Origin of the sequence: Paraburkholderia caribensis, from assembly GCF_002902945.1 — a bacterium.
Taxonomy (GTDB): Bacteria; Pseudomonadota; Gammaproteobacteria; order Burkholderiales; family Burkholderiaceae; genus Paraburkholderia; species Paraburkholderia caribensis.
Genome location: NZ_CP026103.1, coordinates 1,841,195 through 1,898,411, shown reverse-complemented (window position 1 = coordinate 1,898,411; position 57,217 = coordinate 1,841,195). Strand labels below are relative to the sequence as shown.

Annotated in this window: 50 protein-coding genes, 1 tRNA gene and 1 pseudogene (2 of these 52 cut by a window edge); 24 read left to right on the top strand and 28 right to left on the bottom strand. The window is 63.1% G+C overall.

The annotated features are described in order from the left end of the window. On the bottom strand, positions 1-1,606 hold the 5' portion of the coding sequence (locus C2L66_RS38180; protein ID WP_060609371.1) for an L-lactate permease. The gene continues 209 nt to the left of window position 1, outside the view; only the first 1,606 of its 1,815 coding nucleotides appear in the window; the start codon lies at positions 1,604-1,606; its stop codon lies beyond the left edge, outside the window. A gap of 287 nt (positions 1,607-1,893) precedes the next feature. Then, positions 1,894-4,158 (bottom strand): catalase/peroxidase HPI, encoded by a 2,265-nt coding sequence (katG, locus tag C2L66_RS38175; RefSeq protein WP_060609369.1) that lies wholly within the window; start codon positions 4,156-4,158, stop codon positions 1,894-1,896. A gap of 234 nt (positions 4,159-4,392) precedes the next feature. Here katG and C2L66_RS38170 point away from each other — a divergent pair, with 234 nt between their 5' ends. Continuing rightward, the gene (locus tag C2L66_RS38170; RefSeq protein ID WP_233445071.1) at positions 4,393-4,533 is read left to right on the top strand and encodes a hypothetical protein; all 141 of its coding nucleotides are present in this window, start codon (positions 4,393-4,395) and stop codon (positions 4,531-4,533) included. 482 nt (positions 4,534-5,015) lie between these two features. Here C2L66_RS38170 and C2L66_RS38165 read toward each other — a convergent pair whose 3' ends face one another. Beyond that, positions 5,016-8,615 carry an indolepyruvate ferredoxin oxidoreductase family protein gene (locus C2L66_RS38165; protein ID WP_054931285.1) on the bottom strand — a complete coding sequence of 1,200 codons (3,600 nt, stop codon included), beginning with the start codon at positions 8,613-8,615 and terminating at the stop codon, positions 5,016-5,018. Between the two features lie 100 nt (positions 8,616-8,715). On the opposite strand from C2L66_RS38165, the gene C2L66_RS38160 reads away from it, so the two are divergent. Further along, positions 8,716-9,621, top strand: a complete 906-nt coding sequence (locus tag C2L66_RS38160; RefSeq protein WP_060609367.1) for a LysR family transcriptional regulator — start codon at positions 8,716-8,718, stop codon at positions 9,619-9,621. A 25-nt stretch (positions 9,622-9,646) separates the two neighbouring features. Here the strand turns inward: C2L66_RS38160 and C2L66_RS38155 are convergent, their stop codons facing one another. The 4 genes from C2L66_RS38155 to C2L66_RS38140 form a co-directional block, all read right to left on the bottom strand. Further along, entirely contained in the window at positions 9,647-10,381 is a 735-nt protein-coding gene (locus tag C2L66_RS38155; protein WP_054931371.1) for an ABC transporter substrate-binding protein, read from the bottom strand. A gap of 63 nt (positions 10,382-10,444) precedes the next feature. Next, positions 10,445-11,788 (bottom strand): chromate efflux transporter, encoded by a 1,344-nt coding sequence (gene chrA, locus C2L66_RS38150; RefSeq protein ID WP_060610618.1) that lies wholly within the window; start codon positions 11,786-11,788, stop codon positions 10,445-10,447. A gap of 203 nt (positions 11,789-11,991) precedes the next feature. Next, positions 11,992-12,969: a chromate resistance protein ChrB domain-containing protein gene (locus C2L66_RS38145; protein WP_060609364.1), complete on the bottom strand. Its 978-nt coding sequence runs from the start codon at positions 12,967-12,969 to the stop codon at positions 11,992-11,994. A 232-nt stretch (positions 12,970-13,201) separates the two neighbouring features. Continuing rightward, positions 13,202-13,286, bottom strand: a tRNA-Leu gene (locus C2L66_RS38140). Positions 13,287-13,569: 283 nt separating this feature from the next. On the opposite strand from C2L66_RS38140, the gene C2L66_RS38135 reads away from it, so the two are divergent. The 5 genes from C2L66_RS38135 to arsH are packed head-to-tail and all read left to right on the top strand — an operon-like array spanning position 13,570 to position 16,726. Next, the gene (locus C2L66_RS38135; RefSeq protein ID WP_009771446.1) at positions 13,570-13,902 is read left to right on the top strand and encodes an ArsR/SmtB family transcription factor; all 333 of its coding nucleotides are present in this window, start codon (positions 13,570-13,572) and stop codon (positions 13,900-13,902) included. Beyond that, entirely contained in the window at positions 13,899-14,366 is a 468-nt protein-coding gene (locus tag C2L66_RS38130) for an ArsI/CadI family heavy metal resistance metalloenzyme (protein ID WP_060609361.1), read from the top strand. The genes C2L66_RS38135 and C2L66_RS38130 overlap by 4 nt, the downstream gene beginning before the upstream one ends. Next, a complete protein-coding gene (locus C2L66_RS38125) occupies positions 14,363-14,884 on the top strand; it encodes an arsenate reductase ArsC (RefSeq protein ID WP_060609358.1) in 522 nt (173 codons plus the stop codon). The genes C2L66_RS38130 and C2L66_RS38125 overlap by 4 nt, the downstream gene beginning before the upstream one ends. Then, positions 14,871-15,962, top strand: coding sequence for an ACR3 family arsenite efflux transporter (gene arsB / locus C2L66_RS38120; RefSeq protein ID WP_060609355.1), 1,092 nt, complete (start codon positions 14,871-14,873; stop codon positions 15,960-15,962). Before C2L66_RS38125 ends, arsB begins: the two co-directional genes overlap by 14 nt. Positions 15,963-15,964: 2 nt before the next feature. After that, positions 15,965-16,726 (top strand): arsenical resistance protein ArsH, encoded by a 762-nt coding sequence (gene arsH / locus C2L66_RS38115; protein ID WP_060609352.1) that lies wholly within the window; start codon positions 15,965-15,967, stop codon positions 16,724-16,726. An 87-nt stretch (positions 16,727-16,813) separates the two neighbouring features. Here arsH and C2L66_RS38110 read toward each other — a convergent pair whose 3' ends face one another. The 3 genes from C2L66_RS38110 to C2L66_RS38100 form a co-directional block, all read right to left on the bottom strand. After that, positions 16,814-17,086 carry a DUF2934 domain-containing protein gene (locus tag C2L66_RS38110; protein ID WP_060609347.1) on the bottom strand — a complete coding sequence of 91 codons (273 nt, stop codon included), beginning with the start codon at positions 17,084-17,086 and terminating at the stop codon, positions 16,814-16,816. 75 nt (positions 17,087-17,161) lie between these two features. Further along, complete coding sequence (locus tag C2L66_RS38105; protein ID WP_060609344.1) at positions 17,162-18,151, bottom strand: 2-hydroxyacid dehydrogenase; 990 nt, start codon at positions 18,149-18,151, stop codon at positions 17,162-17,164. A 13-nt stretch (positions 18,152-18,164) separates the two neighbouring features. Further along, the gene (locus C2L66_RS38100; protein ID WP_060609341.1) at positions 18,165-19,532 is read right to left on the bottom strand and encodes an MFS transporter; all 1,368 of its coding nucleotides are present in this window, start codon (positions 19,530-19,532) and stop codon (positions 18,165-18,167) included. Positions 19,533-19,653: 121 nt separating this feature from the next. Between C2L66_RS38100 and C2L66_RS38095 the strand changes: the two genes are divergently transcribed. After that, complete coding sequence (locus tag C2L66_RS38095; protein ID WP_054931369.1) at positions 19,654-20,805, top strand: citrate synthase; 1,152 nt, start codon at positions 19,654-19,656, stop codon at positions 20,803-20,805. A gap of 7 nt (positions 20,806-20,812) precedes the next feature. On the opposite strand, the gene C2L66_RS38090 is transcribed toward C2L66_RS38095, so the two are convergent. After that, positions 20,813-21,454 (bottom strand): DUF1109 domain-containing protein, encoded by a 642-nt coding sequence (locus C2L66_RS38090; protein WP_060609338.1) that lies wholly within the window; start codon positions 21,452-21,454, stop codon positions 20,813-20,815. Then, on the bottom strand, positions 21,451-21,999 hold the full coding sequence (locus C2L66_RS38085; RefSeq protein ID WP_054931368.1) for a sigma-70 family RNA polymerase sigma factor: 549 nt from the start codon (positions 21,997-21,999) through the stop codon (positions 21,451-21,453). Before C2L66_RS38085 ends, C2L66_RS38090 begins: the two co-directional genes overlap by 4 nt. A 310-nt stretch (positions 22,000-22,309) precedes the next feature. Here C2L66_RS38085 and C2L66_RS38080 point away from each other — a divergent pair, with 310 nt between their 5' ends. The 3 genes from C2L66_RS38080 to C2L66_RS38070 all read left to right on the top strand — a co-directional run bounded on the left by C2L66_RS38080 (position 22,310) and on the right by C2L66_RS38070 (position 24,046). After that, positions 22,310-22,948 (top strand): cytochrome b/b6 domain-containing protein, encoded by a 639-nt coding sequence (locus C2L66_RS38080; protein WP_060610615.1) that lies wholly within the window; start codon positions 22,310-22,312, stop codon positions 22,946-22,948. A gap of 21 nt (positions 22,949-22,969) precedes the next feature. Beyond that, positions 22,970-23,746: a molybdopterin-dependent oxidoreductase gene (locus tag C2L66_RS38075; RefSeq protein WP_060609335.1), complete on the top strand. Its 777-nt coding sequence runs from the start codon at positions 22,970-22,972 to the stop codon at positions 23,744-23,746. Between the two features lie 66 nt (positions 23,747-23,812). Continuing rightward, complete coding sequence (locus tag C2L66_RS38070; RefSeq protein WP_054931273.1) at positions 23,813-24,046, top strand: pentapeptide MXKDX repeat protein; 234 nt, start codon at positions 23,813-23,815, stop codon at positions 24,044-24,046. A 60-nt stretch (positions 24,047-24,106) separates the two neighbouring features. Here the strand turns inward: C2L66_RS38070 and C2L66_RS38065 are convergent, their stop codons facing one another. Continuing rightward, positions 24,107-25,168 (bottom strand): class I SAM-dependent methyltransferase, encoded by a 1,062-nt coding sequence (locus tag C2L66_RS38065; RefSeq protein ID WP_060610613.1) that lies wholly within the window; start codon positions 25,166-25,168, stop codon positions 24,107-24,109. Positions 25,169-25,368: 200 nt separating this feature from the next. Here C2L66_RS38065 and C2L66_RS38060 point away from each other — a divergent pair, with 200 nt between their 5' ends. Beyond that, on the top strand, positions 25,369-25,788 hold the full coding sequence (locus tag C2L66_RS38060; RefSeq protein ID WP_054931365.1) for a MarR family winged helix-turn-helix transcriptional regulator: 420 nt from the start codon (positions 25,369-25,371) through the stop codon (positions 25,786-25,788). Positions 25,789-25,881: 93 nt separating this feature from the next. Then, positions 25,882-27,192, top strand: coding sequence for a chloride channel protein (locus tag C2L66_RS38055; RefSeq protein WP_054931272.1), 1,311 nt, complete (start codon positions 25,882-25,884; stop codon positions 27,190-27,192). 7 nt (positions 27,193-27,199) lie between these two features. Here the strand turns inward: C2L66_RS38055 and C2L66_RS38050 are convergent, their stop codons facing one another. The 3 genes from C2L66_RS38050 to C2L66_RS38040 all read right to left on the bottom strand — a co-directional run bounded on the left by C2L66_RS38050 (position 27,200) and on the right by C2L66_RS38040 (position 31,380). Further along, the gene (locus tag C2L66_RS38050; protein WP_054931271.1) at positions 27,200-29,626 is read right to left on the bottom strand and encodes a glucose/quinate/shikimate family membrane-bound PQQ-dependent dehydrogenase; all 2,427 of its coding nucleotides are present in this window, start codon (positions 29,624-29,626) and stop codon (positions 27,200-27,202) included. 235 nt (positions 29,627-29,861) lie between these two features. After that, a complete protein-coding gene (locus C2L66_RS38045) occupies positions 29,862-30,404 on the bottom strand; it encodes an ureidoglycolate lyase (protein ID WP_054931270.1) in 543 nt (180 codons plus the stop codon). Positions 30,405-30,435: 31 nt separating this feature from the next. Then, positions 30,436-31,380, bottom strand: coding sequence for a LysR family transcriptional regulator (locus C2L66_RS38040; protein ID WP_054931269.1), 945 nt, complete (start codon positions 31,378-31,380; stop codon positions 30,436-30,438). Positions 31,381-31,567: 187 nt separating this feature from the next. Here C2L66_RS38040 and C2L66_RS38035 point away from each other — a divergent pair, with 187 nt between their 5' ends. The 6 genes from C2L66_RS38035 (at position 31,568) to C2L66_RS38010 (ending at position 37,871) form a co-directional block, all read left to right on the top strand. Continuing rightward, on the top strand, positions 31,568-32,251 hold the full coding sequence (locus C2L66_RS38035; RefSeq protein ID WP_060609332.1) for a DUF2848 domain-containing protein: 684 nt from the start codon (positions 31,568-31,570) through the stop codon (positions 32,249-32,251). A gap of 5 nt (positions 32,252-32,256) precedes the next feature. Further along, positions 32,257-33,612 (top strand): amidase, encoded by a 1,356-nt coding sequence (locus C2L66_RS38030; RefSeq protein ID WP_060610610.1) that lies wholly within the window; start codon positions 32,257-32,259, stop codon positions 33,610-33,612. 119 nt (positions 33,613-33,731) lie between these two features. Then, a complete protein-coding gene (locus C2L66_RS38025; protein WP_409372658.1) occupies positions 33,732-34,898 on the top strand; it encodes a branched-chain amino acid ABC transporter substrate-binding protein in 1,167 nt (388 codons plus the stop codon). 392 nt (positions 34,899-35,290) lie between these two features. Continuing rightward, a complete protein-coding gene (locus C2L66_RS38020; protein WP_054931266.1) occupies positions 35,291-36,133 on the top strand; it encodes a DUF4118 domain-containing protein in 843 nt (280 codons plus the stop codon). 5 nt (positions 36,134-36,138) lie between these two features. Next, entirely contained in the window at positions 36,139-37,029 is an 891-nt protein-coding gene (locus tag C2L66_RS38015; RefSeq protein ID WP_060609326.1) for an alpha/beta hydrolase, read from the top strand. Further along, complete coding sequence (locus C2L66_RS38010) at positions 37,029-37,871, top strand: MipA/OmpV family protein (protein ID WP_060609325.1); 843 nt, start codon at positions 37,029-37,031, stop codon at positions 37,869-37,871. The genes C2L66_RS38015 and C2L66_RS38010 overlap by 1 nt, the downstream gene beginning before the upstream one ends. Here the strand turns inward: C2L66_RS38010 and C2L66_RS38005 are convergent. From C2L66_RS38005 to C2L66_RS37975, 7 genes are all read right to left on the bottom strand, one after another. Next, positions 37,859-38,380, bottom strand: a complete 522-nt coding sequence (locus C2L66_RS38005) for a GNAT family N-acetyltransferase (protein ID WP_054931263.1) — start codon at positions 38,378-38,380, stop codon at positions 37,859-37,861. The genes C2L66_RS38010 and C2L66_RS38005 overlap by 13 nt on opposite strands. 59 nt (positions 38,381-38,439) lie before the next feature. Further along, entirely contained in the window at positions 38,440-39,294 is an 855-nt protein-coding gene (locus C2L66_RS38000) for an AraC family transcriptional regulator (RefSeq protein ID WP_060610606.1), read from the bottom strand. 32 nt (positions 39,295-39,326) lie between these two features. Continuing rightward, positions 39,327-40,232, bottom strand: coding sequence for a LysR family transcriptional regulator (locus tag C2L66_RS37995; RefSeq protein WP_060609322.1), 906 nt, complete (start codon positions 40,230-40,232; stop codon positions 39,327-39,329). A 107-nt stretch (positions 40,233-40,339) separates the two neighbouring features. Beyond that, positions 40,340-42,412 (bottom strand): 2Fe-2S iron-sulfur cluster-binding protein, encoded by a 2,073-nt coding sequence (locus C2L66_RS37990; RefSeq protein ID WP_060609319.1) that lies wholly within the window; start codon positions 42,410-42,412, stop codon positions 40,340-40,342. A 61-nt stretch (positions 42,413-42,473) separates the two neighbouring features. Then, entirely contained in the window at positions 42,474-43,091 is a 618-nt protein-coding gene (locus C2L66_RS37985) for a glutathione S-transferase family protein (RefSeq protein WP_054931260.1), read from the bottom strand. A 203-nt stretch (positions 43,092-43,294) separates the two neighbouring features. Then, entirely contained in the window at positions 43,295-45,187 is a 1,893-nt protein-coding gene (locus tag C2L66_RS37980; RefSeq protein ID WP_060609316.1) for a methyl-accepting chemotaxis protein, read from the bottom strand. 230 nt (positions 45,188-45,417) lie between these two features. Next, a complete protein-coding gene (locus C2L66_RS37975; protein ID WP_060609312.1) occupies positions 45,418-46,035 on the bottom strand; it encodes a DJ-1/PfpI family protein in 618 nt (205 codons plus the stop codon). A gap of 86 nt (positions 46,036-46,121) precedes the next feature. On the opposite strand from C2L66_RS37975, the gene C2L66_RS37970 reads away from it, so the two are divergent. After that, on the top strand, positions 46,122-47,456 hold the full coding sequence (locus C2L66_RS37970) for an aminotransferase-like domain-containing protein (RefSeq protein ID WP_060609309.1): 1,335 nt from the start codon (positions 46,122-46,124) through the stop codon (positions 47,454-47,456). 99 nt (positions 47,457-47,555) lie between these two features. Further along, positions 47,556-48,170 carry a LysE family translocator gene (locus tag C2L66_RS37965; protein WP_060609306.1) on the top strand — a complete coding sequence of 205 codons (615 nt, stop codon included), beginning with the start codon at positions 47,556-47,558 and terminating at the stop codon, positions 48,168-48,170. Positions 48,171-48,343: 173 nt separating this feature from the next. Here C2L66_RS37965 and poxB read toward each other — a convergent pair whose 3' ends face one another. From poxB to C2L66_RS37945, 4 genes are all read right to left on the bottom strand, one after another. Next, on the bottom strand, positions 48,344-50,065 hold the full coding sequence (poxB, locus tag C2L66_RS37960; protein ID WP_060609303.1) for a ubiquinone-dependent pyruvate dehydrogenase: 1,722 nt from the start codon (positions 50,063-50,065) through the stop codon (positions 48,344-48,346). Positions 50,066-50,323: 258 nt separating this feature from the next. Beyond that, a complete protein-coding gene (locus tag C2L66_RS37955) occupies positions 50,324-51,442 on the bottom strand; it encodes an alkene reductase (RefSeq protein WP_060609301.1) in 1,119 nt (372 codons plus the stop codon). 53 nt (positions 51,443-51,495) lie between these two features. After that, positions 51,496-52,302: a 2,5-didehydrogluconate reductase DkgB gene (gene dkgB / locus C2L66_RS37950; protein ID WP_060609298.1), complete on the bottom strand. Its 807-nt coding sequence runs from the start codon at positions 52,300-52,302 to the stop codon at positions 51,496-51,498. 153 nt (positions 52,303-52,455) lie between these two features. Further along, positions 52,456-53,658 carry an MFS transporter gene (locus tag C2L66_RS37945; protein WP_054931252.1) on the bottom strand — a complete coding sequence of 401 codons (1,203 nt, stop codon included), beginning with the start codon at positions 53,656-53,658 and terminating at the stop codon, positions 52,456-52,458. 115 nt (positions 53,659-53,773) lie between these two features. Here C2L66_RS37945 and C2L66_RS37940 point away from each other — a divergent pair, with 115 nt between their 5' ends. From C2L66_RS37940 to C2L66_RS37930, 3 genes are all read left to right on the top strand, one after another. Further along, positions 53,774-54,676: a LysR family transcriptional regulator gene (locus C2L66_RS37940; protein ID WP_060609295.1), complete on the top strand. Its 903-nt coding sequence runs from the start codon at positions 53,774-53,776 to the stop codon at positions 54,674-54,676. A 251-nt stretch (positions 54,677-54,927) separates the two neighbouring features. Further along, a complete protein-coding gene (locus tag C2L66_RS37935) occupies positions 54,928-56,133 on the top strand; it encodes an NAD(P)/FAD-dependent oxidoreductase (RefSeq protein WP_054931362.1) in 1,206 nt (401 codons plus the stop codon). 296 nt (positions 56,134-56,429) lie between these two features. Next, complete coding sequence (locus C2L66_RS37930; protein ID WP_060609292.1) at positions 56,430-57,173, top strand: SDR family NAD(P)-dependent oxidoreductase; 744 nt, start codon at positions 56,430-56,432, stop codon at positions 57,171-57,173. A 32-nt stretch (positions 57,174-57,205) separates the two neighbouring features. Here C2L66_RS37930 and C2L66_RS37925 read toward each other — a convergent pair. Then, positions 57,206-57,217: pseudogene (locus C2L66_RS37925) on the bottom strand (sigma factor-like helix-turn-helix DNA-binding protein); its annotated part runs 216 nt beyond the window's last position; the annotation flags it as partial.

Genomic DNA, 57,217 nt, shown 5'->3' with positions numbered 1-57,217 from the left:
CGCCGCCCGTCGAGTTTGTCGCCACGATCAGGATCGGGTTCAGGTTGAGCTGCTGCGCCGTGATGCGTTGCAGGCTGCCGAACAGCGCATTCGACGCCGTGTCGGAGCCCGTCAGGAACACGCCGAGCCAGCCGAGGAACGCCGCGAAGAACGGATAGAGCACGCCCGCCCCCGTGAACGCGAGGCCGAGGACGGCGTCGGTGCCCGAGTAGCGTGTGAGAAATCCCAGGCCCAGCACCTGGGCGATCACCAGCACGGGTATTTTCATCCGGCGCATGGTCTGAACGAAGGCATCTTTCCATTGCGTGGCGCTCAGCCTCAGCACGAGGCCGGACAGCACGGCTGCGACGAACACGCCCGTCCCCGCCGCCGACAGCCAGTTGATCGTGAAGCGCGCCGCTTCCGCTTTTGCGTTGGCGGCCACGACGGGCGGCATCCGCTGCACGAGGTTATGCAGCGCGGGCATATCCCAGACGGGCAGCGACAGCGTGCCTTTGAACGGCGAGCCGAGCAGCGTCGTCGAAAACGTCACGCTTGCGAACAGGTTGTTGAGCAGCTTCTTGAACTCCGGCACGCCCCACAGCGCGCAACAGGCGATCAGGATCACCCATGGCATCCAAGCATAGATCGTTTCCGCCGCCGAATACCTGTACTTCCATTCGCTGCGGTCCGTCGTGACGGATGTCGCGCTGTCGCCGGCGCGCGCGAGCGCCTCGCGTTCATCGCGCAGCAGAAAGCGCGTTTTCGGATGCCACACGAAGCGCAGGAACAAGGCCGTGCAGATCACCGAGAACACGCCGGATACGACGTCCGTCATCAGATGCAGCGCGGGGCTGCTCGACGCATAGAACTGCATCAGCGCGAACGATCCGCCCGCGCACAGCATCGCGGGCCAGACTTCGAAGACTTCTTTCCACGATCCGCCTTCCATCTTCACGAAGGTCGCGACCAGCCAGAAGGGCACGAGGACCGAGACGAACGGCAATTGATGGCCCGCCATCGCCGACAGCGTGACCTGATCGAGCTCGCTCACGGCCGCCAGCGTGACGATCGGGGTGCCGATCGCGCCCCAGGCGACGGGTGCCGTATTCGCGAGCAGATTGAGCACGGCGGACTGGAAAGGCCGGAAGCCGAGCCCGACCATCACGGCGCCCGCGATCGCGACGGGCGTGCCGAAACCCGACGTACCTTCGATGATCGCGCCGAACGAGAAGGCGATCAGCACGCATTGCAGCCGCCTGTCGAAGGAAATGTGGACGATCGACTCCTTGACGATCTCGAACTTGCCCGTCACGACGCTCATCGTGTACAGGAACATCGCGGCGAGCACGATCCAGATGATGCCGAGAAAGCCGGAAAGCGAGCCGAGCGCAAACGCGGAAACGGCGGACGCCACTGGCATCCGGAAGACCAGGCACGAGATGATGAACGCGGCGATGACGCCGAAAAACGCCGCATACGGCGCGGAGATGCCCAGATGCACGTTGCCTTGTGCATCGCGATGGCGGTGCAGCGCGATGAAGTACAGCAGCGTCAGAATCGGGATCGCGGCAACGATCGTGGAAAGGAATGCATTGCCCAACGGGTTATAGGTCTGCTGGTACATGGCTTTCCTTTTTGATCCGGGGATTCACGTTCATCCGCCGACGGGCGACCGCGCCGGAGCGGCCCTCGATCCTTACAGACTGCCGACCGATGCTTGTGGTATAGCGGGCCGGATCGTCGATTGCAAGTTTTGTGGCCGCTGCGGCGCATCTTTGCGGGTGTTGCGGACGAGAAAAGGAATGTCGATGCTGCGCGGGGCACAAAAGACAGCGCGGTGTATTGCCGCTTTAACAACGGCAATCACACCGCGCATTCAACAGACGCAACCGCTGCAGCCGCTGCAGCCGCTCAAGCCAGATCGAAGCGATCCAGATTCATCACTTTGACCCACGCTGCGACGAAGTCGCGCGTGAACTTCTCCTGCGCGTCCTCGCTCGCATAGACCTCGCTCAGCGCGCGCAACTGCGCATGCGAGCCGAAGATCAGATCGACACGCGTGCCCGTCCACTTCACTTCGCCCGTGCGGCGGTCGGCGCCTTCGAACACCTCGCGCGCGGGCGTCGTAGGCGTCCATTCCGTGCCCATGTCGAGCAGGTTGCGGAAGAAGTCGTTGGTCAGCGTTTCCGGCCGTTTCGTGAAGACACCGTGCGAATCGGCGCCCGTGTGCACGTTCAGCACGCGCAAACCGCCGATCAGCACCGTCATCTCCGGCGCCGTCAACGTCAGCAGCTGTGCCTTGTCGATCAGCAAGGCTTCCGCCGGCACGTTGTACTTGCCCTTGAGGAAGTTGCGAAAGCCGTCGGCGACCGGCTCCAGCACAGCCATGGATTGCACGTCCGTCTGTTCCTGCGATGCATCCATGCGTCCCGGCGTGAACGGCACGCTGACTATGTGCCCGGCATTTTTCGCGGCCTGTTCGATCGCCGCGCCGCCCGCCAGCACGATCAGATCGGCGAGCGAAATCTTCTTGCCGCCCGTCGCTGTGCCGTTGAACTCGCTCTGAATGCCTTCGAGCGTTTTCAGCACCTTCGCCAGCTGCTCGGGCTGATTGGCCGCCCAGTCCTTCTGCGGGGCAAGGCGGATGCGCGCGCCGTTGGCGCCGCCGCGCATGTCCGAGCCGCGGAAGGTCGACGCCGAAGCCCATGCCGTCGATACCAGCTGGGAGACGGAAAGCCCCGACGCCAGAACCTTCTGTTTCAGCGACGCAATGTCGCCGGCATCGACCAGCGGATGGTTCACGGCGGGAATCGGGTCTTGCCACAGCAGTTCTTCGGCGGGCACTTCGGGGCCGAGATAGCGGGTGCGCGGCCCCATGTCGCGGTGCGTCAGCTTGAACCAGGCGCGCGCGAAGGCGTCGGCGAACTCATCCGGGTTCTGCATGAAGCGCCGCGAAATCTTCTCGTACTCGGGGTCGAAGCGCAGCGAGAGGTCGGTGGTGAGCATCGTCGGCAGCAGCTTTTTCGATGGATCGTGGGCATGCGGGATCGTCGCCGTCGCGCCCTTGGCGACCCACTGGTTCGCGCCGGCAGGACTCTTGGTCAATTCCCATTCGTGGCCGAACAGGTTCTGGAAGAAGCCCATGCCCCACTGTGTCGGTGTGGCCGTCCACGTGACTTCCAGGCCGCTCGTGATCGTGTCGCCGCCCTTGCCGCTGCCGAAGCTGCTTTTCCAACCCAGCCCCTGGTTTTCCAGCTCGGCTGCTTCGGGTTCGGCGCCGACATTATCGGCGGGACCGGCGCCGTGCGTTTTGCCGAACGTATGGCCGCCTGCGATCAGCGCGACGGTTTCCTCGTCGTTCATCGCCATGCGCGCGAAGGTTTCGCGGATGTCGTGCGCGGCGGCGAGCGGGTCGGGATTGCCGTCCGGGCCTTCCGGGTTCACATAGATCAGACCCATCTGCACAGCGCCGAGCGGGTTCTCCAGATGCCGCCCGCTATCCGTGCGGCTGGCTTCTTCGCCGTGCAGTTCCTCGTCGGCGACGAGCACGCCTTCGTCGCTTGCGTCGCGGGGCGCGGCGCCTTTTCCGTAGCGGACGTCACCGCCCAGCCAGGTTTTTTCATTGCCCCAGTAGACGTCCTGATCCGGCTCCCACGTGTCCTCGCGACCGCCCGCGAAGCCGAAGGTCTTGAAGCCCATGGTTTCGAGCGCGACGTTGCCGGACAGGATCAGCAGATCCGCCCACGAAATTTTCTGGCCGTATTTCTGCTTGACCGGCCAGAGCAGGCGGCGGGCTTTATCGAGGCTGACGTTGTCCGGCCAGCTGTTGAGCGGCGCGAAACGCTGCTGGCCGCGGCCGCCGCCTCCGCGTCCGTCTCCCGTGCGGTAGGTGCCGGCGCTATGCCATGCCATGCGGATGAACAGCGGTCCATAGTGGCCGAAGTCGGCGGGCCACCAGTCCTGCGAATCCGTCATCAACGCCGCGAGGTCTTTCTTGACGGCGGCGAGGTCGAGGCTCCTGAACGCCTCGGCGTAGTCGAAATCCTTGTCCAGCGGATTGGACCGGCTGGAATGCTGGCTCAGCAGGTCCAGCCGAAGCTGCTTCGGCCACCAGTCGCGGTTGGTCGTTCCGCCGCCGGCGGCATGAATGAACGGGCACTTTGCGTCGTTTGACATGCGTCGTCTCCTTGGGAGGATGTCTCCACTCTACGTTTTGCGTTGGTGTCGGGCTCGCGCGACAGATCGGCCGCCCGCGCCGGTGCGTCGGCCTGCTGCGCTCACGCTTGTCGCTGCGTTGTCGCCTCATCGGTCCAGCTTCAATATATGCGACGGCGAAGGGCAACTGAATTCGTTTGCGGCAATGCCATCAATAGCTCGCCGCTATAGCGCGGGAGCGGATTCGCAGCGGCCGTGAGCGTGATCGACGGAATGCCAGCAAGAGGATTTTTCTGCAACGCGCTCGGCATTACGCCGCGCACGCTGGAGATCTTCGACGATGTGGGAATCGTTGATCGCGCAATCGAGACCGGTGTCTGGTTCGCGGGCGTTTAAAGGTGGGTCGACGGGGCGATGATGCCTGCGCGCAGCATGCATGTACCCGAGCAGGGCTTGCCGTTCATTCTCCCGCCGAAGCGTTGTTGCGGCGAAACAAAAACGCTTGCATTACACGAATAGGGGTTTATACTGACCTCTGTCTCCTCCATGTCTCCTCCTGATATGGATTCAGCCCACCGCTTGGTGGGCTTTTCTTTTTGTCCCCTCGGTATGCGCACGGCGCGTCGGCTTTTGAGTCAAGGGCCGAAGAATGTCTGGCAAAAGTGGCCGGGTGCGCGGCACTGTCCCGTTTCTGTCTGACCGGCTTGCGGTTGGTCCACTGTCGAACAACCGGCGGCAAGGCAGGCCAGCAGGCAGATCAAGCCTGCGTGTGCTCGTATGAAGAACCCCAGCATGTCGCACCTCGAAGCGCATATCGCGCGAAGCGCCGGGGCTAGCGTTTGCCGCCCGCCCCGGTTCGGCGTCCCGCCAACCCGATGTTACGCGCTCGCGGTCAAGCGCTCCGGCGTCCGATAGTCATCGAGCAGGCGCGCCTTCTTTTTCGCCGCTGCCTGGATATTGCGTTCCTTCACATGACCGAAGCCGCGAATATCGTCCGGCAGACTGGCGAGCTGGAGCGCCGCAGGCAGGCGTTCAAGATCGAGGGTCGCGCAGAACTCGTCGACCAGCGCGATGTACTCCGTAATCAGTTGCCGCTCGCCGCGCCGTTCAGCCGTCTTGCCGAATATGTCGAGCGCAGTGCCGCGCAATCCCTTCATGCGTGCGAGCACACGGAAGACGGGCAGCATCCACGGACCGAAGCTTTGCTTCTGCAAATTCCCGCGTTCATCGCGCCTGGCGAGCAACGGCGGCGCGAGATGGAAACTCAGCTTGTAATCGCGGCCCGGTTCGCCCTCGAACTGTTGGCGCAGTTTGTCCAGATAAGCGGGGTCTGCGTAAAGGCGGGCCACTTCATACTCATCCTTGTAGGCCATCAGCTTCGCCAGGCTCGTCGCCACTGCGCGCGTGAGCGGCAGTTTCGCGTTGCCGGCGATTTGCGTTTCCTTCGCGCGGATACGCTCGATTACATCGCGATAGCGCTGCGCATACGCGGCGTTCTGATACGTCGTCAACAGCGCTTCACGCGATGCAATCAGCTTGTCGAGCGATTCCGGCAATTGCATGACGATCGCCTGTTGCGCGACAGCGGCCGGCTTGAGCAGCGCCTGAACAGCCGCCTCGCCATGATGCGCGATGTAACGTCCCCAGCTGAACGCCTGCTGATTCTTCTCCACCGATACGCCATTCAGTTCGATCGCGCGCACGAGGCTCGACAGTTGCAGCGGCAGCCAGCCTTTCTGCCACGCAAACCCGAGCAGCAGCGGATTGCTGTAGATCGTGTCGCCGAGCAGCTTCAGCGCGAGCGCGTTGGCGTCGATGAACGCGCATCCTTCGCCGATGCTGTCGCGCAGTCCCGCTTCCGTCTGCGTGCCCGGGAAAGTCCACTTCGGGTTCTTGACGAATTCGGCCGTCGGCGTCGCGCCGCTGTTGATCGCGGCAACCGTCACGCCATGTTGCGTGCGGGACAGCACATCGTTCGACGCCGACACGATCGCATCGCAACCGATCACGAGCCGCGCTTCGCCCGTCGCAATGCGTGTCGCGTGCAACGCGTCGGGCGAGGACGCGACCTGCACATGGCTGAGCACGGCGCCGCCCTTTTGCGCGAGGCCCGCCATGTCGAGCACCGTGACGCCCTTGCGTTCGACATGCGCAGCCATGCCGATCAGGCCGCCAATCGTCACGACACCCGTGCCGCCCACGCCCGTCACGAGAATGCCGTACGGTCTCGCGAGCGCGGGGAGCGACGGCATCGGCAGCGTGTCGAACTCTGCGCTGACAGCGCCGCTGCCACGCGCGGCCTGGGGCTTGCGAAGCTGCGCGCCTTCAGCCGTGACGAAGCTCGGGCAAAAGCCCTTCACGCACGAAAAGTCCTTGTTACACGACGACTGGTTGATCTTGCGCTTCGTGCCGAGCGGCGTATCGAGCGGCTCGACGGACAGACAGTTCGATTGCACCGAGCAATCGCCGCAGCCTTCGCACACGGCGTCGTTGATGAACGCGCGGCGCGCCGGGTCGGGATACGCACCGCGCTTGCGGCGCCGCCGTTTCTCGGTTGCGCAAGTCTGATCGTAGATCAGCACCGTGGTGCCGGGCATGTCGCGCAGCGCGCGTTGCACGGAATCGAGTTGATCGCGATGATGGACATCCACACCCTGCGGCAACACGATGCCCGAGTGATACTTTTGCGGCTCGTCAGTGACGATGACGATGCGCTTCGCGCCCTCGGCATGGACCTGATGCGCGATCTGCGGCACGGTCAGCACGCCGTCGACGGGTTGGCCGCCCGTCATCGCGACGGCGTCGTTGTAGAGAATCTTGTAGGTGATGTTCGCGTTCGCCGCGATGGCCGCACGAACCGCGAGCAGACCCGAATGGAAGTAGGTGCCGTCGCCGAGATTGACGAACACATGCTTGTCGCCGGAGAAATGCATCTGGCCGATCCACGCCACGCCTTCGCCGCCCATCTGGCTGAAGGTTTCCGTCTTGCGGTCCATCCACATCGACATGTAGTGACAACCGATGCCCGCGAGCGCGCGCGACCCTTCGGGCACGTTAGTCGACGTGTTGTGTGGGCAGCCGGAGCAGAACCACGGCTTGCGTTCGACGGACACGCGCGGCTTCGCCGCTTCGCGTTCTTTGGCTTCGATGATCGCGACGCGCGCCAGCATCCGCGCCCGCACGTCGGCGGGCAGATCGGCGCGCGACAGACGCCGTGCCACGGCCTTCGCGATCAGCGCCGGCGACAGTTCGTAATGCGCGGGCAACAGCCAGTCGCCTCGCGGCACCGACCATTCGCCGCCTTCATTGTTGCGCTCGTCGAACTTGCCATAGATCTTTGGCCGCACGTCCTCGCGCCAGTTGTATAGCTCTTCCTTCAGCGCATATTCGAGAATCTGGCGCTTTTCTTCGACGACGAGAATCTCTTCCAGGCCAGTCGCGAACGCGCGGGCATCCTGCGCATCGAGCGGCCACACGCAGCCTACTTTCAGCACACGCAAGCCAATTTGAGCGCACGTGTCTTCATCGAGACCCAGGTCGCTGAGCGCCTGGCGCACGTCGAGATAGGCCTTGCCCGCCGTGATGATGCCGAAGCGCGGCGTCGGCGAATCGATCACGATGCGGTTCAGCTTGTTCGCGCGGATATAGGCGAGCGCCGCATACCATTTCTCGTCGAGCAGCCGCGCTTCCTGCGCAAGCGGCGCGTCCGGCCAGCGGATGTTCAGGCCGCCCTCGGGCATCGCGTAATCGGTCGGCGTGACGATTTCGACGCGATCCGGATCGAGATCGATCGACGCCGTGGATTCGATCACGTCCGTCACGCACTTCATCGCCACCCATAGGCCCGAATAGCGGCTCATCGCCCAGCCGTGCAGCCCGTAATCGAGGTATTCCTGCACGTTCGCCGGATACAGCACGGGAATGCCCGCCGCGATGAACGCGTGCTCCGACTGATGCGCAACCGACGACGACTTCGCCGCGTGATCGTCTCCGGCCAGCACGAGCACGCCGCCGCGCGCGTCGCTGCCGGCGGAGTTCGCGTGCTTGAAGACATCGCCCGTGCGGTCGACGCCGGGGCCTTTGCCGTACCACATGCCGAATACGCCGTCGCGCGTCGCGCCGGGCCACAGGTTGATCTGCTGCGTGCCCCACACGGATGTCGCGGCCAGATCCTCGTTGACGCCGGGCTGGAAGACGATGTCGTTGGCCTGCAGATGCTTTTTCGCTTTCCACAGCGACTGATCGAGCGCGCCCAGCGGCGAGCCGCGATAGCCGGAAATGAAGCCTGCCGTGTTCAGCCCGGCCTTGCGGTCGCGTGCTTTTTGCAGCATTGGAAGACGCACCAGCGCCTGCGTGCCGCTGATATACACGCGGCCTTTTTCGAGCGTGTACTTGTCCTCGAGTGTCACGGGCATTTCGGACGTGTCGGGCATGTCGGCCGCTAGATCGGCTGCGACGGCTAGATCGGGCGCATTCATGGCAGGGCTGTCTCCGGGGAATGTGATTTTTCGCCGAGTATAGGAAGCCGAATTGGCATCGTAAAATCACAAATAGACAATTCTGGTATTCGAAAATCAGATGGCGTTCGATCTCACACTCCGGCAATTGCGCTACTTCGTGGCGGCGGCGCAGACAGGCCAGTTCTCGATGGCGGCGGCCAACGAGCATGTGTCGCAATCGGCGATCACCAACGCAGTGCTCGCGCTGGAAAACGGCCTCGGCACACGGCTGTTCGAGCGGCTGCCGCAGGGCGTCACGCTGACGCCGGACGGCCAGGATTTCTACAACCACGCGCGGCGCGTGCTCGACGCCGCGCGCGATGCCGTGCACAAGCCGCCGTTTCGCTCGCACGACATGCGCGGGACCGTGCGCATCGCCGCTTCGTATACGGTGCTGGGCTATTTCCTGCCCGAACTGCTGGCACGCTTTCGCGCGACGTATCCGTTCATCGAGTTCGATCTGCGCGACATGGAGCGGGCGGATATCGAGCGCGCGGTGCTCGATGGCGATGTCGAGATCGGCATGGTGCTGCTGTCGAATGTCGAAAAGCTCAGCCGGTTCGGCAGCCAGGTGCTGATCCGCTCGCGGCGGCAATTGTGGCTCGCGCCGTCGCATCCGCTGGCGCAGATGGACGCGCCGTCGTTGAAGGACATCGCGGCGCATCCGTACATCCTGATCACGGTGGACGAGGGCGAGCAGTCGACGCTGCGCTACTGGAAGAAAAAGGGGATCGCGCCGAACATCGCGTTTCGCACCAGTTCGATGGAAGCGCTGCGCGGGTTGGTTGCGCATGGCTTCGGCGTGACGGTGCTGTCGGATATGGTGTTCCGTCCGTGGTCGCTGGAAGGCAAGCGTATCGACGCGCGTCCCATCACGGACGTCGTGCCGCAAATGGACGCGGGCATGATCTGGCCGAAGGGCGCGCAGTTGAGCGGCCCGGCGACGGCGCTACAGCAGTTTCTGATTCACGCGTGCGGCACGTGAACGTTGGCGCGCAGGCGCACAGCCTTCATGCCTTCGGCGCGACCGACGCTCCCGCGATCCCATGTCGCGCCAGCGCATCGGCGACAAACCCGGAAGCCTTCATCTCTTCGACGAACGCATGCAGCGCTGCTGCCGCGGCTTGCCCACGGCTCTTCGGCGTACCCATTGCCTGCTGGATCACCATGAACCGTTCGTCGAGCAGCCGAAGTCCGCTGGCCTTCTTCGCATCGGCTTCGAGCTGCTGCTTGACGCCCGCGGCGACTTCGAGATTCTGTTCGAGGAACGTCTGCACGACGGCCGGAGACGTCGGCGCGCGCACGATCTCCGCAGCCTTCAGTTCGCGCGTCAGGAACAGGTCATACGCGCTGCCCTTGCCGACGGCGACACGGTTGTGGGCATGATCGACATCGGCATTCGTCTTCACGGGCGAGTCGTCGCGCACGAGATAGAAACCTTCGATCAACACATACGGCGCCGTGAACGCAATCGTCTCGCCGCGCAATGGGTCGACGGCGAAGAAGCCGAAATCGGCGCGCTCCTCGCTGACCGCCTGGACCGATTTGCCCGCCGTGTCGAACACGACCAGTTCCAGTTCGACGCCGAGTTTTGCGGCGAATGCGCGCGCCAGATCGACGGATACGCCGAACGGCTCGCCCGTTTGCGGGTTCTTGTTGGCGAGAATCGGATTGCCGAGATTGATCGACGCGCGCACTTTACCCGTGGGCGTGAATGCGGCGACGACGGATGGATCGATAGTCATGGATGCTCCCGTGGCGACCGCGTTCGCGGCGGTCATAAGGAATCGGTTGAAATGAGAAGTACCTCAGGAGACCAGCAGCTTGAGTGCAAGTCCAACTACACCTGAAGCAAGCACCACGGGTATCACCCCGACCTTGAACCGGAACAGCGCAATAGCGGCCACTACACCGATTACCAATGAGGGCCATTCGAATCCGCCGTGCATGCCATGTGGCCACAATACGTGAAGCGCGAAAAAAACCGCGAGGTTTACGATAACGCCGACCACTGCGGAAGTGATGGCGGTCAGCGGCGCGGTGAATTTCAGATTGCCGTGGGTCGTTTCAATGAAAGGACCGCCGAGCAGAATGAACAGGAAAGAAGGCAAAAAAGTAAAGAACGTCACGACGATGGATGCGACGACGGCGGAAGCCAGTATGGCATCTGGGCCGAACACTGCCTTGGTCCAGCCGCCAACGAACCCGACGAAGGAAACCACCATGATGAGCGGTCCGGGCGTCGTCTCGCCGAGCGCGAGGCCGTCTATCATCTGTAATCCCGTCAGCCAGTGGTAGTTGTCGACGGCGCCTTGATACACATAGGGCAACACCGCATACGCGCCCCCGAATGTGAGCAAAGCGGCTTTCGTGAAGAACCAGGCCATTTGCGTAAGCGTTCCCGTCCAGCCGTACAGAAGCGAAAGCACGGTGATGGCCGCGAGCCAGATCAGCATGAAGACCGCTAGCACGACCGCGAACCGCTTCCAGGTGAAGAGCGCATGCTGAGGGGTGGGCGTATCGTCGTCGAGGAGCGCTGGGCCAAATGCCTTGTCGGCCGACTTGTGGCCGCCGCCGACCGCAAATCTGGACGGAGCGTACTTGCCTCCAAAATGACCCAGGATGCCGGCCGCCAGGACGATGAGCGGGAACGGCACATTGCCTACGAAGATAGCGAGGAATGACGCAGCTGCAATTGACCACAGCCACGCGTTCTTCAATGCGCGGGAGCCGATCCTGTACGCGGCGAAAACGACGATGGCCGTGACCGCCGGTTTGATGCCGTAAAGCACGCCTGCGATGGCGGGAACACTGCCGAAGGCCATGTAGACCCAGGATAGTCCTATCAGGATGAAAAGCGACGGCAGGACGAACAGGCCGCCCGCGACGACGCCACCCCAGGTCCGATGCATGAGCCACCCGATGTAGGTAGCGAGCTGCTGCGCCTCGGGGCCAGGCAACACCATGCAATAGTTCAATGCGTGCAGGAATCGCTTCTCGGAAATCCAGCGTTTCCGCTCGACCAGGTCCTGATGCATGATGGCAATCTGGCCCGCTGGCCCGCCGAAGCTGATAAAGCCGAGTTTGAGCCAATACCACAGCGCTTGATTGAAGCTAACAGCCTCGACAGCATCGATGCGCTCGTTACTCATTCCGTTGTCCTGCGCCATCTGGGTCTCTTGCACTGGATACTCCACACGCGGTAGTCATGCATGGTCAGCAAGCGGCCACGCCGCGAAAGCGCGCCACGGTCGATTCAACACACCGCGCGAGCCGTGCCTCGTGGCCGGATCGCAGCGACGAATGTTCAGGCCTATCGACCCGGCAACCCGTATCGGAACGCAGGCGGGTGCGCTCATCGCCGCCGCCTGGCGGATGTTTTCTCCTGCGCGGCAAAATGAGCGAGGAGCGAGTCGAGCATCTGGCTCATTTCGGTCAGCAACTCGTCGTCGCTCAGGCCACGCTGCTTCGCGCCCGTCATCACCGCTTCGAACCCGGCAGCTTCGGGGACTGCGATGCCGCCGACGTCGAGCGAACGAACCATGCTGGAGAGTCCCGCCATGCCCGGCTCATCCTCGATGCCGAAGCTGGCGGCCAGCACCTCGAACGTCACGCGGCCGTTGATGTGCGAGAACCTCGCGCCGTCGAAATCGAAGCCCACTGCGCCCGCTGGACATTCGTCCGGGGACGCGAGCCACAGAAACTGCGCTTCGCTATCGACGAATCGCCGGATGAGCCATGCGCTGGCGACGCGGTCCACCCAAAGCTTCTGCCTGGTTGCCCAGACCCGGCCCTGGTAGTCCGCTCGCTCGACGGGCTTTATCGTGCCTACGGCCGGATGCGGCTCACCTGGGGACAACACTGCATCGGCGGCCGCTACAAAATCCTGCCAGGCTGACTGCGCGCGAATCGATGCCTCGTTCGGAAAGAAATCGATGCCAGCAATTGCTTCGAACTCCTTCCGCGTTTTGCGCAGGAGTTTGGTGATGTCGGCAGGTGCGAGACTACCGAGTGTTTTTCGCGTCTCGGTCAGTGACCGGCGCAACGTTCCGTAGTCGTCACTCCGGTCGAACAGCTGCTGCAATTCCCGATCTTGAGCGCCGTCGCGACTGCCAAACCGCAATAAGTAAGATGTCCCACCTGCCTGAGTAATGCCTTCGCACATCTCGGCCATCTCGACGCCTGCGCGCTCGTCGTCGGGGAGCAGGTACACCCCATCGCGCAGCACCGCACACCCTTTTGTTTTCAACGCCCGCCAGTAACGCATGCGCGCGGTGGCGTTGTCCGTCGGGAGGGTGAGCACGAGAAGCAGCCAATGGGTCAAGTCGTCCATGTTACGTAGACTACCCCACTGTTACGAGCGCTACAAATATTTTCTTCGATACGCGTGTGTTGCAACCGATCCTTGCTGGACAAGGCGGTTGTTAATTGGGGATACGCAGTTTATTGCGCGTCAGTCGCGTGCATTTCGCGTCAAATTGAAGAATTGCGGATGGCCGAGCGATGCTCGTTGGCCGAGACGCGAGGAAGCCTTGCTTCCGTCCTGCGTGGAGAACTTTCAAGTTTGGTGCCGACGGCGAGACTCGAACTCGCACAGCTTTCGCCACTACCCCCTCAAGATAGCGTGTCTACCAATTTCACCACGTCGGCATTCTTCTTCATTCTGGGTGCACCGGACGTCGCGTCACGGAAACCCGTCAGCCAAGGCTTAGGCCTTGCTTTGTAGCGCGCACCAACAGGCAGTGCCGCCACCCATTCAGTCATATGGGCAAGGGGGCGCAATTGTATCGACAATCCCATCGCTTTTTCAAGTGGCACGTAAGTGAGTCTGCACTTTGCAGTGAAACGGGGCCCTTAGGACACGTCGTCCATCGAAATCACTTCATTTCAACGTTTCTTGAAATATAAAAATAGAGCAGGTAAAGTAGTCGACATGGACACGATCAACGCCGTACGCGCGCTCGGCGCGCTCGCTCACGAATCCCGCCTCGCCATCTTTCGCCAGCTGGTCATTGCCGGCCCCGAAGGCATGGCAGCGGGCGAAATCGCGCAGCAGTTGGGAATCTCGCCCTCCGGCCTGTCTTTTCATCTGAAAGACCTCACGCACGCTGAACTGGTGAGTTCGCGGCAGGAGGGCCGCTTCGTCATCTACACCGCGAACTTCGATGCGATGACCACGCTGATCGGCTTTCTCACCGAGAACTGCTGCGCCGGCGTCCCGTGCGCCGCCAGCGACCTTTCCAACTGCTGTGGAGACAAGCCATGAAACGCATGCACATCCACGTCGCGGTCGAGAACCTTGCGGACAGTATCCACTTTTACAGCGCGATGTTCGGCAACGTCTTGCCGACGGTGACGAAGAGCGACTACTGCAAATGGGAGTTGACCGATCCGCCCGTGAATTTCGCTATCTCGCAACGCGGCGCGAAGCCGGGCGTCGACCACATCGGCATTCAGGTCGAAACCGATGAAGAGCTTGCCGAGATGAATGCGCGCTTCGCGGCAGCCGCACTCCCGGTTCAGCAGCAGAGCGGCACCACGTGTTGCTATGCGAAGTCCGACAAGGCGTGGACCGTCGATCCACAAGGCGTCGCGTGGGAGACCTTTCGGACACTCGAATCGGCTCCCGTCTATGGGCAGTCCCATCTCGAAGCGTTACCCGCGAATGAATCCACGGCAGCTTGCTGCGTTCCGTCCGAGACTGCAATTTCATTCCGGAGCCGCCAATGAGCGACAAACCTTATGCCGTGCTGATTCTCTGCACGGGCAACAGCGCGCGCAGCATCATGGCTGAAGCGCTGTTCAACGTGCTTGGTAAAGGCCGCTTTCGCGCTTATAGCGCGGGCAGCCATCCATCGGGAGCGGTCAATCCGTTTGCGATCGAGCGGTGCCGCGCACTGGGCTATGACACAACGCAGATGCGCAGCAAGAGCTGGGAGGAGTTCGCCGCACTGGGCGCGCCGCAGATGGACTTCGTCATCACCGTGTGCGATCAGGCCGCTGGCGAGGTCTGTCCGATCTGGCCTGGCAAGCCCATCACGGCGCATTGGGGATTTGAAGATCCCGCAGCTGTCCAGGGAACCGACGACGAGAAGCGCAAGGTCTTCGACAAGGTCTATCGACAGATCATGAACCGCGTCAACCAATTCGTGAACCTGCCTTTGCACATACTCGATCACAACGCAATCCAGCGCGAAATGCGCGCGATCGGCGAACGTCCAGCAGAAGAAGCCCATGAGCAGCACTGAAGTTCGCCCGGCCGCGCGCCCTGCAATCGGCTTTTTCGAGCGCTATCTGACGCTATGGGTTGCGCTGTGCATCGTTGCCGGTGTGGCGTGCGGGCAGTTACTTCCGCGCGTGTTTCAGACGATCGGCCGTATGGAAGTGGCGCACGTCAACGTACCAGTCGGGGTACTGATCTGGATCATGGTCATCCCGATGCTCGTCAAGATCGACTTCGCGGCGATGAAGCAGGTCGGCAGCCAGTGGCGCGGCATCGGCGTGACGCTTGTGGTCAACTGGCTCGTCAAGCCGTTCTCGATGGCGCTACTCGCCTGGCTGTTCATTCGCCACGTGTTCCGTCCGTGGCTGCCCGTCGAGCAGCTCGACAGCTACGTCGCGGGTCTGATCCTGCTGGCCGCTGCGCCCTGCACGGCGATGGTGTTCGTGTGGTCGCAACTGTGCAAGGGCGATCCGTATTTCACGCTGTCGCAAGTCGCGCTGAACGATTCGATCATGATCGTGGCGTTCGCTCCCCTCGTCGCGTTGCTGCTCGGCTTGTCTGCGATTACGGTGCCGTGGGATACGCTGATCGCGTCCGTCTGTCTGTACATCGTGATTCCCGTCGTCCTCGCGCAGTGGCTGCGGCGCCGGCTGCTCGCGCGCGGCGAACTGCATTTTCGCAGCGTCGTTGCCAGCCTCGGCCCATGGTCGATATGCGCCTTGCTGGCGACGCTGGTCCTGCTGTTCGCGTTTCAAGGCCAGGCGATCGTCGCACAGCCGTTGGTGATCGCGATGCTTGCCGTGCCGATCCTCGTTCAGGTGTTTCTGAACTCGGGGCTCGCCTATCTGCTCAATCGCCGGCTTGGGGTCGCACATTGCGTGGCTGGACCATCCAGTCTTATCGGAGCGAGCAACTTTTTCGAACTCGCGGTCGCCACGGCAATCAGCCTGTTCGGTTTCCACTCGGGCGCCGCCCTCGCGACAGTAGTCGGCGTATTGATCGAGGTGCCCGTGATGCTGCTGGTTGTCGGCATCGTGAACCGCTCGCAGGCGTGGTACGAATCAGGGCACCGGCAAGCCGCGCCCAGCCTTTGGAGAAACTGACCATGCTGGACGATCTGCCGAACATCAGCGCTCCGCACCTCGAAACACCGCAACTAGAGAAACTGACGCCTACGACGCCATCGACGCATCCGCCGCGCATCCTGCTGCTGTATGGGTCGCTGCGGGCCACGTCGTACAGCCAGTTGCTTACGCTCGAAGCCGAGCGCATTCTTCGGCATTTCGGCGCGGACACACGGGTATTCGATCCCCACGGCCTGCCGCTCGCCGATAGTGTCCCGGCAGACCATCCGAAGGTCGTCGAACTGCGCAAACTGTCGGAGTGGTCCGAGGGGCAGGTATGGTGCAGCCCCGAGCGTCACGGCAACCTGACGGCCGTGTTCAAGAATCAGATCGACTGGCTGCCGCTCGAAAGTGCGGGCATACGGCCGACACAAGGCCGCACGCTCGCGGTCATGCAGGTATGCGGCGGCTCGCAGTCCTTCAACGCGGTGAACGCGCTGCGCGTGCTCGGCCGCTGGATGCGGATGGTGACGATCCCGAATCAGTCGTCGGTCGCGAAGGCCTACCAGGAGTTCGATTCCGACGGCCGGATGAAACCCTCTGCCTACTACGACCGCGTGGTCGACGTCATGGAAGAACTGTTCAAATTCACGCTGCTTGTCCGCGATCGTTCGGACTATCTGACAGACCGCTATAGCGAACGGAAGGAGGCAGCGCCCGCGCCGGCGAGCACGCTCGCCAGCGCGGCGATGCGGCACGAAGCCAGTTCGGGTGCCGACACCGACGACAGCGAAACGGAATGAGCGCGGCCACGTTTGCGCAAAGATAAAGGCGTGGGCGCCCAGATTGTTTCGTGTGCGTCGGTCTGTGACGATTTCGCTTCGCGCCCGTCACCGCGTTCGCTTCGCGCGCGGCTTACCTGCCGCATCGCCATTCGGGCTTTCGCCTTCCTGCGGGTCTTCGCTTTCCAGTTGCCGCTTGTCGGACTGCTCGAGCGGGGGCTCGGCGGGCGCGTTGTCCGCGCCCTCGGCCTCGATCTGCCGGCGGGCCGTGTCCCAATACTCGTCGGCGTGTTTCCTGGGGTCGTCGTCCCGCTCCCACAGTTGATACGCACGTTCGCGAATCCGTTGGTCGGTGCTGCGTTCGCCTTCATGTTCAGCCATGTCGTTCTCCCGGGAGCAATAGCGCCTTGGCATTGAGCATTCGCGATGCCTGATCCCGGAACAGCCGCCGCCATCTCATCCGAGACTTTCGACGGCGGCGTCCGCCTGCGCGTCGTCCCTGTCGCGCGGGCCGCGAAGGCCGAAATGCCTGGCGAGCGTATCGACGACGTTCTCCGCCATGCTCCGCCGCGTTTCGCCCGTCGCCGAACCGATATGCGGCGTCAACACGACTCTGCGGTCGTGTATCAGCGCTTCGGGGACGATGGGCTCGTGCTCGAAAACATCGAGCGCCGCGCCCGCAATCCCGTCTTGCGCCAAAGCGGCAATCAGCGCCGCCTCGTCGACCACGGGTCCGCGCGAAATGTTCACGAGATACCCGCGTGGTCCGAGCGCATCGAGCACGGCTGCATTGACGAGATGATGCGTGGCAGGAGAAAGCGGGCAGGTCAGAATCAGCATGTCGCAATCGCTCGCGAGACGAACGACGTCGTCGTAGTACGGAATATCGACCGGTTTCCGGCTCGGGCCGAAATACGCGAGCTTCGAGCCGAATGCCTGCAGGCGCTTCGCGATTGCAGACCCGATCGTGCCCAGTCCGACAATCCCGACTTTCATGCGCGAGAGGGAACGTCCAAGCGGATACTGTCCGTGCGCGGGCCACGTTGCCGTACGGACGAAGGCATCCGCGTTGATGAAGTCGCGGGTGACGGCAAGCGCCAGACCGACGGCTGCATTCGCGACGTCTTCGGCCAGAATGTGCGACGTGTTTTCGATTGCGATGCCGCGCGACGTGGCTATCTGCACGTCCAGATTGTCGAGACCTGCGCTGTAGCTCGAAATGATCTCGACAGCAGGCACGGCATCGAGGAACGCTGCATCGATCTTCGTCTTGCGCAACGCAATGCCGCGCACTTGATGGCCATGCTTCGCCAGAAGCGCAGCGGCGGCTCCGGGATCTTTCGGCAGATCGATAACATTGAAAAGCGCCCTGAGTTCCGCACGGGTCCACTCGGGCAATTCCGCCGCGTTGAGTACGGTTGGCTTCAGCGTGTCCAGTTGTTGCATAGCTCGATTTCCATTAAATGCCGGGCGCGCGCATCTGCACGCGCTTGATATTGCCCATGAACAGCAGGTAAACGACAGCCGCGACGAGGCAGTGCGCAGCGACGAAGTACAGCCCGACCGTATAGCCGCCCGTTGCCTGCACGATGTAGCCGAACGCGATCGGCGTGACGATGCCGCCAATGTTGCCCACGCAATTGAAGATCGCACCCGCGAGGCCGACCGCTTCGCGCGGCGCCGTGTCGCTGACGATGGCCCACGTGCCCGCGCCGGCAGCCGTGCCTTTGCCGAAGAACGCGAGCGTCATCAGCAGCACGATCGCGAGATTGCTCTCGGTGAAGGCGGACAGCACGAGGCAGCAGCCCACCAGCATGCCGGCGATATACGGAGTCTTGCGCGCCCACGACACGCTCCAGCCGTGACGGATGAGCAGGTCGGAGATCGTGCCGCCCGCAATGCCGCCGAGAAAACCGGACACGGCGGGAATCATCGTCGCGAAGCCTGCTTGCATGACGTTCATGCCACGCGCCTGCACGAGATAGATCGGGAACCACGTGATGAAGAAATAGCTCAGCGCGATGGTGCAATACTGGCCGATATACGAGCACCACAGCATCCGGTTGCCGAGCAGCGTCCGCACGAGCGCCCACGACACGGCAGGGCGCGCCTGCAGTTCGTGTTTCGAGTCGATGTCGATCATCGCGCCGCCCGCAATGATGTGATCGAGCTCGCCCGACGACACACGCGGATGGTTGCGCGGTTCGTGCATGACGACGGCCCACAGGCCAGCCGCCGCAATGCCGATGAGTCCAAGTGCGATGAACGGCGAAGGCCAGCCGAACTTCCCGGTGAGCCAGCCCGCGAAAGGCGAGAAGATCGCCACCGCGAAGTACGAAGCGGAAGCGAACAGCGAGGTGGCGAGCCCGCGCTCTTCCTTCGGGAACCACATGACCGCGACGCGGCCGTTAGCCGGGAAGCTCGGCGCCTCGATCAGACCGAGTGCGAAGCGCAGCGCGAACAGCAGCGCAAGCGCAACGGAGACATCCGACGTGACGTTGCCGATGAAGCCGACCAGCATGGTCGCGATCGACCACAGAACAAGCGTTGCGCCATACATCTTCTTGGTGCCGAGCCGGTCGAGCAGCAGGCCGCCGGGAATCTGGCCCACCACATAAGCCCAGCTGAATGCCGACAGCACATAGCCCAATTGCACGTGATTCAGGCCGAATTCCTTCGCGATGCCGGGACCCGCAATCGACAGGATCGCGCGGTCCGCATAGGCGATCGTCGCCAGCAGCAGGATCGTCGCGAGGATCGAGTAGCGCGTGCGCGTCATGCGCGCCGAGGCCGTCGATATATACTGGGTCGTTCGTTGTGAAGCCATCGTGTCTCCTCCTTGTGCACGCGTCGTGCGGATCTTTTTGATGTGTTTGTGTGTTGCATTAAACCGGCGGCACCTATGAGCGTCAACCTTGATTGAGTCAATCAACGTGATGAAGAACTGGATGACACAGGAGGAGGCGTGCGCCGCGCTCAGCGTGCGCAAGCAGACGCTATACGCCTATGTCAGCCGCGGTCAGATCGAGGTGCGCTGGGACCCGGATCACATCAGCCGCAAGCTGTATCGCGCATCGGATATCTCGATGCTGATGAAAAAGCGCGATCTGGGGCGCGCGCGCAAGAACATCGCGGCCAGCACGATGGCGTGGGGCGAGCCGATCATCAATACGCATATCTCGACCATCGTGCGTGGCAGGCTGTATTACCGCGGCACGGACGCGATTCAGATGGCCGCGACCGCGACGCTGGAGGAAGCCGCGCAACTGTTGTGGGATTCGGCTGAACGGCCGCACTTTCCGGCTTGCGCGCCGCGCCCGATGGAAGGCGCTGCAAGAGCGCGCGCCTTTGCCGCAATGAGCAGGGCGGCGGCAGACGAAGGTTCGGTGCATGCGCCTGAGGTCGAGCGCGCGCACGAACAGGCGGCCGGACTGATCGGCCGTCTCGCCAGTGCTTTTGTCGGGCTTGATTCGGACGACGGGCCGCTGCATCTGCGCATCGCGAGGGCATGGCGGGCTGAGCGGCACGCGGAGCTTTTGCGCCATACGCTCGTGCTGCTCGCGGATCAGGAACTGACCAGCTCGGCTTTTGCTGCGCGTGTTGCTGCGTCGACGGGGGCGTCGCTGGGTGCGTGCATGCTGGCGGGACTTGCCGCTTTCTCCGGGCCGCTGCACGGCGACGCGATTGCGCGAGTGCATGCACTGATAGACGAGGCGCGCCATTCAGGCGCCGAACATGCCGTGCGAAGGCGGCTCGCCGGCAGCGAGCCGTTGCCCGGTTTTGGACATGAACTCTACCCGCAAGGCGATCCGCGAGCAGCCTGTCTGCTGTCGATGCTGACGCCATCGCAAACGACGAGCGAGCTGATTGCTGGCGTGGACAGCGTGACAGGCAGGCAGCCCACCATCGATATTGCGCTTGCTGCGCTCGTCGAGCATTGTCAGTTGGAGCGAGACGCGGCCTTCGCTCTGTTTGCGATCGCGAGAAGCGTAGGCTGGGCCGCGCATTCCATCGAACAGATGACGAGCGGCAGTCTGTTGCGTCCTCGCGCGCACTACGTCGGGCCTGCCGTCGCCGAAGGGGACGACGCCGAAGCCTGAGGCCGGCCTACCAGCGCAACAGCTTCGGCCCCAGCCACGCGCCGATGCACGCGGGCAGCAACATCCCGATCGCGTACCACACGCTCCAGAACGCCGGGCTCATCTCCGGGCAATGCAGGCAATAGACGATCGTCGCAGTGGAACTTGCAAGCAGCCCGGCGACAGCACCCGCGAGCCGCAACTGAGTCGGAGCGAGCGATTTCACCGCCCAGAACACGGCAGGAAACGTCGGCACCGACAGCAGCACGATGTTGAACGGGCAGGTGCGCCACGTGTGACCGAGCACGATCGGCAAGCGCGCGCCGGGCGCCGCGCTGTCGAGGACCATCATGCTCGCGATCCACACCGCGACGAACGGCAACGCAATGATCGCCCACGAATAGCCGGCGCGCGCGCCCGGCCGGCCGAGCCGCATCACGGCGAGCATCGCGCCCACGGCGATGGCGAGCGGATACGCCAGCTTTGCCCAGAAGATCGTGGTACGCGCGACGCTGCCCAGATCGTGCCGCACGCCGAACACCACGCTCATCAGGATCAGCGAGCCCAACGCGCCGAGCAGAAGCGCCTGGATGAAGCGGCGCGCCACCGCGCCGCGCTCGATACGCGTCACCTGGTTCGACAGGAGGCCAATGAGGTCGTCGGTCTTCATCGCAGCCCCCGAATGAGCGCGGACAGCGCCTTGAGACCTCTATGCACGCCGACCTTCACGGCCGATTCGGACAGGCCCGTGATACGCGCCGTCTCCGTCACCGACAGGCCTTCGAGTTTCATGTGAACGATGGGCAGCCGCTGCTTGTCGGGCAGATGTTCGAGCAGCTTGCCGATGTCGTGACGCGCCTGAGCGGGTTCGTCGTCGGTGTCGGCGAGCAGCTCGGCGTAATCGTCGAGCGGATCGTTCAGGGATTCGCGGCGTGCGCGCGAGCGGAAGAAATCCATCAGCTTGTAGCGGGCGATTGCGTGCAGCCAGGCAGTCAGAGGTTCGTCGGGGCGATAGGTGTGCCGCGCGTTGTGCACCGCGAGCAGAATCTCCTGGACGAGGTCTTCGACGTCGTCGCGATAGTGCGGAATGCGCCGGCGCAGAAAGCCGCGCAAATGCCGCGTAAGTGCTTGCAGAAAGCTGCGATAAGCGTCGGCGTCGCCGTCGAGACCGCGCACGAACAACGCTTTCAGGCGGCTTTCCGCTTCTTGCAACATGGCTCCCTTATTGGCAGAACGGCGAGGCGACGAGCCGTGCGCGTGGCTCGCTACCGCAGCGATCGGGGCGCTGAGCTTCAGATCGAGCGTTTCGGCATAGCCGAAGCCGTGATGCGCAACTATAGCGCGGTCGTCGTCCATCGTCGTCATCCGCCTCCTTTACCGGGTTAATTCGCCCCTAAGCCGGTTTCGGTTACACCGAGCGAAAATTTTTTCGAGCGGAGTGAATTGACCAAATAAGCACGCGAGGCTGTAACCAATTCCGTGTCCCCGACGAATTGACGTGTATCCGACCGTCATGGTGATCGACATGGACACGATGAAAGCGACCCTCACTCCGGCGCGCGAAACCGCACCGCGCAACGCGCCGATCCATCCGCTCTGGCTGCGCATCACGCATTGGCTCAATGCTGTTGCCGCACTCGTGATGATGTTCTCCGGCTGGCGCATTTATGACGCGTCGCCGGTGTTTCACAACATCGTGATTCCACCGTCGATCACGCTCGGCGGCTGGCTTGGCGGCGCGCTGCAATGGCACTTCGCGGCGATGTGGCTGCTGGTGTTCAACGGCATCGTGTATCTCGCGCTCAACATCGCGAGCGGGCGCTTCGTCGCGAAGTTCTTCCCGGTCTCGCCGCGCGCCGTGCTGCGCGATTTCATCGCCGCATTGAGCGGCAAGCTCGCTCACACGGATTTGCGCCAGTACAACGCGGTGCAGAAGCTGGCGTATCTGGTCGTGATCGTCGATCTCGCGGTGCTCGTGCTGTCGGGGCTCGCGATCTGGAAGTCGGTCCAGTTTCCATTGTTGCGCGAGCTGATGGGCGGCTATGACAACGCGCGCATCGTGCACTTTTGCGCGATGGCCGTGATGGCGGCGTTCGTCGTCGTGCATGTCGCGATGGTCGCGCTCGTGCCGCGCTCGCTGCTGACGATGCTGCGCGGCCGCTGATTTTCCGCCCGAGGACACGACATGAAGACCGACGACAAATCCATGATGAAGCTCGACCGCGCAGCGATTCTCGCGGATGCGCGCCGCGAACTGGACATGCCTTCACGCCGCCTGTTCGGCAAGCGCCTGTTGACCTTGGGCGGCCTGTCGCTGCTCACAGGCTGCTCGATCACCGACGACAAATCGGTCAACGCATTTCTGACAGCCGTCTCACGCCTGAACGATCGCGCACAAGCGTTCCTGTTCGATCCGCACCAACTCGCGCCGACCTATACCGAAGCGCAGCTCACGCGGCCCTTTCCGTTCAACGCGTTCTACGGCATCGACGATGTGCCCGAGGTGAACGGCAGCGATTACCGGCTGAAGGTGAGCGGTCTCGTAACGGGGCAGCGCGTGTGGACGCTGCCTGAGTTGTACGCGCTGCCGCACGCCGAGCAGATCACGCGGCATATCTGCGTGGAAGGGTGGAGCGCGATCGGACGCTGGGGCGGCACGCCGTTCGCGGAGTTCCTGCGCCGCATCGGGGCGGATACGAGCGCGAAGTATGTCGGCTTTCGCTGCGCGGACGACTACTACGAGAGCATTGACATGCCGACGGCGCTGCATCCGCAAACCCTGCTGACGTTCGAATACGACGGCCAGCGTTTGCCCGCCAAATACGGCTATCCGATGAAGCTGCGGATGCCGACCAAGCTTGGCTACAAGAACCCGAAGCATATCGTCGAGATCTTCGTCACCAACACCTATCCCGGCGGCTATTGGGTCGATCAGGGCTACAACTGGTTCGGTGGTTCTTGAGCGCAGTGATTTTTTCTGGTTCCGGTCATGCCGGATGCCACTTTCAACCCACGAAGGAGATGAGCAATGAAACGACTGATGACGGCAGTATTCGCAGCAGCGATGGCATTAGGCACCACGGCTGCATTCGCGCAGGCAAGCGGCGCGATGGCAAACGATGCGATGAGCAAAGACAGCATGTCGCACGATGCGATGAAAAAGGACAACATGTCGCACGATTCGATGAAGAAGAGCAGCAAGATGAAGAAGCACGACGCGATGGGAATGGATCATCCCGCGTCGGGTGCGATGTCGCAGTAAGCAATCGCAACCGGACAAGCCGGGCGTGCGTGCGCGCCCGGCTGCTTTCGTCTGGTCCGTTCAGGCCTGCGCCTGAAAAACCAGATTGAACGGCGTTTGCGTCGCGCGCCTGAAACGCGTGAAACCGCCTGCAGTCACCACTTCTCTGAGCCGCGCCTCGCCCGCCTGCGCGCCGAGCGCCCTTGCGCCTTCCTGCGACAACGATGCGCCCGTGCAGATCATCGTCGACGCCGAATAAAACACGCGCCCTATCGGGTTGAGATTGTCTTCGAGGCGGTCGTTCGCAAAGGGCTCGACGATCATCCACGAGCCGCCGGGCTTCAGCGATTGCAACACGTGGGCTGCCGCGCCCGTCGGGTCGCCCATGTCGTGCAGGCAATCGAAGAAGGCGACGAGATCGTAGTCGCGTCCCGGGTATTGCTGCGCGCTTGCGATTTCGAATGTGACGCGCTCGCCGAGGCCCGATTCATCCGCAAGTTCTCGTGCTCGCTGCACGGACGGTTCGTGATAGTCGAAGCCGACGAAGGTCGCGTCCGGATAGGCCTGCGCCATCAACATCGTCGATACGCCGTGGCCGCAGCCGACATCCGCGACTTTGGCGCCGCCTCCCTTGAGTACGGCTTCGACGCCGTGTAAAGCGGGAATCCACTCGTCGACCAGATGCGCCGCATAGCCCGGACGAAAGAACCGCTCGGTGCCCTTGAACAGCGATGGATGGTGCTGATGCCATCCCACGCCCAGCCCCGTGCGAAATGCGCCTTCGAGCTTGGGCAGGCTGCGGAACATCGCTTCGGCGCAATCGGCGAAACCCGGAATGAAGGTCGGGCTGCCTTCTTCGGCAAAGCACATCGCCATTTCGTTTTCGAGCTGGTAGCGGGCGGTGTCGGGATCGTAGCGGATGAAGCCCGATGCGGCTTGCGCCGCAAGCCATTCGCGCACGTATCGCTCGGCGAGGCCGGCGCGCTCGGCAATCTGCTCCGAGGTCATCCAGCCCTGTTCGGTCATCGCCTTGTACAGGCCGAGCCGGTCGCCCAGCGCGATCAGCGGCGCCGACGCGACCGCGCCGAACTCGCCAACCATGCGCGCCATGAAGTCCTGCACCTTCTGCTCGTCGTATTGCACGTGCCACCTCCGCGAAGAAGGCAGAATTGATATGACGAAATGAGCGTCGGCCGATGCTTGCGTTTCGTCGACTTCGCCCATGCCAAGTATAGGTACTGAAAACACAGATGAAAGGCAAAGTACAGATGACGGCGGACGATCAGACGGTGTGTATGATCCGCGAACATCACCGTGTCTTCATCCATACACCGGGACTTCAGATGAGTTCAAGCAGGCAGTCCAAACGCAACCTTCCAGGCAAACACGATCTGGAATCGATGTCGGTATTCCGTTACGAGCTGCGCAAGTTCTTGCGCGTGTCCGAGGAAATCGCCAGTGCGGCGGGCATCACCACCTTGCAATATCAGTTGCTGCTGCACGTGCGCGGTTTCGAGGGGCGGAACTGGGCCACGGTCGGCGAACTGGCGGAGCGTCTGCAGGCCGCGCCGAACGGCACGGCGGCGCTCGTGTCGCGCTGTGAATCGGCCGGTCTCGTGACGCGCAAGCCTGACGCCGAAGATCGCCGCCAGGTGCAGGTGCATCTGACGCCAAAGGGCGAGCGCTGCCTGCTCAAGCTCGCAGCCGAGCACAAGGCGCATTACGGGTCGTTTGGCTGGGTATTCGGCGACACGGGCGAATAGCCCGTCTCGCGCGGGCTGCAGGCACCGAAGCGGAACATCGTGCATTTATGTCACAATGTGCCTTATTTTGCTTTTGGTCAAACTGACGTCCCGATGCGCATTCCCGTACTTCTCGACCGGCGCGCCTTGCTGCGCGGCAGGCGGCTTTGGCTGCATTACGGCGTGTTCTGGCTCGGCGCGGTTGCGACCGGGCTTGTCGCCGTCATGTACGCGCGGCTGATCGATTTCGGCTACGACACGTTTCTGCGCTACACCACGGAGTTCTGGTGGCTGCCGCTCGTGCTGACACCCGCAGTCGCGGCGCTCGGCGTCTGGATTACGCGGCGCTGCTTCGCGGGCGCTGAAGGCAGCGGCATTCCGCAAGTCATCGCGACGCTGCACGAAGGGGGCGACCTCGGCCCGCGTCTGCTGACCCTGCGCATTCTGGTCGGCAAGATCGCCGTGTCGTTTCTGTCGATTCTCGGCGGATTCACCATTGGACGCGAAGGGCCGACCATCCATATCGGCGCCGCGCTGATGTTCAGCCTGCGGCGCTTCTATCCAGCCCGCTTGCGCAGCCTGCGCGGCGCGGGCCTGGAGCGCAAGCTCGCGCTGGCCGGGGCGGCGGCGGGGCTGTCCGCGGCATTCAATGCGCCGCTCGCGGGTGTCGTCTTCGCCATCGAAGAACTGACGCGCAGCTTCGAAACGCGCACCAGCGGCGTCCTGATTACGGCGATCATCTTCGCGGGGATCGTCTCGCTAGCCTTGCAGGGCAACTACACCTACTTCGGCACGATCGATATCGACGGGCATTTTCCCGATCTGCTCGTGGTTGCCGTCGTGATGCTGGGCGTCGTGACGGGCGTGGCGGGCGGCGCGTTCTGCTGGCTGCTGCTGAACACCCATCGCTGGATGCCGGCGCGCGTCGCGGCGTGGAGAGAGGCACATCCCGTTGCATTCGGCGCTGCGTGCGGCCTCTTCATTGCGGTGATCGGTGTCGCTGCAGGCGGTCATACGTTCGGCAGCGGCTATGCGGAAGCGCGCGGCATGCTGGAAGGCAATTCGCAGCTTGGCGCGAGTTACCCGCTGCTGAAGATGGCGTCGATGGTCGGATCGTATCTGCCCGGCGCGCCCGGTGGGTTGTTCGCGCCTTCGCTCGCGATCGGCGCGGGCATCGGCAACGCGCTGCATCTCGTGTTCGCGCACACGCAACTGCCGATGCTGATCGCGCTCGGCATGGTCGGCTATCTTGCCGCCGTCACGCAAAGCCCGATCACCGCGTTCGTGATCGTGATCGAAATGATCAACGGACACGCGCTGGTCCTCTCGCTGATGGCGACTGCGCTAATTTCCAGCCAGGTGTCGAAGCTGTTTGCGCCACCGCTTTACGAAGCGCTGGCGCAGCGTTATCTCGCGAAGCAGTGAGCGCGCATCACTTATCCGGCAACGCATACGCGATCACATAGTCGCCAAGCTTCGTGCCGAACGAGCCATGTCCGCCCGCCGCGATCACCACGTATTGCTTGCCGTTCGCTTCATAGGTCATCGGCGTGGCCTGGCCGCCAGCGGGAAGCCGCGCGCGCCATAGCTCCTCGCCTGTGTCGGTGCTGTAGGCGCGCAAATAGTTATCGGCCGTCGCGCCGATGAAGAACACGTGGCCTGCCGTCGTCATCGGACCGCCCAGCATCGGCATGCCCATCCTGAACGGCAGCGGAATGGGCGCGCTATCGCGAACCGTGCCGATGCGCTTTTTCCACACCACCTCGTTGGTCTTCAGATCGAGCGCTGCCACGTAGCCCCACGCAGGCTGCTTGCAAGGCAAGCCGATCGGCGACAGGAACGGGTTCAGCTCCACGCCGAACGGCACGCCGTATTGCGGCTGGATGCCCGCTTCGGTGCCCGTCCCGCCCTGGCCGTTCGCGGGCGGCTGAATCGGGTTGTGCGGCCCGCGTGCGACGAGCTTCGATACGAACGGCAGCGCGATCGGGTTGGCGATGGCGAGTTGCCGGTCGGTATCGACGGCCAGACCGCCCCATTCGAACATGCCGAGATTGCCCGGAAAAACCAGCGTGCCCTGTTCGGACGGCGGCGTGAACGGACCTTCGTAGCGAAGCCGGTGAAAGATCACCCGGCACGCGAGCTGGTCGAACATCGTTGCGCCCCACATGTCGGCGCCCGACAGGTTCTTCGCGGGCCGGAAGGTCAGTTGCGAGTAGGGCTGCGTCGGCGACACATGGTCGCCTTCGGCCGCACCTTGCGGCACGGGCTTCTCGGGTGCGGGCACGATCGGCGTGCCGGTGCGGCGATCCAGCACGAAGATGTTGCCCGTCTTCGCAGGCGCGTAGATCGCGGGCACGACGTTGCCGTTGCGGTCGGTGATGTCGGCGATGGTCGGCTGCGCGGGCAGATCCATGTCCCACAGATCGTGATGCACCGTCTGATAGAACCACGCCAGCTTGCCCGTCGATGCATGCAGCGCCAGCAGCCCGCTCGCGTAGCGTTCATCCTGCGGCGTGCGATTGCCGCCCCAGATGTCGGGCGTCGTCACGCCCATCGGCAGATAGACGAGGTCGAGCTTCGCGTCGTAGGCGGCGGGCGCCCACGAGTTCGGAGAATTGAACGTGTACGTGTGCTGGTCGTCGGGAATGGCGTTCGGCGTGTCCGAGCCTGGATCGAACGCCCACACGAGTTTGCCTGTTTCGACGTCGAAGCCGCGTATCACGCCGGACGGCTCGCGGGTCGAATAGTTGTCCGTGACCGATCCCGCCATCACGATGATCTTGTCGGTGACGATGGGCGGCGAGGTCGGTTCGTACTGCCCCACCGTCGTCACCGGTTGCAGATGCTGCAAGTCGAGGTCGCCGTTGTTGCCGAAACCGGCGCAGCGCTGTCCCGTTGCGGCATCGACTTCGAACAGATGGCCATTGTTGACGGGCAGGATCACGCGGCGTGCGCATGCGGGCAACGCGCGTTGCGCGGCTTGGTCCTTTGCGGCGGCGGCCGCCGCCGTCTCGTAATACGACACGCCGCGGCAGGTCACGTGCTGGAAGGTCTGGTCGGCTTTCAGGCCTGGATCGAAGCGCCATTTCTCCTTGCCTGTCGCGGCGTCCAGTGCGAACAGGATCTGATGCGGCGAGCACAGATAGAGCATGTCGCCGACCTTGAGCGGTGTGACTTCGTCGGTGATTTCACCGGGATCGTTGGGGCCTTTCTTGTCGCCCGTCTGAAAGGTCCACGCGACCTGCAGATCTTTTGCGTTTTGCTGGTTGATCTGCGTGAGCGGCGAATAGCGGGTGCCCGCTTGCGTGCGTCCGTAGGCCGTCCAGTCGCCGGGGCGCGGGTCGGGCTGCGCCGGCGCCGCGGCGGCGCTTTCAGCAACCTTGCCGTTGATTTCCTGCGGGTCGTTGAATGCCGCATACGCGAGCGCCACGCCCGTGAGAACGAGGCACACGACGAGCGCAACGGCACCGCCCCGCCGCGCGGATACATCGAACAGACGGAAGACGAACGGCAACAGCAGCCAGATGCCGAACAGGACGAGAATATCGGTGCGCGGCGCGAGCGCCCAGAAATCGAAACCCGCTTCGAACACGGCCCAGATCAGCGTGCCGATCAGCAACAGCGCATAGAGCGACAACGCGAGCCCGTTGCCGCGATGGATCAGCCACGCGACGGCGAGCAACACGATGCCCGCAACGATGTAATAAGGGGTGCCGCCTATCGTGACGAGCCAGATGCCGCCTGTCAGCAGGTACAGACCGGACAGCACCGCGAACAGAACGGTCAGCCATGCGATGACGGGCGGCGACGTGCGTCCCGACAGGCCCCGGGAGGAGTTCGCTCGGTTCTCATCGTTCATGCTGTCAGCCTCCTGTTCGTGCTTGATGGCGCGTTGCGCGTGCGATGCTCAACCTGTATCGCTTAGCAACATGCGGACCTGAAAGCGTATGCGAAGTGGATCAGTGCGCAACGCGATACTCGCACGCGTGCTGTCGACTCGACTCATCGTGCACCGTGTCGGGATGTATCGCAAGCAAACAGTCACTGCACAAACTTTGTGGAGGCGTGACGCGTGCGATCGCACGCGAACACATTCAGGCCGCGCCCAATTCGAGCGTGCGTGTATCGATCGGCCTGATGACGCTTTCACAGGCGGGTGCGCCCGTCTTCAGATGGACGACGAGATCGTAGGTTGTCGAAGGACGAGTGAGCATCAGGCAGGTGGACTCGGTGTTCGCGACACGCGTTGCGTGCCACACGTTGGGGCGCATGCAAAGACCTTTGCCGACGGGAATCTCGAATGCGCGCAGCGAGTTGAGGTCCGGCTCGCCGTCTTCGAGCGACGTCGCGACGATATGCACGACGGGCGCCGTCAAAGGCACGATGGCCTGCTGCGTCAGTCGATGCAATTCGAGCGCGGAAATCTCCGCGCCACGATTGCGGTACACGACCCAGAGTATTTCGGTTTCGCCCGCCGTGCCCGTATCGAACAGATGCTCGCGCCAGAAGTCCGACGCCGGGCTGACGAAGGCCGGCGCGTCGCCGTCCGTGCGTACGGGCTTGCCGAGCATCCAGCCATACGGTTCACAGCGATTCGCTTCGAGCGGTTCGATCGGAATGGAAAGAGCGGTCAGCATGTCGGCGTACTCGTGTTGACGAATGGATCGGTCATGCGTGCGAGATGGCGTCGTCGGATGGTGGGAACAGCGCGAACTCCGGCCCATGTTTCAGGCTGAAATCGAGCACGACGTTCAGCGCGAGACGCGTGATCGACTCGGCAAGCAGGCTGTCGGGCGTGCGCCGGTACGCGGCGACCAGCGGCAATGCGGGCACGCGGTGCGTGACCTGCAAGAGTTGCAACTGACCCGCTTCGAGCTCGCGCATCACGAACGCGGGCGGCAGCACGGCAATGCCGAATCCGTCGACCACGAGCCGGATGATTGCCGCCACCGACGAAAGACAATTGATCTGCACCTGCACGTCGCCACTCGCCGCGAACAGGCCCGTCAGGAACTCATGCGGCGGCGAGTGACGCGCGAAGCTGATCACCGGATACGCGGCCAGTTCGGTTTCGGTGAGCGCCTGCGCGGACAGATTGAGCGCCGGGCTCGCCATCCAGCGCATCGGCAGGCTGCCGAGCGGCACATTCGTCATGTCCGCGCCGGCGACGCTCGTCGTCTGGAACGACACGTCGATATGCCCGTTCGCCAGTTGAGCGGACAGGTTCGCGGAGGTGTCGCTGGTCAGCTCGATCACGAGGTTCGGATATTCGTCGCGAATGCGCTTGAGCAGATCGGGCAGCCACGTGTGCACGATCGACTCGATCGCGCCGAGCCGCAGCAGGCCCGACACCTTCGAGCGATCGCCGACGCTCGCGAGCATCGCCTGATTCAGCTTCAGCATCTGTTCGGCAAACGGCAGCGCTTTGCTGCCGTCCTGCGTGAGCGTCGCTTCCTTCGGGCCGCGCTCGAACAGCCGCACGCCGAGTTCCTGTTCGAGCGCGGAAATGCGGCTCGAAATGGCTGCCTGGGTCGCGTGCAGCCGCTCGGCCGTCAGGCGAAAGCTGCGCAGCCGCGCCAGCCAGACAAAGGTTTCCAGAAATCGCAGATTCATTCACAACCCTGACGAGGCAAGCACGAATGGCTCAGTGTAGCGCCGCGACCCGCCGCAGGTGACAAGAAAAATTTCAACCACGCGACAACTTTAATTTGTTGGACACGTACGGCGCAGGCGCCAAAACTTCGCAACACATGCCCATCGACGCAAGGGCAAACACACTGTCAAACCAGAGGACGTTGCGATGAAGAAAGTGTCATGCGAAATCGAAGGCGGGTTGCCCGTAGAAGTGAACGCGAGCCGTCTCGTGATTGCGGGCTGGGCGGGACGCGACCATGCCGAGGTCGAGCATCATATTCGCGAGCTGGAAGCGATCGGCGTGCGCAGGCCGTCGAGCGTGCCATGCTTCTATGAAGTCGCGCCCGCCTTGCTGACGACGGCGGACAGCATCGAGGTGATCGGCGGGCATTCGTCGGGCGAAGTGGAAGTCGTGCTGATCCAGACGCAAGAGGACGGTTTGCTGGTCGGCATCGGTTCGGATCATACGGACCGCAAGGTCGAAGGCTACGACGTTGCCGTGTCGAAGCAGATGTGCGCGAAACCGCTCGGCAAGACCCTGTGGCGCTACGCGGACGTAGCTGCACATTGGGACGCGCTGATTGCGCGCAGCTGGCGCATCGACGCGAACGGCGAGCGTATCCGTTATCAGGAGGGCATGCTGGCGCGGCTGATCCATCCCGAGCCGCTGATCTGGCGTGCGTTCGGTTCGACGTCGATGATTCCCGAAACCGTGCTGTTCTGCGGCACGCAGCCCGTGCTCGGCGCGCTGACGTCAGCGCGCGCGTACGAACTGGAGTTGCACGATCCTGTGCTTGGGCGCAGCTTGCGGCATCGCTATGGCGTCGATGCGCTTGCGCATACGGAGTGATCGCGATGCGCACCATTCGTGAATCCGGCAAGGCGCTCGCAGCGAAAAAGCGCTCGGCAGGCGAACTGCTCGATGCGAGCCTTGCGGCCATCGACGCCGACCTCGCAGGAGGCGGATCGACCTACACGCAGATCGACCGCGCGGCGGCGCGCGAAGCGGCCGCCAGCAGCGACGCGTTTCGCGAGCGCGGTTATGTGCCGTCCGTCGTGGCGGGCGTGCCGGTATCGGTGAAGGACCTGTTCGACATCAAGGGGCAAGTGACGACCGCGGGCTCGCGGATACTGCGCGACGCGGCGCCTGCCGTGCGAGACGCCGCCGCTGTCGCGCGTCTGCGCGAGGCGGGCGCGGTGTTCGTGGGCCGCACCAACATGAGCGAGTTCGCGTTCTCCGGCCTCGGGCTGAATCCGCACTACGGCACGCCGCTCAATCCTGCTCATGCCGGGCGTCTTGCAGGCGGCTCCAGTTCGGGCGCGGCAGTGTCCGTCGCGCTGGGGCATGTGGCCGCCGCGCTCGGCACCGACACGGGCGGCTCGGTCCGCATTCCCGCCGCGTTCTGCGGACTGGTCGGCTTCAAGCCGACCGCGCGGCGCGTGCCGCTCGACGGCACCGTGCCGCTGTCGACGTCGTTCGATTCGATCGGGCCGATTGCGCACAGCGTCGACTGTTGCGCGCTGATCGACGGCATTGTCTCCGGCGAGGCGCTCGACACGGCGCCGCGCCCACTCGCAGGACTTCGGCTGGGCGTTACGTCCGACTACGTGGCCGACGATCTCGACGAGACCGTCAGCGCCGCGTTCAATCGCACGATCGGCATGTTGCGGCGCGCGGGCGCATCGGTGGAGCGCTTTGCGTTTCCCGAGTTGCACGAGGTCGCGGGCCGCTATCCGCTTGCGGGCATCACGGCCGCGCAGGCGTGGGCGTGGCATCGCGGGCACGTTGCGCGCGATGCCGATGCGTATGACCCGCGCGTGCTCAAACGTCTGCGCGCCGGGGAAGGGCGCAGCGCCGCCGACTATATCGATCTGCTCGCCGCGCGCGAGCGCTTCGTGCGCGATACGCGGGCGCGTCTTGCGAGCTTCGATGCGTGGCTGATGCCGACGGTCGCCATTGTTCCGCCTGCCATTGCGAGCGTCGAAGGCGACGACGAGGCGTTCTCGTCGACGAATGCAAAGGTGCTGCGCAATCCCGCTGTCGTGAACTTCATGGACGGCTGCGCGCTCACGCTGCCTTGCCATCGCGAAGGCGAACTGCCCGTCGGCCTGTCGATCTGCGGGCCTGCGCTCGCCGATGCATCGATTCTCGCGATAGCGCGCAGCGTTGAAGCGTTGCTCAGGCATAGCGAAACGGTCGTGCCCGCATAAGGTTTGTTTATCGGCAGCAAAAAGAATTTCTCGTTGGACGCGTAATTACGGCGAACGAATACTGGATTTCAGGCGCGATGGAATCGACGGCGCGCTTGTTCAGAACCTTTACCGCATTGATGACCAAAGTGAGGCAGCCCGTGAATCAAACTTTCCACTCTTTAGCTGGTGTCGTTGCGCTGGCCGCTATTCAGACATGCGCGCAAGCCGCCGATGCCGCGCCCGCTGTCGTGCTGATCGGGCATGCGGCGCCGCTCACCGGGCAACTCGCGAACATGGGCAAGGACAGCGAAAACGCTGCGCGCCTCGCAGTCGATGAGATCAACAGTCTGCACCCTGTGATCGGTGGCAAGCCGGTACGTCTGCAACTGGATTCGCAGGACGACGCCGCCGACCCGCGCACGGGAACCCAGGTCGCGCAGAAACTGGTCGACGAAGGCGTGGTGGCCGTAGTCGGCGATATCAACTCGGGCGTGTCGATTCCCGCGTCGCGCATCTATAGCGAAGCGCAAGTGGTGCAAATTTCTCAAGGCTCGACGAATCCTGCTTACACGCAACAGGGTTACAAGACGACGTTTCGCGTCGTCGCGACGGATGCATTGCAGGGACCGGCGCTCGCGCGTTACGCGCTCGATTCGCTGCACGCGAAACGGATTGCCGTGATCGACGATTCGACGGCCTATGGGCAGGGGCTCGCCGACGAGTTCGTGAAGGCGGCGAAGGCGAACGGCGGGACGATCGTCGCGCGCGAAGCCACCAACGACAAGGCCACCGACTTCCGCGCGATCCTGACCAGAATCAAAGGGCTGCGGCCCGACGTCATCATGTATGGCGGTTCCGATGCGACGGCCGGACCGCTGGTGAAGCAGGCGGCGAATCTCGGCATGACGGCGAGCGTGCTCGGCGGCGACGGGGCATGCACGGACAAGATGGTGAGCCTTGCGGGCGACGCGATCGGTAACCTGGTGTGCTCCGAAGCAGGACTCGCGCTCTCGAAGATGCCGAAGGGGCAGGAGTTCGATCGTCGCTACACCGCGCGCTACAAGGTGCCTATCGATGCGTACGCACCGTTTGCCTACGATGCCGTCTACGTCATTTACGACGCGATGAAGCGCGCCAATTCGACGGAGCGGGCCAAAGTCCTGGCCGCGATGCCCGTCACGCAGTATGACGGCGTGATCGGCAAGATCGCATTCGATACGCACGGCGATCTGAAGGACGCCGCCATCACGATCTATCAGTTCAAGGACAAGAAAAAGACCGTGATGGATGTGATTCGAATGTGAGATCGAAGCCGCGCCGTGCGCGGGTAAGAACTCCCGCTTACGTTGGCGGCGACGGTTGATGCATGGGCTGGTCCATAGGGACACAGCCCATTTCGATTTTTATCGGCATCCGTACTATCGGGAGTGGGCGGACCAAAATTACGTATCTGAAAGGCGATCGGCAGGGGGATGAAAGTCTTGGTCCCCTGGCGGTGACGCACGCAAACGTTGGCGCGCATAAAACGCAAACATAGGCGTCGCATAAATGCCCAAACTGGGAAAAGTCCAAGTATTACAGCGTGTTACATGTGATATCGTTGCGGTCTTCCGAGACATTTCTTAATTCGTCTCATTACCTAGGCCGTCTCGGCCACAAGTTGAAGAGTGTCCGGTAGTCCGGCAAACGAGATTTCATGCAAGTTCAAAACGCCCGTCGCTGGGCGCCTCGTGGGGCACGGCGATGGATTGCCGCGATTGCCGCGCTGTGTATCGCGAGTGGCGTGCGCCTTCTGCTGCACCCGCTTCTCGGTCCTGTGATGCCGGGTACTGCGTTCAGCGTTGCTGCCGTGCTGATCGAGTACTACTTCGGCCTTGCCCCCGCACTAACCGTGATGCTGGCCGGCCTGTGCATCGCCGACTATCTGTTCGTGCCGCCATACGCGGTGCTTGGTTTCATCGACCGTTCGGACGTGCTGTTCATCGTCTCGTTTCCGCTTGTCGCGCTGATCTTTATTACGCTGATCGAAAGGTTGCGGCGCGCGCAATTTCGCGCGGAGCTGATCGCGTCGGTCGCGCAGTCGCGCTACGAGATGCTGCTGCGTCACGACAACGACCGCATGCTCGCGCGCCGCGCCGTCGATGAAACGCACAGGCTGCTGCGTCATCTGTCGCAACATAGCAAGGCGTTCGTGCTGATTCAGGCGCTCGAACGCATGCCCGCGTGGACCAACGGCACTGAGGCGGGCAGTACGCGCGAGGCCAGGGCAAGCGCGCTTGCCGTTGCCCTGCCGCCGGCGGAGATCGCGCCAGGCCCCCGTTTCGACGATGTCGACCCCGAGGATATTCGCCGCCTGTCGAACGCACTGTGGCCGGGCTCGCATCGTGTGCGGCTGCGCGCGAGCGAGGCGACGGCGATGCATGCATCGGCGGGTGCTCAGGGTGAGACGGGCGATAGCGCCGCACAACTTGTCGATTGCATCTGCGAACGGTTCACGACGCACGCGGGCGATTTCCTCGTGTTGCGCATCGGCGAGTGACACACATGAAAACCTCGGTCCGAACGATCTTCAACGAAGGCGACAGCCATGCTGTGCTGATGTTGCATGGCCTGTCCAGCTCGCCGCTGGAATTGCGCTACCTCGCGCGCTTTCTGAACGATGAAGGCTTCACGACGTGCGCGCCCGTGCTCAATGGCTACACGGCGGGTTCGCAAGAACAGGCGATGGAACACTGGCTCGACGCGGCAACCCGCGAATACGATGCGCTTGCCGCGCGCTACGAGCGCGTGTCGATCTGCGGGCTTTCGATCGGTGCGGCGCTCGCGCTCGCGCTCGTGCACCGTCGCCCGCAGGCGCAGGCCGTCGCGCTGCTGTCGCTGACGCTCGCGTACGACGGCTGGGCGATTCCGTGGTATCGCTTCCTGCTGAACTGGGCGTACTACTCGCCGCTGCGATCGCGCTATCGCTATCGCGAATCGGCGCCGTACGGGCTGCGCAACGATGCGCTGCGAGCCAAGATCGCACGGGCGATGGAACGCGACGACTTCAGCGAAGTCGGCCCATCGACGATCTCGCTGCCCGCATTGCACGAAGCCAGCCGGCTCGCGGCAAGCGTGCGCTCGCAACTGCGCGCGATCCGCAACGACTGCCTGATCATTCACGCCATCGACGACGAAACATCGAGCCCGCGCAATCCGCGCGTCGTGTCTTCGTCGATTGGATCGAGCTTCTTGCGCACCATCTGGCTCGACGATTCGTACCACATGATCACATCCGACAACGAGCGCGAGATCGTCGCGCGGGAGACCGCGCTGTTTCTGCGCGAAAGCGAAATCACGAGCCGTACGGGCGACGCGGGCGGGAAGCCCGTGGTGTCGAAGGCGCTTGCCCGCCGGTTGCGGCAACTTGCGGCGATGAGCAAAGGCCGCGCGTGATGATGAAGCAGCGTTCCCTGATTGCGGCACGACGCGCCGTTACGCTGGCGGCGGCGATGACGCTGGCGCTCCAAGCAGCGGAAGCATGGGCCGACGATGCGCCTTCGTCCTCTGCGTCAACTTCGCAGCAAAGCGACGCGGCAGCAAAACCCGCCAGCAAATGGAAGATCGGCATCGGGCCGGGTGTCGTCGTCACGCCGCTGTATCCCGGCTCGCGTGAACTGCGTGTGTTTCCCTATCCCGCGCTCGACATCTCTTACGACGATCGCGTGTTCTCGCAAGGCCCCGACGTGCTGGGCCTGAACGTGCTGCGCAGCGAGGACTATCACGTCGGCGCTGCGCTCAGCTTCGATTTCCAGTCGCGCCAGGAAAAGGACGACCCGCATCTGCACGGGCTGGGTAACGTCGACGGCGGTCCGAAACTGAAGCTCTTCGCCGACTACACGGTATGGATGTTCACCGGCTCCGTGGCGATGTATCAGGACATCGCCGGGCATGGTCAGGGCAAGACCGTCGTCACCGACCTTTATGCGTCGCTGCCTGTTGGAGGCTGGCTGTTTTCGATGGGGCCGGGCTTCACGTGGGCGGACGCGGAGTACACGCGCACGTTCTTCGGCGTGTCGAGCCAGCAGAGCGCAGCATCGGGACTGCCTGCGTACAACACGGGCGCAGGCATTCGCGACGTGCATCTGAATGGCTACGTCAGCTACGACATATCGAAGCACTGGGCCGCCTCGGTCGCGGTGACGCTTGGACGGTTGCAGCACTACGCGGCCGCGAGCCCCATCACCGAGCGCCGAAGCGAACTCAACACGCTTGCATCCGTGAATTATCGTTTCTGATCTCGGGCGAGATCCAGCCTGAACAGCAACGAATCCCGATCCGGGTAAGGGTACTTGACGGGCAATTCATCGGCCGCGATCTGCCGGAACCCCTGACGTCGGTAGAACGCATGCGAGCGCGTCGAAACGGAAGGGGTATCGAGCAGGATCGTTTCGATGCCTTTACGCTTTGCATGTGCCAACAGCGTTTCGTAAAGACGCGACGCGCATCCCATCCCCGCGCCTCGCCACGCTGCCGATACAAAGAACTTCTTCAGCACCGCAACCGTTGCCGTTTCGATCTGCAGCGCGATCGTGCCGACCACATGCGCCTCGGCGTCGAGCGCGATCCAGAAGCCGCCGCCATGTGCGATGAAGCATCGATTGATATCGAGAAGCTCGGGCTGATCGTCGATCGACAGGCCAACCTTGCTCTCGTCATTCTGGATATGCAGGATCAGGCCGATGACCTCGTCGGTGAACGAATCCTGGAAGGCGGCGATGCGAGGCGGTGTGGTGGCGGTGTGCATGGGAACGTGCGCTCGGGCAATGTACGAGGCACTACCTTATGCGTCGCGCGGCAGCCGATCTAGAACGTTCTTGCGCTGTTTCGCCGCGCCACCGCACCGGGCGTCACGCCGAACACGGCCTTGAAGTGGCGTCCGAGATGGCTTTGATCGGCGAAGCCAGTCGCGGCGGCAGCGGCGGAAGGCGTCATGCCTTCCAGTAACAGGTGCTTCGCCGTCTTCAGGCGCAGCACGAGCTGGTAACGATGAGGACTCAGCCCAAACGCAGCGGTAAAGCGCCGGCACAATTCGGACGCCGATAGCGACGCCTCGCGCGCCAGCTCGTCGAGCGATACGTTACGGCTGGAAAATGCCTGCAAGTAGGCCCGCGCGTCGCGCAGACGTTTGTCGGCGGCTATCGAAGAAAACGGCGCAGACGTATTCCGATCGTTCATCGAACCGAGCACCGCCTCACACAACAGAGCCCATTCATCGGGCCATGCCGAATGCTGCGAGCCTTGCATCGACAACGCGGCGAACTGCGCGAACGGCGCCATTGCACGGCGCATCGTCACAGGCTGCAAAATTACGTTTGGCGAAACACCGTGAATATCGCACTGCAAACGCCATTCGTCATCGGGCACATAGAGCATCACGTATTCGCATCCGTGATCGCCGATGGACATTCCCGCATGCGCGACGTGCGGCGCAATCGCGTACACCTCGCCCGCCTGGACGATCGACGGTTGCCGCGCGCTGGTCATCGAGTCCTTTGCGCCGCGAAGCACGGCGCCGATCGCCCACGTGTCGTGCGCATGCGGCGTGAACCGATGGCGCTCGAAGCGGGCATGAAGCACTTCGATACCCGTGCCGTCGGCATAGCCATACCGCGCATGCTCTTTTGCTGTTGTCCGGGCGTTGTCAGTGGAGCGGGGCATCGTGCGTGTCATGCAACGGGTAAGTGGCGCATTTACGCATGCCAGAGCGAAGCTTTCGCCCTGAGCGTTTCGATCGCGAGGTCGAGAAAGGCACGCACTTTCTGGTTCGCATGCTTGCCTTCGCGATGGACGACATGCACGGGCAACGCAGCCAGCTCGTAATCGGCCAGCACGGCGCGCAGCGTGCCTTCCGCGAGTTCCTGCGCGACCTGATACGACAACAGCCGCACGATACCCAGCCCCGCCACGGCCGACGAGATCGCGGAATCATTGGTCGTGGTCACGAGACGCGGCTGGATCGGCACCGTCAGCGGCTTGTCGTCCACGCGAAAGCGCCATTCGGGCGCGGGCGTGAGGCCCGTCGCCTGCACCGTGACATGAGACGCGAGATCTTCGGGACGCTGCGGCACGCCATGCGCTTCCAGATATGCAGGCGAAGCGCACAGCACGCGGCGCACCTTGCCGACAGCGATTGCCTGCAACGATGAATCCGGCAGGTCGCCGATGCGGACCGCGACATCCGCCCCTTCGTCGACGAGATTCACGACGCGATCCAGAAACCAGCAATTCAGATTGACGGCCGGATAGCGCGTCAGATAGTCGTGAGCGATGGGCGTCACATACATCTTGCCGAACAGCACAGGTGCCGTCACGGTCAACTGGCCGCGCGGCGTGGTGTTCGCACCGGCGGCGGAAAGCTCGGCCACCTCGACTTCCGCGAGGATGCGGCGGCAATCTTCGAAGAACTTGGCACCCGCATCGGTCATCCGCACGATGCGCGTCGTGCGGGTCAACAGCCGCACGCCGAGGTGTTCTTCGAGTTCGTTCATCACCCGGCTGATGACCGATGGCGACACGTTGAGTTTGCGCGCCGCGGACGCGAAACCTTCCGTCTCGACCACGGTCACGAAGGTGTTCATTGCCTGGAGCCTGTCCATGTCTGAGGAGATGAACGGGAAGCGGATAGAGGACGCCTGCCGGGCGTCGGCAGGCAAGCGAGCGTCAAGCATAACAGCGTTTCGCAACCCTCCCCGTGCAGCCTGCCTCACAGATCGAGCAGCAGGCGGTCGCCGCCGCCCGTGTCCGCATTGGCGGGCACGGCGCAACAGATCAACGCTTCGTCGTCGGGCACGGTGAACTCCGGCGTCATGGTGTACGCCACCGCGCCTTCCACGATGCGCGTGCGGCAAGTCCCGCAGCTGCCGCCCCGACAACCGAATTCAGGATTCAGTCCGCGCGCTTCCGCAAGCTCCAGCAGCGAACCGCTGTCCGGACTCCAGCGCGCTTCCTTGCCCGACTTGACGAAGGCGATGGGGACCGGTTGCTCCGCTGCGACGCGAACGGGACCCGTGACGGCGGCAGCATCTTTTCTGCGTTGCAGGCCCGATGGTCCGAACGCTTCGGCATGAATACGGTTGTCAGCGACGTTGAGATTGCGCAAGCCGTCGTACATGGACTGCATGAACGCCGATGGTCCGCAAAGATAGAAGTCGTAGTCGTTGAAGGGCAGCGTGTCGCACAGCAACGCGACATCGATCCGGCCTTCCACGTCGAAGTCTTTGCCTTCGCGCGCGCCGTCGATGTGACTCAATGCGCGCACCACGTTCACCGCGCCCTTCGCGGATGCCGCGAGCGTTTCGATCTCGCGGCTGAACGCGCGCTCTTTCAGCGTACGCGCCGACTGGAAGAACCAGGTGGGGCGCACGCGCCGCGTGCGCAGCCCTTCGTAGACGATGTGCCTGAGCATCGCGAGCATGGGCGTGATGCCGACCCCGGCGGCGAGCAGCACGGCGGGACGGCGCTCGGCGGCGTCGATCGTGAACTGGCCGGCGGGCGCACGCGCTTCGACGATGCTGCCGATGTGCAGCGTGTCGTGCAGATGTGACGATACGAGCCCATCGCGCTTCACGCTGATCCGGTAGAGGCCGTCGGCGGGGGCCGTCGACAGCGTGTAGGTTCGGATCACAGCCTTGTCGTGACCGGGCGGCATGACGCGGATGGGCAGATGCTGACCCGCGATATGTGGAATGAGCCCCGCGCCGTCGACCGGTTCGAGATGAAACGAACGGATCACCGAGCTTTCGTCGACGACATTCGTCACCTTGAACGGCCGCCATGCGTTCGCCAGTTCGGCGGCCTTCAGGCGGCTCGTCACTTCGTCCCAGCTGCCTGTCATCAGCGAGTTCGGGGACCAGCCATTGGCCTGGAACTTCCAGCGCAGCGGCAGCGCGCCCTCGCGATACACGATGCGTCGCGGCGTGAAATGCCACAGCCGTTCCGCGCCCTGAAACGCGGCAATCTCGGGCGAATCCAGATCGACGGTCGCTTCGCCCGTCAATTGCAGCAGGTCGCCCGTTTCGAAGTCGGCGAAGACGAGCCCAGCGCGCGGATTGACGAGGAAGTTGCCGAGCGTCGCGAAGAAGAGGTTGCCCGCGAAATCGGGAATGGTCAGCCGGCCGTCGTCGCCGATCCGCACGAAGCCCGCCTTGCCGCCGCGATGCGATACGTCGACCTGACGGTGCTCGCCTTCGCCCACATAGGACGCGACGAACAGCGTGTCCGCTGCTTCGATCATCGCGCGGGCGTGTCCGGTCAGGCCAGCGAACTCCTTGGGCGCGATCGCGGAAAAACTGCCGGGATCGCGGATGAATTCGAAATCGCGCGCCTGGATATATTGCGGGCAATTGCCGAAGCTTTGTATGACCTCGACGTCGAAACCGTGCGGCGTCGCGCCACGCAACAGGCCGTTCATGCGATTGCGGCGGCGCGTGTGCAACTCGATTCCGAGCAGGCCGATCGCCGCGCCTTCGTGCAAGCCCCCGGACGCCGGGTCATGCGGGTCGGCGGCGACGGCCATGTGCAGAACCTTCTCGGTCGGCGACTGCATGAAGCCCGGCTGACCGGCCACGAGTGTCGCCCATACGTCGCCGTCGTCAGCCACCGCGCCTGCCACGATGAACGGCAATTGTCTGTAGAAAGTGCGGTGCTGATCGGGCATGTAGTCGCGGATTACCCGGCGGCCGAGTTCCTGCATCTTCGCCGCCACGCCGACTTTCTCCTGCAGCGCCAGTTCGCCTGCGTGCCAGGGCGACCCTTTTTCCGTCGATACCGTGCTCATGATTTGCCTCCGGGCGTAAAGCCGGGAAAGCCACGCGTGGGCTTCCCGCTCACTGACTCGCTCAGCTGTTGGCGGCGAGGCCGACAGGGGTTTTCTGGAACTCGACGAAGCCAGGCAGCGCCTCGATGCGACGCAACCACGCATTGACGTTCGGGTAGAACGACAGGTCGACATTGCCTTCCGGCGCACGTGCGATGTAGCTGTACAGCGCGACGTCGGCAATCGTCGGGTGAGCTTGCGCGATGTACTCGCGCCCGGCCAGCTCTTCGTCGATCAGCTTGAGGATGCGATGCGCGCGGGCAATCAGTTCTTCGGCGTTGTATTTTGCGCCGAATACGGTGATGAGTCGCGCGGCGGCCGGGCCGAAGGCGATCTCGCCAGCGGCCACGGACAGCCAGCGCTGCACGGCGGCTTCCTGCGCGGGCGCTTGCGGCAGCCAGTCGGTCTTGCCGAACTTGCGGGCGATGTACACCAGAATCGCGTTGGAGTCGGAGATCGCGGTGTCGCCGTCGACCAGAACGGGCACCTGGCCGAAGCGGTTGAGCTTCAGGAATTCGGCGGATTTGTGTTCGGCGGCGGCGAGATCGACCTGAATCGACTGGTGCTCGATGCCCAGCAGCGAGAGGAACAGGCGGGCGCGGTGCGAGTGGCCGGACAGCGGGTGGTAGTAGAGCTTCATGGCGGTTTCCTTTGGTCAGAGGTGACTGGGACATCCCGATCACTTGATGCAAAGTCTAGGGACGCTGCCTTCGCAGCAGAATCCCTCGCCAGGTCAATTGATACTTCTCGAAACGAGAACGGTGCTCGTGCGCCGGGAACGGCCGCCCGGCGTCGCAGTCAGGCGGCGTTCATCCGGGCCGCCTGGCTGCCAGCGTCCACGCCTTACGCACCGAGCTTGAAGAACCCAACCGTCGCGTTCAGATCCTTGCCTTGGGTGCTGAGCGATTCGGACGTGGCGGCAATCTCTTCCACCAGCGCTGCGTTCTGCTGGGTCGACTGATCCATCAGCGACACCGCCTGATTCACTTCGCCGATCGCGCGGCTTTGCTCGCGTGCCGAATCCGCGATTTCGCTGGTAATGGTGGCGAGGTTGGACACGGCATCCGTCAGTTCGGCGATCGTCTTGCCCGCGAGATTGACCTGTTCGGCACCCGCCTCGACATTGCCGACAGAAGCCTCGAGCAGCGCCTTGATCTCTTTTGCCGCGCTGGTCGAACGTTGGGCCAGGTTGCGCACTTCGGCCGCGACGACGGCAAAGCCGCGTCCGCTCTCGCCCGCGCGCGCCGACTCGACAGCGGCGTTCAACGCCAGGATGTTGGTCTGGAACGCGATGCCCTCGATCATCCCGACAATGCCGACAATACGCCCCGATTGCTCGACAGCCGTGTTCATCGTCTTCGCCGCGCCCGCGACGGCCTCGTTGCCGCGCCGCGCGGCATCCACGGCGCCCGCCGCGACGGCGTTGGCCGTCATCGCCTGATCGGCGGTGCCGCGCACGGTGCCCGCCAGTTCTTCCATGCTGGCGGCCGTTTGCTGGATCGACGCGGCCTGTTGCTCGGTTCTCGACGACAGGTCGAGATTGCCCGCCGACACTTCACCCGCAGCGAGCTCGAGGTGACGGCTGTTCGTCCTCACCTTGAGCAGCACGCCATGCAGTTTTTCGACGAATGCGTTGAACTGCTTCGCGAGATGGCCGACTTCGTCGTTGCTGAGTTGCGGCAACCGCCGCGTCATGTCGCCGTCGCCGGAGGCGATTTCGTGCATCGAGTTGGCGAGATTGCGAATCGGACCGGTCATTCTGCGGCCCAACGCAACCATGATGAGCACGGCGACCACGAGCACCAGCAGCCCCGTCGCGATCAGCGTCCACGTAAGCCGGTTGGCGGCCGCCATCATTTCCGATTCAGGCACGAGCGCGTAGTACTTCCAGCCGTTCTTGGGCGACGTGTAGATGAACGACTGATAGTCGACGCCGTCCATCTGGATGCGAACGAGCCCGTCGCTGCCATTGGACAGCTGTTCGTATCCGCCGCCCAGGCCCTTCAGTTCCTTGAACTCGTGTTTCTTCTCACGCGGATCGATCAGAATTTTTCCGCTGCTGTCCGTCACGAGCAGATAGCCGGTCTTGCCGAACTGGATGCCGCTGGTGAGCCGTGCGAAGTCGTCGAGCGAGATGTCGCCTTCGAGCACGCCGAGAATCTCGTCCTTGCCGTCCTTCACGACGCGCGCGAACGGAATGATCGCGCCGCCGGAACCGGCCGCGCTCAGATAGGGCGCGGGCCGCACGACGCGCTCGGGCGCCGTCATCGCAAGCTGGTACCACGGCCTGACACGCGGGTCGTAGTGCTCGCCGTTCAGGCTTTCGATCGGCCATTGCACGTAGCCGCCCCAATGCGTGCCGATGTCGAGATAGCGCATGTTGGGATGCGTATCGCCGAACTGCTTGAGCAACGCGAAGATCGACTTCTCGATTTCGCCGTTCTTGTCCGGCGTCATCTGGCCGCCGTGGTTCAGATAATCGGTGATGCTCTGGTCAGCGGCTTTCAGTTGCGCCGTTTGCGTCAGATACGTGAGGTTCTGTTCGACCTCCCTGAAACTCACATCGAGCGATTCGTCGGCCTGGACGATTCTGGCGTGACTGGACTGCTCGAACTCGTCGACCGCCTGATGACGTACGTTCAACGCGCCGACTGTAGTGAGAAGTAGAACCGTGACTGCGAGCGCGGCGCCCGATGCCGCGCTGAACTTGAATGCGATCGAATCCGTAAGCTTCAAAATGACCTCTGCCCAATGACGAACCACTATCCGATATCGACCCGCGGTGCGCTAAAGACGAAGCAATGCGCATCGTTGATTACGTTGGTTGTCGGCCGATATCGGGGCGGCTTGAGCGGAACGTACGCTGGATTCGATAATTTTTTTCAGCGGCTATTTCATGGCTTGTTTCATGTCGCATCGCGTGGGAATCGTGTCGCGATTTCGATGTCCGGGAGGCGGCAAACGGTTTAAAAGGCTGCACTCGTCTCTTGCAGAAAAGGCGTGATATTGCGCATCGCGCGCGCAACGTACTCGTCCTTTTCGCCCACAGGCGCGACGTAATGCATCGCGCTCGCGACGGCATCCACGCCTTCGAGTCGCGCAATGACCCACGCCGCCAGATACTGGGAAGCTAGACATCCGCCCGCGGTCGCGACGTTGCCTCGCGCGACGAACGGTTGATTAAGCACGTCCACGCCGGCTTCCTCGACCCACGGCTTCGTGGTCAGGTCCGTGCAGGCGGGCACGCCATCGAGCAGTCCGAGCTTCGCCAGCACGAGTGTGCCGGAGCACTGCGCGCCGAGCAGTTGGCGCGACGGGTCGAATTGCATCTGCGCCATCAACGTCTGATCGGCAACGACGTTGCGCGTCATCACGCCACTGCCGACAATCACTGCATCGGCAGCATTCGCCTCGTGCAGCGCGATCTGCCCTTCTATCACCAGGCCGTTCATCGATTTCACGCGTGCCTGCGGCGTCGCAAGCGACACACGCCAGCCCGGCTTCCTGATGCGGTTGAGTATGCCGAGCGCAATCAACGAATCGAGTTCGTTGAAGCCTTCGAAAGTGAGAATCGCGATGTGCATGATGTCTGCCCGCCGATGAATGTGGTACGACGATGCTATGCGCAGATACCATTACAATCAAATAATTGTCATGGATACATCTGCGCATGGCTCAGCCCCGGTACAAGGAACTCGTCGACACGCTCGCCGCGGATATCCGCTCGGGACGCCTGCGCGCCGGCGCGCGCCTGCCGACGCATCGTCAGCTCGCGTCCACGCACGGCCTCGCGCTCGTCACGGCGACGCGTGTCTACGCCGAACTCGCGGCGATGGGACTCGTCAGCGGAGAGACGGGACGCGGTACGTTCGTGCGGGAAATCTCGCTGCCGCCCAGACAGGGCATCGATCAGTTCGCGCTGGCGGCGGGCATGGTCGACCTCAATTTCAACTATCCGGCGCTGCCGGGCCAGGCGGATCTGTTGCGCGGCGCGTTGCGCCAGCTTGCTGCGTCCGGCGATCTGGAAAGCCTGCTTCGCTATCAGCCGCATGGCGGACGCCAGCATGAACGCGCGGCCGTCGCGCGTCATCTCGCATGCAGGGGGCTCGACGTCGGCTGGGAGCAGGTGTCGCTCGTGAACGGCGCGCAAGCAGGCCTGGCTGCAACCGTCATGGCGCTGCTGGGCCCTGGCGACGTGGTCGCAGTGGACACGCTGACCTATCCGGGGTTCAAGGTGCTGGCCGAGGCCTGTCGGCTCGAACTGGCTCCGATACCCGCGGACGGTCAAGGGTTCGATCTCGACGCGCTCGAACGCTTGTGCAGGACTCGACGCGTGCGCGCCGTGTACGTGATGCCGACGCTGCACAATCCGCTCGGTTGGGTGACGGGTGCGCAATGGCGCAGGCAACTTGTGTCGATTGCGCGCCGGCACGGGCTGTTGATTATCGAAGACGCCGCGTACGCGTTCTTGGCGGGCAAACCGCCTGCGCCGCTCGCCGCGCTCGCGCCGGAAACGACCGTGTACGTGTCCGGTCTTTCGAAGAACGTCGCTACCGGATTGCGCGTGGGTTTTGTCGCGGCCTCGGTTGAATCGATGAAGGCCATCGAGCGGATCATCAGGGCGACGACGTGGAATACGCCCGGCGTGATGACGTCGATCGCGTGCGCGTGGCTCGACGACGGCACCGTCAAGCGGCTCGAAGCGGAGAAGCGCCGCGACGCGAAGGTCCGGCAAGCCATGGCCGCCGGGATTCTCGCGGGCCTGAATTGCGTTCGTCACCCGTCGTCGTATTTCGTCTGGTTGCCGTTGTCGGAAGACGTGCGTGCCGATCAGGTTGCTGCGGCGCTCATGCGCGAGCGCATTTCGGTGTCGACGGCCGAACCGTACGCGACTTCGCACCATGTGCCGCATGCGGTGCGCCTCGCGTTGGGTTCCGTCGAACTCGATGTGCTGCGCGAATCGCTGGAAACGGTCAGGCGCGTGATTAGCAGTTACGCGTATTAAAGGCGGCGTTTGCGCTTCAGAGGCATGTTGCAGCGGGGCTTCGCATCCCCTCGCGTATGATGGAAATCCGATTTTTGCCCAACGTCCGTGGAAGACACCATGCTCGATCCCATCAACAGTTTGCTCGCGCTGTGCGGCGTGTTGCTGCTCAGCGTTGCCAGCCCGGGGCCTAACTTCGTGATCGTCACATCGACGGCGGTTGCGTCGCGACGTGCTGGCGTATCGACGGGTCTGGGGCTGGCGGCTGCGTCGGGCACTTGGGCGTTGATAGCGATCGCGGGCCTGAGCCTGATCGTCACGCACGTGGCCTGGATCGAGACGACCTTGCGGATTGCGGGTGCGGCCTATCTGATCTGGCTCGGCGCGAAGATGATCGTGACTGCCCGCCAACCTTTGTCCGCGCCTGCACGGACCGCCGGGTCGGGTTGGGCTGCCGCGAAACGCGGCTATTTCGTGAGCATGACGAACCCCAAATCGGTCGCGTTCTACGGCAGCATATTTGCCGTGATGGTGCCTGCTCACGCCACACTATCGTTCGATATCGCTGTCGTCGCGCTGTCGATCGGCATATCGTGCGTGTGGTACTGCGCGATGGCGCTGCTGGCGTCTCATCCCGCCATTCGCGGCTTCATGGTCCGGCGCAAAGCCGTGATCGATACGACGGCGGGCGTGCTGTTGATTGGGCTCGGTGGAAGGATGCTGGCGGGGCGCTGACGTTATGCACGTTCACGCATTAGCGCCAGACGTTTCTTCTCAGCGTGAGCGCGCTTGGCACGACTCGCAGAAGTGCGCTTTACACGCGAAATTACCACCTGAAGAAACCAATGCGGGACTTCGGTAGCCGCCATCCTTAAAGTACGAATGGCGGCGCGCCGACACCCCATGCATCAACGGAAATTGGTCCGCACGAGGTCGACGATTTCGTCGCCGCGGCCATTCAGAATGGCGCGCATCATGTACAGACTAAAACCCTTGGCCTGTTCGAGCTCGATCTTGGGCGGCATCGCGAGTTCCTGTTTCGCCGTCACGACATCGACGACGGCCGGGCCGTCGTGCGCGAAGGCTTCCTTCAACGCTCCGGCCACCTGTTCCGAATCTTCGACGCGAATGCTGAAGATGCCTGCGCCTTTCGCAATCGCTGCAAATTCGGTTTTGCTCAGATCGACGTTCGTGTCGAGATAGCCGCTCGCTTTCAGTTCCATCGAAACGAAACCCAGCACGCTATTGTTGAACACCACGACCTTGATTGGCAGCCCGAGCTGGCGCGCGGTCAGCAGATCGCCGAGCAGCATCGACAGGCCGCCGTCACCCGAAAGCGACACGACCTGACGGCCCGGATGCGCGCCCTGCGCACCGAGCGCCTGCGGCATCGCATTCGCCATCGACCCATGATTGAACGATCCGTGCAATTGACGCTTGCCGTTCATCGTCAGATAACGCGCGGACCACACGGTTGGCGTGCCGACGTCGGCGGTGAAGATGGCATCTTCGCTGGCGATTTCGTCGATCATGCGCGCAAGGTACTGCGGATGCACCGGCCTGCCTGCGGGCGCAGGCGTCGCGAGCTCGTCGAGGCTCTTGCGCGCGGCGGCGTAATGCTTGCGCGCCGTGTCGATGAAGACACGGTCCTGCTTGCGCTGAAGTTTGGGCAGTGTCGCCGCGATCGTCTCCTTGACCGTTCCGACCAGACCCAGCGTCAGCGGCGCACGATGACCGAGTTGCGAGCCCTTCCAGTCGATCTGCACGATCTTCGCGTGCGGCGGGTAGAACGGACGATACGGAAAATCGCAGCCAAGTAGCAGCAGCGTGTCGCACGACATCATCGCGTGATAGCCCGAGCTGAAACCGATCAGCCCCGTCATGCCGACGTCGAATGGGTTGTCGTACTCGACGAACTGCTTGCCACGCAACGCATGCACGACAGGCGCGCCGAGCGTATCGGCAAGCGCCACGACTTCGTCGTGTGCACCCTGTGTGCCGCTGCCGCACATGATCGTGACGGCATCCGACGTATTGAGCAGGGTCGCAAGGCGCTCCAGATCGGCTTCGGCGGGCACGATGCGCGGCGGCGCGCTTTCCGTCCACGTCGGCAATTCGTCGGGGCCGTCGCCCAAGGCGACGTCGCCAGGCAACACGATCACCGCCACGCCGCGCTCCTCGATGGCCGTACGCATTGCGCGCGCGAGGACACGCGGAAACTGCGCAGCCGACGACACGAGCTCCACGTAATGGCTGCACTCCTTGAACAACTCCTGCGGATGCGTTTCCTGAAAGTAGCCGAGGCCGATCTCCGTCGATGGAATGTGTGCGGCGATCGCGAGCACGGGCTGGTGATTGCGATGACAGTCGAACAGACCATTGATCAGATGCAGGTTGCCCGGACCGCAACTGCCCGCGCACACGGCGAGCCGGCCCGTGGATGCGGCATCGGCGCCCGCCGCGAATGCAGCGGACTCTTCGTGGCGCGTATGCATCCAGCGGATGCCGCCGACCTTGTCGAGTGCGTAGGCAAGACCGTTCAGGCTGTCGCCCGTCACGCCCCAGATGCGTTCGACGCCCGCTGTCGCGAGCGTTTGGGCCAGGTAAGCTGCAATGGTGTTTGCTGACATATAAATCTCCGTTGACCAGTCATCGCGAATGTCGCAGTTTCTGCGGAGCCCATGAAAGCAGGGCGCCACGGTAGCTACGCAAGGTACTGGTACGACGGATACCGCGTTTCGCAAAACGCACGCACCGTGCGAATTGGCACGTACAGGTTCAGCGCGGGTCAGCGGCCCTGAGTGTCCAGAGTCGTCTTGAGGCGTGTCACGCCCACGAGGCACTCGACGCGCGGCGTCGGTGGGTTGTCGTGGATAGAGGACCGTTCGTCAGTCGTTGGTGCCCGTGAGCGCCGGGTAGTCCGTGAGCCCTCGAGCGCCGCCGCCGAACAGTGTGTCGCGTTCATGCACGGCAAGATCGGCCCCGCTGCGCAGGCGCTGCGGCAGATCGGGATTCGCAACGAAAGGGCGGCCGAATGCAATGAGGTCCGCCCAACCTGCGGCGATGGCCTCGCGCGCGCGATCCGCCGTATATTTGCCCGCATAGATCAACGCGCCTGGATAGGCTTGCCGGATGCGCTGCTTGAATTCGACGGGCATATGCGGCGCATCGTCCCAATCGGCTTCCGCGATATGGATATACGCAACGCCGATTTCACCGAGCAGCTTCGCGGCTGCGAGGTAGGTCGTTTCGGGGTCTGCGTCGACGCATCCGTTGAGGGTGGTCAGCGGCGCGAGACGGATGCCGACGCGCTGCGCGTCACCCGTGCCGTCGATCAGCGCACGCGTGACTTCGTCCAGAAACCGCAGGCGATTTTTCAGCGAGCCGCCGTATTCGTCCGTGCGGTGGTTCGCTTCGGAATCGATGAACTGATTGACGAGATAGCCGTTGGCCGCATGCAGTTCGACGCCGTCGAAGCCTGCGAGCATCGCGTTGCCGGCCGCCTCCCGATACTGCACGACCACGTCGGCGATTTCCGCCGTGCTCAGCGCGCGCGGCGCCGATGCCTGCACGAAGCCCGGCACGTTGCTGCCGTCTGCGCCGGCGATGAACACGTTGACGCCCTTCGCCTGTAGCGCGGAAGACGACACGGGCTGTTCACCGCCGAGCAGGCTCGTATGGCTCAACCGGCCGACATGCCACAGCTGCGCGAAGATGCGTCCGCCCGCTTCGTGGACCGCCTTCGTGACTTTGCGCCAGCCGTCTATCTGCGCCTGCGTGTGAATGCCGGGCGTCCAAGCATAGCCCTTTGCCAGCGGCGAAATGTAGGTGCCTTCGCTGACGATCAGACCGGCGCTGGCGCGCTGCGCATAGTAGGCAGCCATCAGATCGTTGGCTTCGTCGCCGGGCTGGCTGGCGCGCGAGCGTGTCATCGGCGGCATCACGATCCGGTTGGAAAGGGTGAGCGCGCCGAGCGCGAGGGGTTCGAAAAGCGGGTCGTTCTTCATGATGCGATTCCTTGCGTCGCTCACGGCAGGTTCGCCGCGAGCGTGGTTTTTCGTTAGTCCCACACAGGCGCGAGACCGCCAGGGCTGACTTCGCGGCCGTTGCGTTCGAGTGCGGCGATCTGCGCCATGTCGTCGGCAGTAAGCGGCAGTTGTTGCGCGAGCAGGTTGCTGGCGAGGTTCTCGCGCTTCGTCGATGACGGAATCACCGAATAGCCCAGTTGCAGCGCCCAGGCGAGCGCGACTTGCGCCGGCGTGGCGTCGTGCCGTTTGGCGATCGCGCCGATAACCGGGTCCTTCAGCACCTTGCCGTAAGCGAGCGTCATGTAGGACGTGACATGAATGCCCTGTTCGCCGAGAAATTCGACGAGCTTGCGGTTCTGCAGATACGGACTCAGCTCGATCTGATTGGTTGCGATGTTGTCTTTGCCGACCACCGCAATGGCCTGCTTCGTCAGCTCGATGTTGAAGTTCGAAACACCGATCTGTCGCGTGAGTCCTTGCGTCTTCGCATCCGCGAGCGCGCTCATGAATTCCTCGAGCGGGACGCCGTTTTCCGGCGCGGGCCAATGGATCAACGTCAGGTCGACGCGATCGGTGCGCAGCTTCGTCAGGCTCTCTTTAAGGCTCGCAACGAGCTTGTTGCGCGAGTAGTTGTCGACCCAGATCTTCGTGGTCAGGAACAGCTCGTCGCGCGCAACCCCCGAAGCGGCGATCGCTTCGCCGACTTCCGCTTCATTGCCGTAGATCTGTGCGGTGTCGATGGTGCGATAGCCCAGTTCGAGGCCGTTGCGCACCGAATCGATGACGACCTGGCCTTGCAGCCGGAACGTGCCGAGACCAAATGCCGGAATGTGACTCATGGTGATACCCCTTGATTGATAGATTCGCCAGGCGATGAACAAGCTTCATTCTGGCCCGTTCGATTCATTCGAAAAACCGCTCGAAACGCGAAAGAAATTTGATTTTCGATCAAGAGTACAGACCTGCCGTACCCCGTGCGATTCGACTCAAGTTCAATGCGTCGCCGCGACGGCTTCGGCCGTGTGCTCGGCGAGTCCCGCGCGGCGGTCGAGGCGGCCGCTCCACGCCGTCAAGCCGAACGCCAGCATGGTCACGGCAGCGGCGATCCACGGCGTGTGGCCCAGCCCGAGGTGCGCGACGATCACGCCGCCCAGCGACGATCCGCCCGCCACGCCGAGGTTGAACGCGGCGATGTTGAAGCCCGACGCGACATCCGTTGCTTGCGGCGCGAACTGCTGCGCCTGCTTGACCACGTAGACCTGCAGGCCGGGCACGTTGCCGAACGCGACGGCACCCCATGCAAGCATGGTCAGCACGGCGAGCCACGCGTTGTGCGACGTGAACGTGAACACCAGCAGCACTGCGGCGAGCAGAAGGAAAATCCGCTTCAATGCCTTCACAGGTCCTTGCGCGTCGGCGAGCTTGCCGCCCCACACGTTGCCGGCCGCGACGGAAACGCCATACGCGACGAGCACCATGCTGACCTGCGACGGCGTGAATCCCGCGATCTGTTCGAGAATCGGCGCCATGAACGTGAACGCGATCAGCGAGCCGCCATAGCCGACAGCCGTCATCGCATACACCAGCAACAGACGCGGATGAACGATCACGCGAGCCTGCTGGCCGAGCGACGCCGGACGCTTGTGCGGCAGGTTGTTCGGCATGAAGAACAACGCGCCGAGCATCGCGACCAGGCCGAACAGCGCGACGACGAGAAACGTCGCGCGCCAGCCGAAATGCTGACCGATGAACGTGCCAAGCGGAATGCCCGCGACGAATGCGACGGTCATGCCGCTGAACATCGTGGCAATCGCGCTGGCTGATTTGTCTTTCGGCACGAGCGTGGTCGCGATGATCGAGCCGACCGAGAAGAACACGCCGTGCGCGAGCCCCGTCAGAATGCGCGCCACCACAAGCGATTCATACGACGGGGCGCGCCACGCGACCAGATTGCCGATCGTGAAGAGCGCCATCAACGCGATCAACAAGGTTTTGCGCGGCACGCGTCCGGTCAGGGCGGTCAGCAGCGGCGCGCCGATGGCGACGCTCAGCGCATACAGGCTGACGAGCAGACCCGCGGAGGGGAGCGTGACGCCGAGATCGGCGGCGATGGTCGGGATGAGTCCGACGATGACGAACTCGGTCGTCCCGATTGCGAAGGCGCTGAGCGTCAGCGCGAAGAGGGCAAGTGGCATGGTCGTCTACCAGAAAGCATGATTGAAAGGCTTTAACGGATGGACGAAGTGTGCCCGCTTTACTTTTGCAGAAAAACTAGTCTATAAAGGAAACACTTTTGATTTCAGATCAAGTATGAAAGTTACTCTCGACGAACTGCAAACCTTCGCGACCGTGGTCGACACGGGCTCGATCACGGCTGCTGCCGAACAACTGGAGCAGACCGTTTCCGGCGCGAGCCGGACCCTGGCGCGGCTCGAGGAAAAGCTGCAAACCACGCTGCTGCGGCGGACCACGCGGCGCCTCGAACTGACGGAAGAGGGCAAGGCCTTTCTGCAAAACGCGCGCGAGATCATCGGTGCGGTCGAGAACGCCGAAGAGCAACTCGCGGCGCGCCGCGAGCGGCCATCCGGACGCTTGCGCGTCGATGCCGCCACGCCGTTCATGCTGCATGTGATCGTGCCGCTCGTCGCGGGTTATCGCGCGCGCTATCCGCAGGTCGAACTGGAACTGAACAGCAACGAAGGCATCATCGATCTGCTCGAACGCCGCACCGATGTCGCGATCCGGATCGGACGGCTCAAGGATTCGACGCTGCATAGCCGGCCCGTGGGCAGCAGTCGCATACGGGTGCTGGCGACGCCGGCGTATCTGAAGGCGCATGGTCATCCCAAACGCGTGGACGACCTCGCGAAGCACTCGCTGCTGGGATTTACGCAGCCCGAGTCGCTCAACGTCTGGCCGCTGATCGGGCCGGACAACGAGTTGTACCGGATCGAGCCGGCCATCGCATCGTCGAGCGGCGAAACGCTGCGGCAACTGGCGCTGGAGGGCGCGGGCATTGTTTGCCTGTCCGATTTCATGACGGGCCGCGACCGTCGCGAAGGCCGGCTCGTCCAGCTTTTTGCGCGGCAGACGCAGGACGTGCGGCAGCCGATCAATGCCGTCTACTATCGCAACACGGCGATATCGGCGCGCATCGCTTCGTTCGTCGATTATCTGGCCGAGGCGGCAAAGGCGACGGAGTTCGCGCGCTAGCTCTGCTGGCGGTCACTGCTTTCCCTCTCTGCGAAATCCCTTCTCGCTTCACCGCTTATTGTTGTCGTGCAGGCAACATGGTGAACGCGTTCGCGGTGCTTCTGGCGTTCGATCTCCAAACCTACAATCCGTCTCGACGATGGTCGCATGAGCAATGTCTCCAACGTCGATCGGGCGCGTTCGCCGATGCTTTCCGCAAGCGTTGCCGCGCCGGTCGTCGACTTCGCAACTTTCTAAACGAAGGCAATTTCATGTCGCAGAAGATCCTGATTGTGGGTGCCGGTTTTGCCGGCGTATGGGGCGCGCTAGGCGCTGCTCGCGTGCTCGACGGCGCAGGCGTCAGAAGCAGCGACGTTGAGATCACGTTGATTTCGCCGAAGCCCGAACTGCAGATCCGCCCTCGTATGTATGAAGCCGAGCCGCACAAGATGGCTGCGCCGCTGCTGCCGCTGCTTGATGCCATTGGCGTGAAATATGTCGAAGGCAGCGTCGATGCAATTTCGGTTCAGGACAGGACGGTGAGCGTCGTGTCTGCGAACGGGCAAATCCGCTCGCTCGCGTATGACCGTCTGCTGCTGACGAGCGGCAGTCAACTCAGCAGGCCGCCTGTGCCGGGTCTGGAGCACGCGTTCTCGGTGGACCGTATCGAGGATGCAGTGGAACTCGATAACCATCTCGACAAGCTGGCGAAGCAGCCCGCTTCACCAGCCCGCAATACGGTTGCCGTGGTGGGCTGCGGCTTTACGGGCATCGAGGTGGCAACGGAACTGCCGAAGCGTCTGCGCGAGAAGTTCGGCGCGGACGCGGCGATTCGCGTCGTGGTGATCGGCACGCAAGATGCAATCGGTCCCGATCTCGGGCCGAATCCCCGCCCGTTCGTCGCCGAGGCGTTTGAATCGCTCGGCGTCGAGGCGCTGCTGGGTTCGGGCGTGGTGTCCGTCGATGCCGGCGGCGTTCGCACGGCGTCGGGCCAACGCATCGAAGCGGGCACGGTGATCTGGGCGGGCGGCATGCGCGCGAGCCCGCTGGCCGCGCAGGTGTCGTCGAATCTCGATCCGCTCGGCCGCGTCGAAGTGGCGCCGGATTTGCGCGTGCCCGAAGCGCCCAATGTATTCGTTGCGGGTGACGTCGCGAAGGCATCGACAGACGACAGCGGCCGCTACGCGCTGATGTCCTGTCAGCACGCCATCGTCATGGGCCAGTTCGGCGGACACAACGTCGCTGCGGATCTGCTCGGCGTGCCGACGCTGACGTATCGACAGCCGTTCTACGCCACGTGCGTCGATCTCGGCGAATGGGGCGCGGTCTATTCGGAAGGCTGGGATCGACAGATCAAGCTGACGCACGCCGAAGGGAAGGCGCGCAAGCAGATGATCAACACGCAATGGATCTATCCGCCGGCGCCGAATCGCGCAGAGGCATTGGCAGCGGGTAATCCGCAAGCGTCTTTCGGCTAAGCCGTTTGGTGCCGCCCGAGCCGCAGTGGCGAGGGCGGCGAACGCGTGTTGCACGCGGCTTCGTTGCGGAACATCCCGTGCGCGGCGCATGGCGCAATTCATTTCCTTTCCTTGTCGATAAGACTACTGAAGTAGTCGAATCGTTTCGGGTCAATTCGACATCGCGTGTCGTCAACTCGCTGAAAACAAAGCGTTCTTATGCTGGCCCGATCCTTGTTATATGAACTGGGTCGTGACGGCCTGCGCAATGGACCAACGACAAGAGAACGTAATCGACAAATGAAAAGGAAAGAACCATGTTTGAAGGATTTGAGAATCGCCTCGCTGTAGTGACGGGTGCAAGTTCCGGCATTGGACTTGCGACGGTTGAGCGTCTGCTGGCAAGCGGCGCCAAGGTACTGGCGATGAGTCGCACGATGGGTGAACTGGATTCGTTGCAGTCCAGATGCGGTGACGCGCTCGAATGGATAAAAGGGGATGTCACGCAAAGCGGCGATCTCATGGCGCTTTCCGAACGGGCCCGTCAGTTGGGCACCGTCGACTTTCTGGTCCCCAATGCGGGCATTGCCGAGTTGGCCAATGGCCTGGAAGTCTCCGCGTTCGAGCGGCAATGGGCCGTGAACGGCGCGGGTGCGCTGAATACGTTGTCGAGCTTGAAAGAGCAGTTGGGAAAGTCTGCGTCGGTCGTATTCATCGGGACGTTTCTGTCACAGGTCACGTTTCCGGGACTCGCCGCCTATATCGCCTCGAAGACCGCGCTCAAGGCGCACGCAAGAACGCTCGCAATCGAACACGCAGCGGACGGCATCAGAATCAATATCGTGTCGCCCGGTCCGACCGCGACCGCGATCTGGTCCAGCCTCGGATTGCCGCAAGAGCAGCTTTCCGCGGTGGCGGAGCGCGTCAATCAACGTTTGCTTCCCGGCCGCTTTCTCGAACCCGCTGCTATTGCGGATGCGATCATGTTCCTGCTTTCGCCCGCTTCACGTGGTATATACGGCCAGGATCTGATCGTCGATAACGGATATACGTTGCAGTAAGCCGAACGGGCGGCTGCGTCGATTCGCGTTTAGCGCAGCCGCTC

Coding starts and splice junctions, on each gene's coding strand:
- arsB (WP_060609355.1), top strand. CDS start 14,871: ATGAGCAGCACTGAAGTTCGCCCGGCCGCGCGCCCTGCAATCGGCTTT.
- C2L66_RS38125 (WP_060609358.1), top strand. CDS start 14,363: ATGAGCGACAAACCTTATGCCGTGCTGATTCTCTGCACGGGCAACAGC.
- C2L66_RS37975 (WP_060609312.1), bottom strand. CDS start 46,035: ATGCACATCGCGATTCTCACTTTCGAAGGCTTCAACGAACTCGATTCG.
- C2L66_RS38110 (WP_060609347.1), bottom strand. CDS start 17,086: ATGGCTGAACATGAAGGCGAACGCAGCACCGACCAACGGATTCGCGAA.
- C2L66_RS38035 (WP_060609332.1), top strand. CDS start 31,568: ATGAAGAAAGTGTCATGCGAAATCGAAGGCGGGTTGCCCGTAGAAGTG.
- C2L66_RS38010 (WP_060609325.1), top strand. CDS start 37,029: ATGATGAAGCAGCGTTCCCTGATTGCGGCACGACGCGCCGTTACGCTG.
- C2L66_RS38025 (WP_409372658.1), top strand. CDS start 33,732: ATGACCAAAGTGAGGCAGCCCGTGAATCAAACTTTCCACTCTTTAGCT.
- C2L66_RS38070 (WP_054931273.1), top strand. CDS start 23,813: ATGAAACGACTGATGACGGCAGTATTCGCAGCAGCGATGGCATTAGGC.
- C2L66_RS37930 (WP_060609292.1), top strand. CDS start 56,430: ATGTTTGAAGGATTTGAGAATCGCCTCGCTGTAGTGACGGGTGCAAGT.
- C2L66_RS38060 (WP_054931365.1), top strand. CDS start 25,369: ATGAGTTCAAGCAGGCAGTCCAAACGCAACCTTCCAGGCAAACACGAT.
- C2L66_RS38040 (WP_054931269.1), bottom strand. CDS start 31,380: ATGAATCTGCGATTTCTGGAAACCTTTGTCTGGCTGGCGCGGCTGCGC.
- C2L66_RS37985 (WP_054931260.1), bottom strand. CDS start 43,091: ATGAAGCTCTACTACCACCCGCTGTCCGGCCACTCGCACCGCGCCCGC.
- C2L66_RS38135 (WP_009771446.1), top strand. CDS start 13,570: ATGGACACGATCAACGCCGTACGCGCGCTCGGCGCGCTCGCTCACGAA.
- C2L66_RS37940 (WP_060609295.1), top strand. CDS start 53,774: ATGAAAGTTACTCTCGACGAACTGCAAACCTTCGCGACCGTGGTCGAC.
- chrA (WP_060610618.1), bottom strand. CDS start 11,788: ATGAGTAACGAGCGCATCGATGCTGTCGAGGCTGTTAGCTTCAATCAA.
- C2L66_RS37955 (WP_060609301.1), bottom strand. CDS start 51,442: ATGAAGAACGACCCGCTTTTCGAACCCCTCGCGCTCGGCGCGCTCACC.
- C2L66_RS38050 (WP_054931271.1), bottom strand. CDS start 29,626: ATGAACGATGAGAACCGAGCGAACTCCTCCCGGGGCCTGTCGGGACGC.
- arsH (WP_060609352.1), top strand. CDS start 15,965: ATGCTGGACGATCTGCCGAACATCAGCGCTCCGCACCTCGAAACACCG.
- C2L66_RS37935 (WP_054931362.1), top strand. CDS start 54,928: ATGTCGCAGAAGATCCTGATTGTGGGTGCCGGTTTTGCCGGCGTATGG.
- katG (WP_060609369.1), bottom strand. CDS start 4,158: ATGTCAAACGACGCAAAGTGCCCGTTCATTCATGCCGCCGGCGGCGGA.
- C2L66_RS38030 (WP_060610610.1), top strand. CDS start 32,257: ATGCGCACCATTCGTGAATCCGGCAAGGCGCTCGCAGCGAAAAAGCGC.
- C2L66_RS38090 (WP_060609338.1), bottom strand. CDS start 21,454: ATGAAGACCGACGACCTCATTGGCCTCCTGTCGAACCAGGTGACGCGT.
- C2L66_RS38085 (WP_054931368.1), bottom strand. CDS start 21,999: ATGTTGCAAGAAGCGGAAAGCCGCCTGAAAGCGTTGTTCGTGCGCGGT.
- C2L66_RS38080 (WP_060610615.1), top strand. CDS start 22,310: ATGGACACGATGAAAGCGACCCTCACTCCGGCGCGCGAAACCGCACCG.
- C2L66_RS38075 (WP_060609335.1), top strand. CDS start 22,970: ATGAAGACCGACGACAAATCCATGATGAAGCTCGACCGCGCAGCGATT.
- C2L66_RS37995 (WP_060609322.1), bottom strand. CDS start 40,232: ATGGACAGGCTCCAGGCAATGAACACCTTCGTGACCGTGGTCGAGACG.
- C2L66_RS38045 (WP_054931270.1), bottom strand. CDS start 30,404: ATGCTGACCGCTCTTTCCATTCCGATCGAACCGCTCGAAGCGAATCGC.
- C2L66_RS38160 (WP_060609367.1), top strand. CDS start 8,716: ATGGCGTTCGATCTCACACTCCGGCAATTGCGCTACTTCGTGGCGGCG.
- C2L66_RS37945 (WP_054931252.1), bottom strand. CDS start 53,658: ATGCCACTTGCCCTCTTCGCGCTGACGCTCAGCGCCTTCGCAATCGGG.
- C2L66_RS38000 (WP_060610606.1), bottom strand. CDS start 39,294: ATGCCCCGCTCCACTGACAACGCCCGGACAACAGCAAAAGAGCATGCG.
- C2L66_RS38095 (WP_054931369.1), top strand. CDS start 19,654: ATGACACAGGAGGAGGCGTGCGCCGCGCTCAGCGTGCGCAAGCAGACG.
- C2L66_RS37990 (WP_060609319.1), bottom strand. CDS start 42,412: ATGAGCACGGTATCGACGGAAAAAGGGTCGCCCTGGCACGCAGGCGAA.
- C2L66_RS38005 (WP_054931263.1), bottom strand. CDS start 38,380: ATGCACACCGCCACCACACCGCCTCGCATCGCCGCCTTCCAGGATTCG.
- C2L66_RS38145 (WP_060609364.1), bottom strand. CDS start 12,969: ATGGACGACTTGACCCATTGGCTGCTTCTCGTGCTCACCCTCCCGACG.
- C2L66_RS37965 (WP_060609306.1), top strand. CDS start 47,556: ATGCTCGATCCCATCAACAGTTTGCTCGCGCTGTGCGGCGTGTTGCTG.
- poxB (WP_060609303.1), bottom strand. CDS start 50,065: ATGTCAGCAAACACCATTGCAGCTTACCTGGCCCAAACGCTCGCGACA.
- C2L66_RS38015 (WP_060609326.1), top strand. CDS start 36,139: ATGAAAACCTCGGTCCGAACGATCTTCAACGAAGGCGACAGCCATGCT.
- C2L66_RS37970 (WP_060609309.1), top strand. CDS start 46,122: ATGGCTCAGCCCCGGTACAAGGAACTCGTCGACACGCTCGCCGCGGAT.
- dkgB (WP_060609298.1), bottom strand. CDS start 52,302: ATGAGTCACATTCCGGCATTTGGTCTCGGCACGTTCCGGCTGCAAGGC.
- C2L66_RS38100 (WP_060609341.1), bottom strand. CDS start 19,532: ATGGCTTCACAACGAACGACCCAGTATATATCGACGGCCTCGGCGCGC.
- C2L66_RS38055 (WP_054931272.1), top strand. CDS start 25,882: ATGCGCATTCCCGTACTTCTCGACCGGCGCGCCTTGCTGCGCGGCAGG.
- C2L66_RS38130 (WP_060609361.1), top strand. CDS start 13,899: ATGAAACGCATGCACATCCACGTCGCGGTCGAGAACCTTGCGGACAGT.
- C2L66_RS38105 (WP_060609344.1), bottom strand. CDS start 18,151: ATGCAACAACTGGACACGCTGAAGCCAACCGTACTCAACGCGGCGGAA.
- C2L66_RS38020 (WP_054931266.1), top strand. CDS start 35,291: ATGCAAGTTCAAAACGCCCGTCGCTGGGCGCCTCGTGGGGCACGGCGA.
- C2L66_RS38155 (WP_054931371.1), bottom strand. CDS start 10,381: ATGACTATCGATCCATCCGTCGTCGCCGCATTCACGCCCACGGGTAAA.
- C2L66_RS38165 (WP_054931285.1), bottom strand. CDS start 8,615: ATGAATGCGCCCGATCTAGCCGTCGCAGCCGATCTAGCGGCCGACATG.